This is a genomic window from Streptomyces sp. NPDC052773, assembly GCF_044547145.1.
In the GTDB taxonomy this organism is placed as follows: domain Bacteria; phylum Actinomycetota; class Actinomycetes; order Streptomycetales; family Streptomycetaceae; genus Streptomyces.
In genome coordinates, this window is record NZ_JBITZX010000012.1 from 1 (window position 1) to 57,671 (window position 57,671).

Sequence of the window (57,671 nt, forward strand, 5' to 3'; positions counted from 1 at the left end):
GGCCCCCCCCCCCCCCCCCCGCGGGGGGGCCGGCCCGCCCCGGGGGGTGGGGCCCCCCGGGGGGGGGGGGGGGGGCCCGGGGGGGGGGGGGCGCGGGGGGCCGGGGGCCCCGGCCCCGTGCGCTGCGCGGGTTCTCGGCTCGCCGGTCAGGTCGTCCGCGCCGGGTTTGCGCGGCAGGCCCGCGTCCTCCGGGTGCCTGCCGGGCGCGTGGGTGCCCGTCAGGCGTATTCGTCAGGCGTGTTCGTCCGTCGGGTCGGGCTGGAGGGTGAGGACCTGCCAGCGGGCGGGGGAGGTGGCCACCCGGCGGTAGTCGGCCCGGCGCTGCGTACGGCGGCGGGTGCGGTCGCACACATGGACCTCGCCCGGGGGTGTACGGCTCAGCATCGCCTCGCACTGGTCGACGAGGTCGCCGCCGGTCCAGGGCCGTCCGGCGCCCGGCTGCCCGGGCCACTGGCACACGAGCGCCGTTCCCGTGGCCACGGCGGCGTGCACGGACAGGCCCTGGATCAGCGGGGTCGCGCCCGCGGTGACGAGGGAGTCGCGGACCGCCAGGGCGGCCCGTACCGCGCGTTCCGCGCTGTCGCCGTCGTCCGGGTCCCCGTCCTCGGCGAACACGCCGAGCAGCATGGACCCGATCGAGGTGGCCACCAGACCGCCCGCGGTGGTGATCTGCTCGCGGGCCAGCTGGCACACGCTGTCGAGGATGCGGTCGGCGTCGCCCGGCGAGAGGTCGTCGAACGCCCCGAATCCGAACCGCAGCATCAGCACACTGCCGGGCCGGCGCTTCTCCGAGCGGCCGGGATGCGGCCGGCCGGGTCCCCCGGCGGTGACGTCCGTGTGCGCGGGGGTCTTCGGTGGGCCGAAGACGCCCAGGGCGGGGCCCGGGCGGCTCGCCGGGGCGCCTGCCTCCGCGCCTTCCTCCCCGGCTGCCGGATCGGTCACCGTGGACCTGGCGTCCGTGACGCCCGCCGGGTGGAGCCGGGTTCCGGCCGGTGGCGAAGGCGGGTGGGGGAGGGGCGTAGGTGATGCGAGGGTCCTGGGTCCGGCGGGTGGGTTGGCGTGGTCGTCGGGGTGGCCCGGCGCGGGGGAGACGGGGGCCGGGGCGGGGCGGAGGCGGGCGGGGGCGTCGAGCTGGGGGTCCTGGGCGAGGATCGCGCGCTGGAGCTGCTGTATGCCCCGGCCGGGTTCCAGGCCCAGCCCCTCGACGAGGGCGGCGTGGATGCGGGCGTAGACGCCGAGCGCGTCGGCCTGGCGCCCGCACCGGTACAGCGCCAGCATCAGCTGCTGTGCGGCGCGCTCCCGCAGCGGCTCGGCGCGGACGAACGCGTCCAGATCCCGCAGTGCGGACTGGTGTTCGCCGCATTGGAGTTCGACTTCGAAGCAGTCCTCCATCACATCGAGCCGCTTCTGCTCCAGAGCCATCAGCTCCGGCCACTCCAGCCCCACCTCCGCCAGATCCGCGAGCGCGGGACCGCGCCACAGGGCCAGCGCCTCCCGCAGCGCCCCGCGCGCCCGCTCCGCGTCACCGGCCGACAGGGCCGCCCGGCCCTCGGCCGCCAGCCGCTGGAACCGCAGCAGGTCCACCCGCTCGGGAGCCACCCGCACCATGTAGCCGGGCGCCCGTGTCAGCAACTGCGCGGCGTCCGGTTCCTCGTCCGGCACCGTCAGCGACCGCCGCAGCCGCCACACCGCGTTCTGGAGGATCTTGCGGGCGGTGCCCGGTATCTCGTCCGCCGGCCACAGCGCGGCCGTCAACTGGCGCGCCGACACCACCTGGTTGGCGTGCAGCAGCAGATAGGCCAGAGCCGCCCGCTGCCGGGTGCCGCCGAGCCGCACCGGCCCGGCCGCGCTCGACACCTCGAGTGGTCCCAGAAGCCGGAACTCCATGTGTCTCCCCCGTCGTCTGCGCCGACACGCTGTGCCCGTCGGCAGGTCGTATGGACTGGTGGGGAGGGGGGGGGGGGGGGGGGGGGCCGGGGGCGCCCCCCCCCCGGGGGGGGGGGCCGCGGGGCGCCCGGCGGGGGGGGGGGGGGGGGTGGTTGGGGGGGGGGGGGGGGGGGGGGCCCCCCCCCCCCCCCCCCCCCCCCCCCCCTCCCGTTTCGCCCGGAGCGCCGCTCGCGGTCAGCCGGTGTCCGGTGGTCAGCCGGTGGCCGCTCCCGTCAGCCGTGCGCCGTCACCCTCGCGCAGCAGCGCGCAGATGTCCCGCAGCCCGGCCTCGAGCTGGTCGATCTCCTCGTCGGCGAGCTGTACCGAGGGCTCGAACCGCAGGGTGTTGACGGCGCTGGCGGTCGGGAACGTCCGCACCCGGTGCGCGCGCAGCAGATGGCCGGCGAGAAAGTACCCGAACAGCCCGGTTTCGGCCAGGCCCCGTACCGTCTCCGACTCCGCCGCCGACTGGTCGTGGAACTCCAGGCCCAGCATCAGCCCCTTGCCGCGGACCTCCTTGACCTGCTCGGGGAAGTCCGCGCGGACCGACTCCAGCATGGCCCGCAGGGCGGCGCCGCGCTCCTCGGCCCGGCGGTAGGAGGCCCCGCCGTCGGCCTCCAGCAGCTCCAGGACCTTCAGGGCGACGGTGCAGGAGAAGCTGTCCTTGGCGAAGGTCGAGCTGTGCACGATCTCGAACTCACGCCGGTAGCGGGCCTCGCGCACCAGCATCACCGAGGTCTTGGCGATGCCGCCGCCCAGCGTCTTGGCCAGCGTGTAGTAGTCGCCGCGCAGACCGACCTGCGCCGAGGCCAGCAGGGTGCCGGTGCGGCCCATGCCGCTCTGGATCTCGTCGACGATCACCGGGCAGTCGATCTCCGCGCAGAACCGCTGGATCGCCTCGGCGAAGCCGGCCTCCAGCACATGGATGCCGCCCTCGCCCTGGATCGGCTCCACGAGGAAGGCGCAGAACACGGGGAACTCGCGCTCCACGACGTCCACTTGGCCGCCGTCGACCGTGAGTTCGAAGACCACGCCGCGCTCCTGCGCGTGGATCTCCTTCAGCGCCTCGGGCCGATCCCGCGGCACGAACCGCGCCTGCGCGGCCAGTGCCCGGAACGGGGTGCGGTAGTGCTCGTTGTGCGTCAGCTGCACACTCGTGCCCAGCTTGCCGTGGAAGCCGCCCTCCAGGGCCAGGAACAGCGGCGGACGCTCCAGCTGGGCGGCGTTGCGCTCGGCGAGGTGCCGTTCCAGTTCGGCCAGCGTCTCGGCCGGCGCCGCTGCCCCGGCCAGGCCGAAGCGCCGCAGGGCCCGGTCGGCGACCGCGGCGCCACCGGCGGCCACCGCGTCGCGCGCCGCCCCGGCGGACCGCTCCAGCTCCTCCCGGAGCGCCGCGATGCGCATGACCCGGTCCATCTCCGCGTGCTTGACGGCCGCCTCGACCGCCTCGGCTCCGGTATTGGCGAAAATGGCGAAGTACGGCTCGTCCGTGCCGAGTTCGCGGTGGATGATGCGGTTGAGTTCGGAGGCCAGCCGGTTGGCGTAGGGGTGGCGGGAGAACTGGGCGTGCACCGGGGTGCCCGCCGCCAGCAGCTCCTGGGCGCACCGGACGATGTCCGGGTGGTTGTGACCCAGCAGCACCGAGCCGTAGCCGCCGGCGAAGTCGGCGACGGGGATCTCGCCGCCGTCCGCGCCGCGCTGGTACAGCGTGTTGCCCTCGGCACGCACGTACTCGACGGCCAGTCCGGCCGTGCTCAGGACTTCGCGCAGATACGGTTCGGCGAGTTCCGGCCCCTCGGCCGCGGAGTTGTTGGTGTCCATGAGCACAGATTGCGCCATTGGGGTCAATGCCCGGTCATTGGCGGCTCATAAGCGCCGCACAGAACACCGGGAGCAGACGGTTACCGGGCGATGAGACGCCTTCGAAAACGTGACGGTACGTTGACGGACGCGGGCCCTGGTTCGCCAACGGCCGGGCCTGAGCGTGCCCCGCGAAAAGGATCGGAGAATACGGAATGAATTCCGCGCCCGCTCACCTCGACGCAGTTTCCGCGGTTCCCAGCCCGCCGGCCCACGAGGCGGTGACCCCCGCGGTGCTGCGAGCCGTGATGTCGCGGTTCGCCACCGGGGTCACCGTCATCACCGTGGGCGGCGAGCACCTGCACGCCATGACCGCCAACGCCTTCAGTTCGGTGTCCCTGGACCCGCCGTCCGTGCTGTGCAGTGTGGGGCACAGCGCGGTGATGCACGGGGCTCTGACCTCGGCGGGGCGCTTCGCCGTGAACATACTCGGCGTCGAGCAGGAGCCGCTCGCGCGGCACTTCGCCGACAAGAACCGCACGCTGGGCGCCGCCCAGTTCGACGGTGTGCCGTGGACGCCCGGCGAGCACACGGGCGCCCCGCTGCTGGGCGGCTCGCTCGCCTGGCTGGAATGCGAACTCACCGCCGCGCACGCCTTCGGTGACCACACCATCTTCATCGGCACCGTGGTCGGCGCCGGCCAGTTCAGCGAAGGCCGCGGGCTGTTGTTCGTCGACGGCCGGTTCGGCAAGCCCGAGCTGTCCGTGCAATGACTCGTCCATGACCGGTTCGAGACCGGTCGACGCCGTGGCCGGTGCGACCGAACCGGCCGAACTGTTCCGCTCCCCCGACCGCTGCCTTGACGGCTTCGCCGTGAAAGCGAAAAGGCGTGGGAATTCCAGTCGTACACCTTCGGCGAAGACCGCCCACCGGTAACCGCCACCGGACTCGGGCGCGGTCGCACCCGGCCGGGCGGCCATGACCGAGCCGCTCGCCCGCCGGAGAAGGAGGCGAGCGGCGGCCGGCCCCCTGAACGGCGAAGGGCCCGAACCGGATCCCCCACCGGTTCGGGCCCTTCGCATGCCCCGCGGCGTGTGGCTCCCGTGCGCGGCCTTCGCGCGGCCCGCAGGCGCGCGCGGGCAACACGACGGCGGCGGCCCGCACGACCCGAGCAGGTCGTGCGGGCCGCCGTCACCGGGGGCCGCCGCACCGGCCCCCGTCACACAGTGGTCGCCGGGGAGCGCGGGTGGGTCACAGGAAGTACGTGCCCGGCTCCAGCCCCATCAGCACTCGGCCCTGCACCTCGAGGTTGGCGCCGAGCTGCACCAGGGCGTGGAGCGAGAAGCCCTGGATGTCGCGGTGGAACCGCTGGAGCTCCACGTCGCTGCGGATCACCGAGCCGCCGCTGGCCGCGTAGAGCGTCTCCACCGCCTCCTTGGCCAGCTGGCCCGCGAAGGCCGTCTGGCCGCGGATGACGGCCTTCTCCTCGTCGGTCGGCTGCTCGCCGGCGTCGGCCGCCCGCTGGAGCACATCGAGCCACCGCCCGGACAGGGCGCGCGCCGCCTCGATCTTGTTGGCGGCGGTCGCCAGCTGCTGCTGGGTGGGCGGGTGCTCACGCTGGTCGGTCCAGTCCGTATAGGTGATGCCGCGACCCGGCACCCGCTCGAGGAACAGCTCGTAGGCGCCCTGCGCGATGCCGATGAGCGCCGCGGAGACGCTGGACAGGATGTAGCCGAGCAGGCCGTAGTTGCGGCCGGTCGCCCCCGTGTTGGCGCGGTCGCCGGTGCCGCTGACCATGGCCTCCTCCAGCAGCACCGTGCGGTGGGCCGGTACGAACAGGTCGGTGGCCTTCACCGTGCAGCTGCCGGTGCCCGCGCCCGCCGAGACGTGCCAGTCGTCGACCACGGTCAGCTCGGCCGTCGGCACCAGCGCGACCAGCTCCTGGTGGGAGCCGTCGGGCAGCTCCACCTCGGCGGCCAGCAGGTCCCAGTCGGCGCCGCGGACACCGGAGTTGAACCGCCAGGTCCCGTCGAGCCGGTACCCGCCCTCGACCGGCTTGAGGGTGCCGGTCGGCGCGAAGACGATCGACACGCGCGTGGAGCCGGAGGCGAAGACCTCCTCCTGCGCCCGGTCCGGGTAGAGGCTGACCGCCCAGGCGCTGGTGAGCCACACCATCGTCAGCCACCCGGTGGAGGGGCAGCCGCGGGCGACCTCGGAGATCACCCGCGCCTGCTGGGCGGCGTCCAGGTCGAGTCCGCCGTACGTCCTGGGCACCGCGGAGCGGAAGACCCCGGCCTTCTCCAGGAGCTGGATGTTCTCCTCGACGATCCAGCGCCGCTGCTCGCTCTCCTGCCCGTTGCGGCGCAACGCCGGCACGGCGGCGCGCACGCCGTCGAGTACGGAGGCGAGTTCTTCTTCGGTGGCCATGGGGACATCTCCTCGTCGCACGGAAACAACAACGGCGCGTGTCACGCGGTGCGTTCACGGTATGCCGCCGGATTCCCCGGCCGGAAAACCTTCGATCTCAGCCGGGTAATGGGATGGGAGCCGACCCGGGTGAAAGATTACCGAGGGGGTGGCCGAGGAATTACCGGGGAATTGCCGGATGGTGGGCGGGCTTTCCGTCCGGAACCCGACGCCCGCACGGGGGCACTCCTGCGCCGGGGCGATCCGGCCGCGTTCCGGCCGCGTTCCGGGTGACCGGTGCCGCGTTCCGGGGTGATCCGTGCCGTGTTCCGGCCCGCCGGGACCCGGGTGTTCGCCGACCGCCGGCGGAGCACACGTGTGTGCCCCCCGGGCCGGATCCCGGGGGGCACACGTCCTCACCCTCGCGTCCGCTCAAGGCGGCGTACGGGCTGGCTACTCGGCGGCCACCAGGCCCGTCGAGGCCACCGGACGGTCGATCGACATCAGCCAGCGGCCGTCCTCGCCGCGGCGCAGCACATCGGTGCAGACGCCCTCGAGGTGGACCGGCTCGCCGTCCTTGCCGGTGGTGTCGATGCTGTACTTGACGCCGACCAGGGCCACGTCGCCGGCCACGTACGAGTGGGTCACCTCCGCCTTCAGCGAGGGCTTGGCGGCCAGGAACTCCTTGAAGAAGGCCAGCCGGGCCTCGCCGGTGAGCGGCTCACCGGAGAAGTTGGAGATGGAGTCCTCGCGGTACAGGCTGTCGAAGATCTCCCCGTCGCCGGTGTTGAACGCCTGGAGGAAGATCTCGTTCTGGATGTCCGTGTCGTCCGTGAGGTCAGGGTTCTTCGGGTCGAAGTCGGTGCTGAAGTTGTAGGCCATCGTGAACCGGCCCGCCTCTCTGTGAAGTGACTGTGACGTGAAGGGACGTGCGGCTGGCCGCCGGGTGAGCCGCCCGGGCCGTCGGGGCCGGACTACTCCTGGCCGTACGGGTCGTCGACGGCGTACCGCCAGATGCCGTCCTCGCCGAGGCGCAGCACGTCGACACCGGTGCCCTGAAGGCGCTCCGGCTTGCCGTCGTCGTCGACCGTGTCGATGACCCAGTCCACGATCAGCAGCGCCGTGTCCCCGGTGGCGAAGATCTGCCGCGTCTTCGTGCTGATCTTCGGGCCCCGGGCCAGGAACGCCCGCTGGTACTCCCGGCGCGCGTCACCGGTCAGCGGCTTGCCCGGTTCCCAGACCGCGACGGCCTCGTCCGTGTAAAAGAAGTCCATCGCTTCGAAGTCACCGCGGTTGAACGCATCGACATATTGCGCGGTGTGCTTTTCCACGGTCTCGTGCAGCTGCTGTGACATGGGAACTGTCGACCTGCCTTCTCGTTGTCGGCGTTCGGGTCATTTCCGCTACGGAAGGTATTCCAAGCCGTTCTGCGGGCCGCCCACCGTGCGGTAATCCACTGCTCTCGGCCCCAGAATTACCCGTTCGAGATTGCGGACTGGGGGGTGGGAGAGAATGCCCGGCCTAGGATCGGCCCGCAGGTTTCGGCACCAGATCGGAAGTCTTGGTAATTCGGCCGGAAAGGCAGTCGGGCGAGATGACGAATCAGCGGAACGAGGAAACAGCCGTGACGGGTGGCAGTGCGAGTGAGCCGATCGCGGTCGTCGGCCTGTCCTGCCGCCTTCCGGGCGCGGACGGGCCCGAGGCGTTCTGGGACCTGCTGCGCACCGGCTCGAACGCCATCACGCCGGTACCCGAGGACCGCTGGCGCTCCGCGACGGGCGAGGAACCGCCCGAGGACACCGTGCCCGGCATGCGCCGCGGCGGCTTCCTCGACCGGATCGACACCTTCGACGCCGCGTTCTTCGGCGTCGCCCCGCGCGAGGCCGTCACCATGGACCCGCAGCAGCGGCTCGTGCTGGAGCTCGCCTGGGAGGCCCTGGAGCACGCCGGCATCGTGCCCGCCGCGCTGCGCGGCAGCCGCACCGCCGTGTTCGTCGGCACCCTGCGCGACGACTACGCCGCCCTGCTCTACCAGCACGGCGCCGCCGCGGTCACCCAGCACACGATGGCCGGCGTCAACCGCGGCGTCATCGCCAACCGGGTCTCCTACCACCTCGGGCTGACCGGGCCCAGCCTCACCGTGGACTCCGCCCAGTCGTCCTCGCTGGTCGCCGTGCACCTCGCCTGCGAGTCGCTGCGCGCCGGCGAGTCCGACGCGGCGATCGTCGCCGGCGTCAACCTCAACATCCTCGCCGAGGGCGCCGTCACCGAGGAGCGGTTCGGCGGTCTGTCGCCCGACGGCACCGCGTACACCTTCGACGCCCGCGCCAACGGGTTCGTCCGCGGCGAGGGCGGCGCCGCCGTCGTCCTCAAGCCGCTGACCCGCGCGCTCGCCGACGGCGACACCGTCCTCGGCGTCATCCGCGGCAGCGCCGTCAACAACGACGGTGCCACGCCCGGCCTCACCGTCCCCGGGCAGGCCGCGCAGGAACAGGTGCTGCGCGAGGCGTACGAGCGGGCCGGAGTCGACCCCGCCGCCGTCCAGTACGTCGAACTCCACGGCACCGGCACCCCGGTCGGCGACCCCATCGAGGCCGCCGCGCTCGGCGCCGTGCTGGGCGCCTCCCGGTCCGGCGAGCGGGCGCTGCGCGTCGGCTCCGTGAAGACCAACATCGGTCACCTGGAGGGCGCCGCGGGCATCACCGGCCTGGTGAAGACCGTGCTGGCGCTCGCGCACCGCAGCCTGCCGCCCAGCCTCAACTTCGAGACGGCGAACCCCGCGATCCCCCTCGCCGAGCTGGGGCTCGCGGTCCAGCGCGGACTGACCGACTGGCCCGCGCCGGACCGCCCTCTGATCGCGGGCGTCTCCTCCTTCGGCATGGGCGGCACCAACGCCCACGTGGTGCTGACGGAGGGGCCGCGCGGCGAACGGAAGGGGACGGAGGCCGTCGGCGGGGCGGAGGTCTCCGGCGGGGCGGACGGCTCGGGCACCGGCCCGTCCGCCGACGCCTCGGAGGACGCCTCCGGCGTCGCGGACTCGGCAGGCGGGGCGGGCGCCCCGGCTGCCGCCAGGTCCGCCGCCGCCGCGGACCCCGCCCCCGCCCTGCTGCCCTGGGTCGTCTCCGCCCGCGGCGACAGCGCTCTGCGGGCGCAGGCCGGGCGGTTGCGGGACGCCGTCGCCGGTGGCGACGCGCGGGCCGCGGACATCGGGTGGTCGCTGGCCGCCACCCGCACCGTCTTCTCCCACCGCGCCGTCCTGCTCGCCGACGACCGGGACGGCATGGTGTCCGCCCTGGACGCGCTGGCCGAGGCGGGCGGGGACACGGCCGTCCGGGACGTCGTGACCGGCGTCGCGCGGCCCGGCCGTACCGCACTGCTGTTCACCGGGCAGGGCGCGCAGCGCATCGCCATGGGCCGGGAACTGCGGGCCGCCTTCCCGGAGTTCGCCGCCGCCTTCGACGAGGTCTGCGCTCACTTCGCGCCGCTGCTGGACCGCCCGCTCGCCGAGGTGATCGACTCCGGCGAGGGCCTGGACGACACCGGCTACACCCAGCCCGCGCTGTTCGCCGTCGAGGTGGCCCTGCACCGGCTGGTGGAGAGCTGGGGCGTACGCGCCGACCTGGTCGCCGGCCACTCCATCGGCGAGATCGCCGCCGCGCACGTGGCCGGGGTGTTCTCCCTCGCGGACGCCGCGAAGCTGGTCGCCGCGCGCGGCCGGCTGATGCAGGCGCTGCCCGAGGGCGGCGCCATGGTCGCCGTCCAGGCCGCCGAGGACGAGGTCGAGCCGCTGCTCCCGGGCCTCGACGACGAGGTCGCGATCGCCGCCGTCAACGGCCCCCGCTCCGTGGTGATCTCGGGCGTCGCCGAGCAGGTCACCCGGATCGCGGACCAGCTCGCCGCCGAGGGCCGCCGCACCCGCCGGCTGACCGTCTCGCACGCCTTCCACTCGCCCCTGATGGCGCCGATGCTCGAGGAGTTCCGCCGCTTCGCGCGGGAGCTGACCTACCACGAGCCGCGCGTCCCCGCCGTCTCCACCGTCACCGGCCGCCCGGTCGAGCCCGGCGAGTGGAGCTCGCCCGACTACTGGGTGGAGCAGGTGCGCCGCCCCGTGCGGTTCCTGGACGCCGTCCGCACCCTTGAGTCCTCCGGCGCCACCACCCTGCTGGAGCTCGGCCCCGACGCGGTCTGCGCCACTATGGCCGCCGACTGCCTCCAGGACACCGACACCGCCGCGTCCGTCGCCGCGCTGCGCGCCGGCCGGCCCGAGCGCCGCACCCTGCTCGCCGCGCTCGCCACCGCGTTCGCGCGTGGCACCGACGTGGACTGGGCGGCCGTACACGCCGCGTCCGGCGGCCGGCGCGTCCCGCTGCCCACCTACCCCTTCCAGCGGGAGCGTTACTGGATCGGCGGCCAGGCACGCGCCGCCGCGCTGCCGGAGACCACCGGGCAGCCCGGCGCCGCCGACATCTCCGACGCCCCCGAAGCCTCCGCCGCGCCCGCCGCCCGGCGGGTACGGCGCCCGGCCCCCGGCGCCGACACCACCGCCGTCGTCCTCGACCGGATCGCGGCCGTCCTGGAGTACGGCCCGGACCAGCGGGTCGAACTCCACGCCACCTTCAAGGACCTCGGGCTCGACTCGCTGATGTCGGTCGAGCTGCGTGACGCGCTATCCGCCGCCACCGGCCTGCGGCTGCCCGGCGGTCTGCTGTTCGACCACCCGACCCCGGCCGCCCTGATCGCGTACCTGGACTCCCGGCTCGCGGACACCGGTGACGACACCGAGGACGACATCACCGCCCCGGCCGCCGGCGCGGACGAGCCGATCGCGATCGTCGGCATGGCCTGCCGCTACCCGGGCGGCGTCGGCTCCCCGGAGGACCTGTGGCGGCTGCTCGCCGACGGCGGGGACGCCATCTCCGGCTTCCCCACCGACCGCGGCTGGGACCCGGGCCTCTACGACGGCGACCCGTCCGCGGGCGGTCGCAGCAGCGTCCGCGAGGGCGGTTTCCTGCACGACGCCGCCCTCTTCGACAACGAGTTCTTCGGCATCTCGCCCCGCGAGGCGCTGGCCATGGACCCGCAGCAGCGGCTGCTGCTGGAGACGGCCTGGGAGGCCGTCGAGCGGGCCGGCCTGGACGCCGCCGCGCTGAAGGGCACCCGCACCGGCGTGTTCGTCGGCGCGACCACCCTCGAGTACGGGCCGCGGATGCACGAGGCGCCCGACAGCGTCGAGGGCCATGTGCTGACCGGCACCACCCCCAGCGTGCTGTCCGGCCGCATCGCCTACCAGCTCGGCCTGGTCGGCCCGGCGGTCACCGTCGACACCGCCTGCTCCTCGTCCCTGGTCGCCCTGCACCTGGCCATCCGGTCGCTGCGCTCGGGCGAGACCACCCTCGCCATCGCGGGCGGCGCGACCGTGATGTCCTCCCCGGGCATGTTCGTGGAGTTCTCCCGTCAGCGCGGTCTCGCCCCCGACGGCCGCTCCAAGTCCTTCGCCGCCGGCGCCGACGGCACCTCCTGGGCGGAGGGTGTCGGTCTGCTGGTGGTGGAGCGGCTGTCCGACGCGCGCCGCAACGGCCACCGGGTGCTGGCCGTGCTGCGCGGCAGCGCCGTCAACCAGGACGGCGCCAGCAACGGTCTGACGGCGCCGAACGGCCCCTCGCAGGAGCGGGTGATCCGGCAGGCCCTCACCGACGCCCGGCTCGCTCCCGCGGACGTGGACGTCGTCGAGGCGCACGGCACCGGCACGCGCCTCGGCGACCCGATCGAGGCGCAGGCGCTGCTCTCGACGTACGGCCAGGACCGCGAAGAACCCCTCTACCTCGGCTCCTTGAAGTCGAACATCGGGCACACGCAGGCCGCCGCCGGTGTCGGCGGGGTCATCAAGATGGTGCAGGCCATGCGGAACGGCCTGATGCCGCGGACCCTGCACGTGGACGAGCCGTCGCCGCACGTCGACTGGTCGGCCGGCGCCGTCGAGCTGCTGACCGAGGAGCGGGAGTGGACGCGCGGCGAGCGCCCGCGCCGGGCCGCCGTCTCCTCCTTCGGCATCAGCGGCACCAACGCCCACGTCATCATCGAAGAGGCCGAGGAGGCGGAGGAGACCCAGGAGGCGGCGACCGTCGAGCCCGCGACCGGGCACGACCGCCCCGCGACCGAGCCGGACCGCACCGCCACCGGCCCGTGGCTGCTGTCCGCCCACAGCGCGGAAGCGCTGCGCGCCCAGGCCGCCCGGCTGCGGGACTTCGTCACCGGCAGCGGCGCGCACCCCGCCGACATCGGCTGGTCCCTCGCCGCCACCCGCACCGCCCTGCCCGAGCGCGCCGTCCTGACCGGCGCGACCCCGGACGCCCTGACCGCCGCGCTCACCACCCTCGCCGACGCCGGCACCGCACCCGAGGTCGTCACCGGCAGCGCCGCCGGAGCGGGCCGTACCGCGTTCCTGTTCACCGGCCAGGGCGCCCAGCGCCTCGGCATGGGCCGCGAGCTGTACGCGTCGTCCCCGGTGTTCGCCGCCGCCCTCGACGAGGTGTGCACCGCGCTCGACCCGCACCTCGAACGCCCCCTGCGCGAGGTGATGTTCGCGCCCGAGGACAGCCCCGAGGCGGAGCTGCTGCACCGCACCGCGTACACCCAGCCCGCCCTGTTCGCCGTCGAGACCGCGCTGTTCCGGCTCGCCGAGCACCACGGCACGACGCCCGACCTGCTCGCCGGCCACTCGATCGGCGAGGTCACCGCCGCGCACGTGGCCGGGGTGCTCACCCTGGAGGACGCCGCGAAGCTGGTGGCGGCGCGCGGCCGGCTCATGCAGGCCGCGCGGGCGGGCGGCGCCATGGTCGCCATCGAGGCCGAGGAGGCCGAACTCGCCGACGAGCTGGCCGAGTTCTCCGGCCGGCTCGCCCTCGCCGCCGTCAACGGCCCCACCTCCGTGGTGATCTCCGGCGACGAGGACGCCGCCGAGGAACTCGCCGAGCGGTGGGCCGGGCGCGGGCGCCGCACCCGCCGTCTGACGGTGAGCCACGCCTTCCACTCACCGCACATGGACGACGTCCTCGACGAGTTCCTGGCCGTCGCCGACAGCCTCACCTTCCACCCGCCGCGGATCCCGGTCGTCTCCACGGTCACCGGCGACCTCGCCACCCCCGACGAGCTGACCTCGCCCGCGTACTGGGCCGAGCAGATCCGCCGCCCCGTCCGCTTCCTCGACGCCGTGCGCACCCTGGCCCGGCAGGGCGTCACCGTCTTCGTGGAGGCGGGCCCCGACCCCGTCCTGACGTCCCTCACCCGCGCCGCGCTCGGCGACACCGCGACGGCCGTACCGCTGATGCGGGCCGGCCGGCCCGAGCCCGAGGCGTTCACCGGCGGGCTCGCCCTCGCCTGGGCGCACGGCGCGCCCCTGGACGCCACCACCTTCCACCCCGGCGGCCACCGCGTCGACCTGCCCACGTACGCCTTCCAGCGCAGCCACTACTGGCTCGCCCCCGGCGGCCCCGCCGACGCCCGCGGCCTCGGCCTGGACCCGGCGGAACACCCGCTGCTGCACACCGCGGTGGACGTGGCGGGCCAGGAGGACCTGCTGCTCACCGGCCGGCTCTCCACCGACACCCACCCCTGGCTCGCCGACCACGCCATCGGCGGCACCGTCCTGGTGCCCGCCACCGCCTTCCTCGAACTGGCCCTCGCGGCGGGCGGCCGGCTCGGCGCCGACCGGGTCGACGAACTGACCCTGGAGGCCCCGCTGGTGCTGCCCGAGCACACCGCGGTGCGGGTCCAGGTCGCCGTCGGCGCGCCGGACCCCTCCGGCACCCGGGCCTTCGGCGTGTACGCCCGCCCCGACACCGGCTCCGGCGAACCCGAGGCCTGGACCCGGCACGCCTCCGGCGTCCTCGCCGCGGCCGGCACCGCCGCGGAATCCGGCGCCGCCGAGGACGCCGTACCGGTCGAGTGGCCGCCCGCGCACGCCACCGCCGAACCCCTCGACGACGTCTACGACCGGCTGGCCGGGCTCGGCTACGGCTACGGCCCGGTGTTCCAGGGCCTGACCGCCCTGTGGCGGGCCGGAGACGAGCTGTACGCCGAGGTCACCCTGCCCGCCGACCAGCACCCGGCCGCCGACCGCTTCGGTCTGCACCCCGCGCTGTTCGACGCCCTGCTGCACCCGCTGGTCCTGCACGCCGCCGGCACCAACCACGAGGCCGGGGCCGCGCCCGACGCGATCCGGCTGCCCTTCGCCTGGTCCGGCGTCACCCTGCACGCCGGCGGAGCCACCTCGCTGCGGGTCCGTATCGCCCCGGCCGGCGCCGACGGCTACACCCTCACCGCCGCCGACCCGGCCGGCGCGCCCGTGGTCTCCCTGGAGCGGCTGACCCTGCGGCCCATCGCCCGGGACCAGCTCGCCGCCGCCGTCTCCCGCCGCACCGACGCGCTGTTCGACATCGAGTGGCAGCCCGTCGCCGTACCCGACGCCCCCGAGCACAGCGTCGCGGAGGCCACGGACGGCGAACTCCCGGCCGCGGACGTCCTGATCGTCCGCCCGGAACGGCTCGCACCCGCCACGGAACCGACGGACGAGCAGTCCGACGAGCGGGCCGCCGACCGGACCGGCGACCGGGCCGCCGCCGCGCGCCGCACCGCGAGCGCCTTCCTCGGCCTCGTCCGGCGTTTCCTCGCCGACCCCCGGCACGAGAGCACCCGGCTCGTCGTCGTCACCCGGGGCGCGGTCGCCGCCGCGCCGGGCGAGGACGTCACCGACCTGGCCGCCGCCCCCGTGTGGGGCCTGGCCCGCACCGTCCAGTCCGAGCACCCGGACCGGATCGTGCTCCTCGACACCGACGCCGGCCTGCCCGGTCTGTCCACCGACGATCCGCTGCTGCGCGCCGCGCTCGCCGCCGGCGAACCCCAGCTCGCCCTGCGCGACGGACGGTTCCTCGCACCCCGGCTGACCCGCGCGGCCGTGGACGGCCCGCTGCCCGAGCGGCTCGCCGACGGCGCGGTGCTGATCACCGGCGGCACCGGCGGCCTCGGCGCCCTCTTCGCGCGCCACCTGGTGACCGAGCACGGGGTGCGGGAGCTGGTGCTGGTCAGCCGCCGCGGCCCGCAGGCCCCGGGCGCGACCGAACTCAGCGAGCAACTACGGGAGTTGGGAGCGTCCGAGGTGACCGTGGAGGCCGCCGACGTCGCCGACCGGGAGCAGGTCGCGGAGCTGATCCGCCGCGTCGGCCCGAAGCTGACCGGCGTCGTCCACACCGCCGGCGTCCTCGACGACGCCACCGTCGAAGGACTCACGGACGAGCAGCTGGAGCGGGTCCTGCGGCCCAAGGCGGACGCCGCCTGGCATCTGCACGACCTCACCCGCGACCTCGACCTCGCCGCGTTCGTGCTGTTCTCCTCCGTCTCCGGGCTGCTCGGCACCGCCGGACAGGCCAACTACGCCGCCGCCAACGCCTTCCTGGACGCCCTCGCCGCCCACCGCCGCGCCCAGGGCCTGCCCGCCCTGTCGCTCGCCTGGGGCCTGTGGGACGCCACGCACGGCATGGGCGGCACGCTCGGCGAGGCCGACCTGGCCCGCTGGAGCCGGGCCGGGATCCGCCCGCTCACTCCCGAGCAGGGCCTCGCCCTGTTCGACGCCGCCCTCGCGGGCGACCGCGCCCTGCGGGTGCCCGCCGCGTTCGACCTGCCCGCCCTGCGCTCGGCGCAGAACGACCCCGCGGCCCTGCTGCGCGGCCTGGTCCGCACCCGGACCCGGCGCGCCGCGGCGGCGGCAGCGGCGGGCGGCGGCTCCGACTGGGCGGCGCGCACCGCCGCGCTGCCCGAGGAGGAGCGCCGCGAGACCGTCCTCGACCTGGTGCGCTCCACGGTCGCCGGTGTCCTCGGGCACACCGACCCGCAGCGCCTGGACCCGCAGCGGGCCTTCAAGGAGATCGGCTTCGACTCGCTCGCCGGCGTGGAGCTGCGCAACCGGCTGAACTCCGTCACCGGACTGCGGCTGCCCGCCACCGTCGTCTTCGACCACCCCTCGCCGGGCGCGGTCGCCGAGTTCCTGCTGACCAAGCTCACCGGCGTCACCGCCACCACCGCCGCGGCCCCGGCCCGGCCGGCCCGGCGGGCCGCCGACGCCGACGAGCCGATCGCGATCGTCGGCATGGCCTGCCGCTACCCGGGCGGGGTGAGCTCGCCGGAGGACCTGTGGCGGCTGGTCGTCGAGGGCCGCGACGCCATCAGCACCTTCCCGGAGAACCGCGGCTGGGACCTGGAGGCCCTGTACGACCCGGACCCCGAGCGCACCGGCACCTCCTATGTGCGGCACGGCGGCTTCCTCCACGAGGCCGACCTGTTCGACCGGGAGTTCTTCGGGATCTCCCCGCGCGAGGCCACCGCCATGGACCCGCAGCACCGGCTGCTGCTGGAGACCGCCTGGGAGACCTTCGAAAGCGCCGGCATCGACCCCACCGGTCTGCGCGGCTCCAACACCGGTGTCTTCACCGGCGCCATGTACGACGACTACGTGTCGCGGCTGGCGGCGAGCCCCGAGGAGTACGAGGGCTTCCTGCTCGCCGGGAACCTCTCCAGCGTCGTGTCGGGCCGGCTGTCGTACACCTACGGCTTCGAGGGCCCGGCCGTCACCGTCGACACCGCCTGCTCCTCGTCCCTGGTCGCCCTGCACCTGGCGGCGAACGCCCTGCGCAACGGCGAGTGCGACCTCGCGCTGGCCGGCGGCGTCACCGTCATGGCCGGACCGCACGTCTTCATCGAGTTCTCCCGCCAGCGCGGCCTGGCCGCCGACGGCCGCTCCAAGTCCTTCGCCGCCGCGGCCGACGGCACCGGCTGGTCCGAGGGAGTCGGTCTGCTGCTCGTCGAGCGGCTGTCGGACGCCCGCCGCAACGGCCACCAGGTGCTCGCCGTGCTGCGCGGCAGCGCGGTCAACCAGGACGGCGCCAGCAACGGCCTGACCGCCCCGAACGGCCCCTCCCAGGAGCGCGTCATCCAGCAGGCCCTGCGCAGCGCGGGCCTCGCCCCGGCGGACGTCGACGTGGTCGAGGCGCACGGCACCGGTACGCGGCTGGGCGACCCGATCGAGGCCCAGGCGCTGCTCGCGACATACGGCCAGGACCGCGAAGAGCCCCTGTATCTCGGCTCGTTGAAGTCGAACATCGGGCACGCGCAGGCCGCCGCCGGTGTCGGTGGCGTGATCAAGATGATCGAGGCGATGCGGCACGGACTGATGCCGCGCACCCTGCACGTGGACGAACCCACCCCCATGGTCGACTGGGAGTCGGGCGCCGTGGAACTGCTGACCGAGGAGCGGGAGTGGACGCGCGGCGAGCGCCCGCGCCGGGCCGGTGTCTCCTCCTTCGGCATCAGCGGCACCAACGCCCACGTCATCATCGAGGAGCCGCGAGAACCCGCCCCGGCGGGCAGCCCGCAGGCCCCGGTGACCGGCCCGGCGGACAGCCCGCGGACTCCGGTGACCGCCCCGTACGTGCTCTCCGCGCGCCACCCGGACGCCCTGCGCGCCCAGGCCGCCCGGCTCCACGAGCACATCGCCGGCCACCCCGGCGTGCCCGTCGCCGACATCGGCCACTCCCTGGCCACCACCCGCGCCCTGCACGACCAGCGGGCCCTCGTCGTCGCCTCCGACCGCGCCGAACTGCTCGACGGACTCGCCACCCTCGCCCGCGGGGAGAGCGGCTCCGGCGCGCTGCGCGTCCCGGCCGGACGGCCCGGCAAGACCGCCGTACTCCTCACCGGACAGGGCTCCCAGCGCCTCGGCATGGGACGCGAACTGTACGAGACCTCCCCGGTGTTCGCCGCGGCCTTCGACGAGATCTGCGCCCACCTGGACCGCGAACTCGTCCGCCCGCTGAAGACCGTGCTGTTCGCCCCCGAGGACTCCGCGGACTCCGCGCTCCTCGACCAGACCGCGTTCACCCAGGCCGCCCTGTTCGCCGTCGAGACCGCGCTGTACCGGCTCGCCGAGCACCACGGCCTCACCCCGGACTACCTCCTCGGCCACTCCATCGGCGAGGTCACCGCGGCCCACCTCGCCGGGGTGCTGGACCTTCCGGACGCCGCCGTCCTGGTCGCCGAACGCGGCCGGCTGATGCAGGCCGCCCGCGAGGGCGGCGCCATGGCCGCCGTCGAGGCGACCGAGGAGGACGTACGCGAACTCCTCCCGCCGTACGCCGGACGCGTCACCGTCGCCGCCGTCAACGGGCCCCGCTCCACGGTGATCTCCGGCGACGCCGACGCCGTCGACGAACTGGCCGGGCTGTTCCGCGAACGCGGCAGCCGCACCAAGCGCCTCCCGGTCAGCCACGCCTTCCACTCCCCGCACATGGAGGAGGTGCTGGACGAGTTCCGGGCCGTCGCCGCCCAACTCACCTACCACGCGCCCCGCATCCCGGTCGTCTCCAACGTCACCGGCGAGTTCGCCACCCCGGAGCAGCTGGCCTCGCCCGACTACTGGGCACGGCACATCCGTGAGGCGGTCCGCTTCCTCGACGGCGTACGGCTGCTGGAGGAGCACGGCGTCACCGAGTGGCTGGAGCTGGGACCGGACGGCGTGCTGACCGCCCTGGTCCAGGAGTCGCTGACCGGCGAGCCCGGCACCAACACGGCCGTACTGCGCCGCGGCCGGCCCGAGCACCGCACGTTCACCACGGCGCTCGGCCTGCTCGCCGCGCGCGGGGCCAAGCTGCGCTGGGACACCGTGTTCCCCGGCGCCCGCCGTACCGCACTGCCCGGATACCCCTTCCAGCGGCAGCGGTACTGGCTCGACGCCCCCGCCACCGTCGGCGACGCCGCCGGGTTCGGACTGGCCTCCGCCGACCACCCGCTGCTCGGCGCCGGAGTGTCCCTCGCGGACCGCGACGAGCACGTCTTCACCGGACGCCTCTCGCACCACACCCACCCCTGGCTGACCGACCACGCGGTCGCCGGCCGGGTCCTGGTGCCCGGCACCGGACTGCTGGAGATCGCCCTCGCCGCCGGCGAGCGCACCGGCGCCCCCGCCGTCCGCGACCTCACCCTCGCCGCCCCGCTGGTCCTGCCCGACCGCGGCGGGCTGCGGCTCCAGGTCACCGTGGGAGCCGCCGGCGACGACGGCGCCCGGCCGCTGCGGATCCACTCCCGGCCCGAGGACGCCCCGGCGGAGGACGACTGGACCCTGCACGCCCACGGCACACTGCATCCCGAGGAGACCACCGCCCCGGCCGCCGCGCTCGCGTCCTGGCCGCCGCCCGGCGCCACCGAGACCGACCTGACCGGCGCCTACGAACGCCTCGACGCCCAGGGCTACGCCTACGGGCCCGCCTTCCGCAACCTGCGCCGCCTGTGGACCGCCGGCGACGAGCTGTACGCGGAGGTCGCGCTCGACACGGACCAGCGGCAGCACGCCGCCCGCTACGCCGTCCACCCGGCGCTCCTGGACGCCGCGCTGCACACCCTGCTGCCCGGCGTCGCCCGCGAGACCGGCCCGTCCCTGCTGCCCTTCTCCTGGTCCGACGTCACCGTCCACGCCACCGGTGCCTCGGCGCTGCGGGTACGGCTCGCCGTCAGCGGCACCGACTCCCCGGTCGTCGAGCTGACCGTCGCCGACGAGACGGGCGCACCGCTCGTCTCCGTCGGGGAGCTGACGCTGCGTCCGCTGTCCGCCGACGCCCTGTCCGGCGCGGGCACCCAGGCAGACGGCCTGCTCCGGGTCGACTGGACCCCGCTGACCGGGGCCGAGCCGGAGCCGCTGCCCGGCGGCTGGGCCGTCCTCGGCGCACCCGGCCCCGACGCCCTGGGCCTCACGGACGCCACCGGCTACCCGGACCTCGCCGCGCTGCGCGGCGCGCTCGACGAGGGCGCGACCGCACCCGCCGTCCTGGTCGTCCCCTTCACCGGCGAACCCGCGCCCGGCACCGCCGAGCTTCCCGAGGCGGCGCGCGCCGCGCTGCGGGCCGCGCTGACGGACCTCCAGACCTGGCTCTCCGACGACCGGCTCGCCGCCACCCGGATCCTCGCGGTCACCCGGCGGGCCGTCGCCACCGCGCCCGACGAGGACGTGACCGACCTGGTCCACGCACCCGTGTGGGGCCTGCTGCGCTCGGCGCAGTCCGAGCACCCCGGACGCCTCCAACTCCTCGACACCGACACCGGCCTCGGCACCGACACCGGCCTCGGCAGCGACAGCGACACCGACACCGGCACCGGCCTCGACAGCGACGCCGGCCGGGCGCGGCTCGCCCAGGCCCTGGCCCGCGTGGCCGCCACCGGCGAACCGCAGAGCGCGCTGCGCGGCACGGACCTCCTCGTGCCCCGCCTCGCCCGGATCCGCCCGTCCGGCGAGCCGGCGGCGCGCTGGGACCGCGGCGCCGTCCTGATCACCGGCGCCACGGGCACCCTGGGCGCCGTCCTGGCCCGCCACCTGGTGACCGAGCACGGAGCGAGGGAGCTGGTGCTGGTCAGCCGCCGCGGCCCGCAGGCGCCGGGCGCCGCCGAACTCCAGGCGGAGCTGCGGGAGTTGGGGGCCGAGGTGACCGTGGAGGCGGCCGACGTCGCCGACCGGGAGCAGGTCGCGGAGCTGATCCGTCGCGTCGGCCCGAAGCTGACCGGCGTCGTCCACACCGCCGGCGTCCTCGACGACGCCACCCTGGAGGGACTGACGGGGGAGCGGCTGGACACCGTGCTGCGGCCCAAGGCGGACGCCGCCTGGCATCTGCACGACCTCACCCGCGACCTCGACCTGGACGCCTTCGTGCTCTACTCCTCCATAGCGGGCCTCCTCGGCACCGCCGGACAGGCCAACTACGCAGCCGGGAACACGTTCCTGGACGCCCTCGCCGCCCACCGTCGCGCCCAGGGCCTGCCCGCCCTGTCGCTCGCCTGGGGCCTGTGGGACCAGTCGAGCACCATCACCGGGCACCTCGCCGACACGGACCTGCGCCGCCTCGCCCGCTCCGGGCTGCTGCCGCTGGCCACCGACGACGCGATGGCCCTGCTCGACGCCGCGCCCACGGCCGGCGAGAGCGTCCTCGCCGTCACCCGGCTCGACCTGCGCGCCCTGCGCGGGCGCGGCGGCGACGAGATCCCGACGGTGCTGCGCGGCCTCGTCCGCACCCCGGCCCGCAAGCCCACGGCCACCGCGGCGAGCGCCCCGGCCGACGGACCGACGCTGGCCGAACGGCTCGCACCACTGAGCGCCGACCAGCGCGACCGGCTCCTCACCGACCTGGTGCGGGCCCGCGTGGCCGCCGTGCTCGGCCACGGCGACCCGTCCGCGATCGGCGCCGACCGCCCCGTGCAGGAACTCGGCTTCGACTCGCTGACCGCCGTCGAACTGCGCAACCAGCTCGGCGCCGAGACCGGGCTGCGGCTGCCCACGACCCTGGTCTTCGACCATCCGACGCCCAGGGCGCTGGCCGGCTACCTGGCCGGGCAGCTCGCGGTCGAGGAGACCACGCCCGACGAGCCGGTGCTCGCCGAGCTGTCCCGGCTGCGGACCGTCATCGAGTCCGTCGCCGCGGACCGCGACGCCCACGACCGGATCACCGCGCGGCTGCGTGAACTGCTCACCGCGGCCGACACGGCGGCCCAGCTCACCGGCGGCACCGGCGACGGCACCGACGGCGGCGACGACGACCTCGACTCGGCCACGGACGAGGAGCTGTTCGCCCTCGTGGACGAGCTGGACTGAGCGGCCGGCACCCGGCGGCCCGTACCCGAGCCGCCCACCCGGCGGCCCGTACCCGAGCCGCCCACCCGGCGGCCCGTACCCGAGCCGCCCACCCGGCGGCCCGTACCCGAGCCGCCCACCCGGCGGCCGGACCGAGCCGGCCGCCGGGTGCGGCCACGACGGTGCCGGCCGCCGGGTGCGGCCACGACCGGCGCCACGCACCCGACACACCCACCACCCGAGGCAAACCACCCCACGACACCCGGGAGTTGACAGACCATGGCGGGCGAGGACAAGCTCCGCGACTATCTCAAGAAGGCCGTCGCCGACGCCCGCGAGGCGCGCCGGCAGCTGCGGGAGATCCAGGAACGGCGCCACGAGCCGATCGCGATCGTCGGCATGGCGTGCCGCTACCCGGGCGGGGTGAGCTCGCCGGAGGACCTGTGGCGGCTGGTCGTCGACGGCGCGGACGCGGTCACCACCTTCCCGGACAACCGCGGCTGGGACCTGGACGCCCTCTACGACCCGGACCCCGACCACACCGGCACCTCCTACGGCCGCGAGGGCGGCTTCCTGCACGAGGCCGACCGGTTCGACCCGGAGTTCTTCGGCATGTCGCCGCGCGAGGCCGTGGCGATCGACCCGCAGCAGCGCCTGCTGCTGGAGACCGCCTGGGAGAGCCTGGAGGACGCCGGTCTCGACCCCACCACCCTGCGCGGCTCCCGCACCGGCGTCTTCACCGGGCTGATGTACAGCGACTACGGCTCCCGGCCGCACCTGCCGCCGGAGGACTTCGAGGGCTACCTGTTCAGCGGCAGCGCGGGCAGCATCGCCGCCGGCCGGCTGTCGTACACGTACGGCTTCGAGGGCCCGGCCGTGTCCGTCGACACCGCCTGCTCCTCGTCCCTGGTCGCCCTGCACTTGGCGGCGAACGCCCTGCGCAACGGCGAGTGCGACCTCGCGCTGGCCGGCGGGGTCACCGTGATGTCCACGCCCGTCGCGTTCGTGGAGTTCTCCCGGCTGCGCGGGCTCGCCCCCGACGGCCGCTGCAAGTCCTTCGGCGCGGACGCGGACGGCGTCGGCTGGGCGGAGGGCGTGGGCCTGCTCGTGGTGGAGCGGCTGTCGGACGCGCGCCGCAACGGCCACCAGGTGCTGGCCGTGCTGCGCGGCAGCGCGGTCAACCAGGACGGCGCGAGCAACGGCCTGACGGCGCCGAACGGTCCTTCGCAGGAGCGGGTGATCCGGCAGGCGCTGGCGGACGCGGGTCTGGCTCCGGCGGACGTGGACGTGGTCGAGGCGCACGGCACGGGTACGCGGCTGGGTGACCCGATCGAGGCGCAGGCGCTGCTCGCCACGTACGGCCAGGACCGCGAAGAGCCGCTCTACCTCGGCTCGTTGAAGTCGAACATCGGGCACGCGCAGGCCGCCGCCGGTGTCGGTGGGGTCATCAAGATGGTGCAGGCGATGCGGCACGGGCTGATGCCCCGGACGCTGCACGCCGAGGAGCCGTCGCCGCACGTCGACTGGTCGGCGGGCGCGGTCGAGCTGCTGACCGAGGAGCGGGAGTGGCCGCGCGGCGAGCGCCCGCGCCGGGCCGGTGTCTCCTCCTTCGGCTTCGGCGGCACCAACGCCCACGTCATCATCGAGGAGGCCCCCGCCCAGGTCTCCGACGACACCGACGGCACCGAGGACGCTCCCGCGCCCGTCCAGGTCCCCGTCCTGCCCTGGCTGCTGTCCGGCCGTACCCCCCAGGCCGTCGCCGAGCAGGCGGAGCGGCTGCTCGCCCACGTCGAGCGCGACCCCGCCCTGCGACCGCTGGACGTGGCGTACACCCTCGCCACCGCCCGCGCCGCCCTGGACCACCGCGCGGTGGCCGTCGGCGACGACCGCGACGCGCTCCTCGCGGAACTCCGCACCCTCGACCCCGTCACCGCCTCCGACGCCGCTCTCGGCTTCGTGTTCTCGGGTCAGGGTGCGCAGCGGGTGGGGATGGGCCGTGGGCTGGCGGCGGTGTATCCGGTGTTCGCGGCTGCCCTGGATGAGGTGTGCGGGGTGCTGGATCCGTTGTTGGGTGGGTCGTTGCGGGAGGTGATGTTCGCGGAGGACGGTTCGGGTCGTCTTGACCGGACGGGGTGGACGCAGCCGGCGTTGTTCGCGTTCGAGGTGGCGTTGTTCCGTCTGGTGGAGTCGTGGGGTGTGGTCCCGTCGGTGGTGGCGGGGCATTCGGTGGGGGAGTTGGCGGCGGCGCATGTGACGGGTGTGCTGTCGCTGGAGGATGCCTGCCGGGTGGTGGCTGCTCGCGCGCGGTTGATGGAGGCGCTGCCGGAGGGTGGCGTGATGGTGGCGGTGGAGGCGTCGGAGGCCGAGGTGGCTCCGCTGCTGGAGGGCCGTGAGGCGGAGATGGGTATCGCGGCGGTCAACGGACCGAACGCGGTGGTCGTGTCCGGCGACGAGCCCGCCGTGGAGGAGGTCGTGGCGCACTTCTCCGCCTGGGGTCGCCGGGTGCGGCGGCTGTCGGTGTCGCACGCGTTCCACTCCCCGCGGATGGAGGGGATGCTGGAGGAGTTCCGGACCGTCCTGAAGGAGGTCGAGTTCGGCAGCCCCCGTATCCTGGTGGTGTCCACGCTGACCGGCCGGCTCGCGACCGGCGAGGACCTGCGCAGCGCCGACTACTGGGTGCGGCAGGTCCGTGAGGCGGTGCGTTACGCGGACGCGGTCACGGCCATGGAGGAGGAGGGCGTCCGTACGTACCTGGAGATCGGTCCCGGAGGGGCGCTGGCCGCTCTCGCCGCGCAGTCCGTGCGTGACGCGGACGCCGTCGTCGCCACCGCCTCGGTCCGGCCCGGCGTGCCCGAGGCGGAGTCCGTGGTCCGGGCCGTCGGCCTGCTGCACGCGCGGGGCGTGACCGTCGACTGGGAGGCGTTCTTCGCCGGGTCCGGCGCCCGCCGGGTGTCCCTGCCGACGTACGCCTTCCAGCGCCGCCGCTTCTGGCTGGACCAGCTCGTGCCCGCCGAGGGCGACACCGTCCGCGTGGCCGCGCCGGCCGCCGCGCAGGCGGAGACGGCGTCCGAGCCCGAGGTCGTGCCGCTGCCCGAGCGGCTGGCCGAACTGGCCGTCGCGCAGCGCGAGCAGTACGTGCTCCAGATCGTGACCAACCTCGTCGCGACCGTCCTCAAGCACGGCGACCCGTCGGGCATCGCACCCGACCGGCCCTTCCAGGACCTCGGCTTCGACTCCCTCACCGGTGTCGAACTTCGCAACCGGCTGGCCAAGGCGACCGGCCTGACCCTGCCCGCCACCGTGGTCTTCGACCACCCCAACCCGGCCGCCCTCGCCGCCTTCGTCCTGAACGCGGCCGGCCCCGCCCCCGACGAGCCCTCCCGCGCCGTACGGGACGGACTGGACCGCCTGGAGGCGTCGCTCGAGGCGCTGCCGGCCGACGCCGACACCCGCGCCGAGGTCGAGGCGCGCCTGCGCGGCCTGCTGGAACGACTGTCCGGCACGGTGCCGGCCGCCGCTTCGGCGCCGGCCGACCCCGCCGTGCAGGAGCTGATCGCCTCCGCGTCCGCCGACGAGATCTTCGACTTCATCGACACCCAGCTCGGCCGGGCGGCGGACTGACGCGGCACGGGGCCGCCCCCGCGGGCGGCCCCGCACCGGCCCGTACCTGTCCTGCCCCGGCGCTCAAGGAGAGGCTTCCTTTCGCATGTCCGCACAGCAGCCCACCCAGCCCGCGACCCCCGCCCCGACCTCCTCCCCGCAGACCAAGGAACAGAAGCTCGTCGACTACCTGAAGTGGGTGACCGCGGACCTGCAGAAGGCACGCGAGCGGATCGCCGAACTGGAGTCGGCCGCCGACGAACCCGTCGCGATCGTCGGCATGGCCTGCCGGTTCCCGGGCGGTGTCACCAGCCCCGACGACCTGTGGCGCCTGGTCGTGGACGGCCGTGACGCGATCGGCCCGTTCCCCGACGACCGCGGCTGGGACCTGGAGGCCCTCTACAGCCCCGACGCGGACGACCTCGGCACCTCGTACACCCGCGAGGCCGGATTCCTGGACGGCGCCGCCCTGTTCGACGCCGACTTCTTCGGCATCTCGCCCCGCGAGGCGCTGGCCATGGACCCGCAGCAGCGGGTGCTGCTGGAGACCGCCTGGGAGGCGCTGGAGGACGCCGGCATCGATCCCGCGTCGCTGCGCGGCTCGCGCACCGGCGTGTTCGCGGGCGTCGTCGAGCAGAGCTACCTCGGTCTGGCGGGCCCCGAGGAGCTGGAGGGCTACCTGATGACCGGGAAGCTCAGCAGCGTCGCCTCCGGCCGGATCGCCTACACCCTCGGCCTCGAAGGGCCCGCGCTGTCCGTGGACACCGCCTGCTCCTCGTCCCTGGTCGCCCTGCACCTGGCCGTCGAGTCCGTCCGCAGCGGGGAGTCCACGCTCGCCCTGGCGGGCGGCGCCACCGTCACGGCCACGCCGGGCGGCTTCGTCGACTTCAGCCGCCAGCGCGGCCTGGCGCCCGACGGCCGCATCAAGTCCTTCGCCGCCGCGGCCGACGGCACGTCCTGGTCGGAGGGCGTCGGTCTGCTCGTGGTGGAGCGGCTGTCGGACGCGCGCCGCAACGGCCACCGGGTCCTCGCGGTCATCCGGGGCAGCGCGGTCAACCAGGACGGCGCGAGCAACGGCCTGACGGCGCCGAACGGTCCTTCGCAGGAGCGGGTGATCCGGCAGGCGCTGGCGGACGCGGGTCTGGCTCCGGCGGACGTGGACGTGGTCGAGGCGCACGGCACGGGTACGCGGCTGGGTGACCCGATCGAGGCCCAGGCGCTGCTCGCGACGTACGGCCAGGACCGCGAACAGCCGCTCTACCTCGGCTCGTTGAAGTCGAACATCGGGCACACCGTCGCAGCCGCCGGTGTCGGCGGGGTCATCAAGATGGTGCAGGCGATGCGGAACGGCCTGATGCCCAAGACCCTGCACGTGGACGAGCCGACCCCGATGGTCGACTGGTCGGCCGGTGCGGTCGAGCTGCTGACCGAGGCGCGGGAGTGGCCGCGCGGCGAGCGCCCGCGCCGGGCGGCGGTCTCCGCGTTCGGCGTCAGCGGCACCAACGCCCACGTCATCCTGGAAGCGCCCGAGGAGGAGCCGGCCGCCGAGGAGCAGGGCGGTGACGAGGAGACGGCCGCGGCGGCCTCGCTGCCCGCCGTCCCCTGGTTCCTGTCCGCCCGCGGTGAGCAGGCCCTCGCCGCCCAGGCGCAGCGGCTGCTCGACCACCTCGCCGAGCATCCCGCCCTGACCCCCGCCGACATCGGCTACTCCCTGGCCACCACCCGTACCCTGCACGACCACCGGATCGCCCTCACCGGCGGCGACCGCGACCAGCTCGAAACCGCCCTGCGGGAACTCGCCACGGACCCGTCCCGCGCGGTCACCGGCCCCCTGACGACCGCCGGCGGCCTGGGCTTCGTGTTCTCGGGGCAGGGTGCGCAGCGGGTGGGGATGGGTCGTGGGCTGGCGGCGGTGTATCCGGTGTTCGCGGCTGCCTTGGACGAGGTGTGCGGGGTGCTGGATCCGTTGTTGGGTGGGTCGTTGCGGGAGGTGATGTTCGCGGAGGACGGTTCGGGTCGTCTTGACCGGACGGGGTGGACGCAGCCGGCGTTGTTCGCGTTCGAGGTGGCGTTGTTCCGTCTGGTGGAGTCGTGGGGTGTGGTTCCGTCGGTGGTGGCGGGGCATTCGGTGGGGGAGTTGGCGGCGGCGCATGTGACGGGTGTGCTGTCGCTGGAGGATGCCTGCCGGGTGGTGGCTGCTCGTGCGCGGTTGATGGAGGCGCTGCCGGAGGGTGGCGTGATGGTGGCGGTGGAGGCGTCGGAGGCCGAGGTGGCTCCGCTGCTGGAGGGCCGTGAGGCGGAGATGGGGATCGCGGCGGTCAACGGACCGAACGCGGTGGTCGTCTCCGGCGACGAGCCCGCCGTGGAAGAAGTGACCAAGCACTTCGCGGGGCTGGGTCGCCGGGTGCGGCGGCTGTCGGTGTCGCACGCGTTCCACTCCCCGCGGATGGAGGGGATGCTGGAGGAGTTCCGGACCGTCCTGAAGGAGGTCGAGTTCGGCAGCCCCCGTATCCTGGTGGTGTCCACGCTGACCGGCCGGCTCGCGACCGGCGAGGACCTGCGCAGCGCCGACTACTGGGTGCGGCAGGTCCGGGAAGCCGTGCGTTACGCGGACGCGGTCACGGCCATGGAGGAACAGGGCGTCCGCACCTACCTCGAGATCGGCCCCGACGGCGTCCTGACCGCCCTCAACCGCTCCGTCCTCGCCGACCGCACCGGCACCCGCGCCCTCGCCCTCCAGCGGCGCGGTCGCGACGAACCCCTGAGCCTGGTCGACGGGCTGGCCGAACTGCACCTCGCCGGGGGCCGCGTGGACTGGGAGGCGTTCTTCGCCGGGTCCGGCGCCCGCCGGGTGCCCCTGCCGACGTACGCCTTCCAGCACCGCCGCTACTGGGTGGACGCGTCCGCCGCCTCCGCCGACGCGGGCGGCCTCGGCCTCGACCGCGCCGACCACCCCCTGCTGGGCACCGCCCTCACGCTCGGCGACAGCGACGAGACGCTGTTCACCGGGAGCGTGTCGGCCCGCAGCCACCCGTGGCTCGCGCAGCACACGGTGGCCGGCGAGACCGTGGTGACCGGAGCCGTCCTCGCCGAACTGGCGATCCGCGCCGGCGACGAGACCGGCTCCACCACGCTGGAGGAACTGACCCTCGACGAACCCCTCGTCCTGCCCGGCGAGGGCGCGCTGCGCCTCCAGATCCGGGTCGGCGCCGCCGACGCCGACGGCCGGCGCGCCCTCACCGTGCACTCCCGGCCCGCCGACCCCGGGGCGACCTGGGTCCGGCACGCCCACGGCGTCCTCGGCAGCGGACCGCTCACCCCGCCCGCCGCGCCCGACGCGGACCGCACGGCACCGTGGCCGCCCGCCGGCGCCACCGCCGTCGACCCCGACGAGCTGTACGCGGGGCTCGCCGCGGCCGGGGTGTCGTACGGACCGCGGCTGCGCGCTCTGACCGGCCTCTGGCAGCACGACGGCGACCACCTCGCGCAGCTGCGGATCAGCGACGAACTCGCCGAGCAGACCGACGGGTTCGGCATCCACCCCGTCCTGCTCGACGCGGCCCTGCACCCCGTGCTCGGCCCGCTCACGGCGCCGGTCCGCTGGCAGGGCATACGGCTGTACGCGACCGGCGCGCGGGAGCTGCGCGTGCGGATCACCCCGCGCCCCGGCACCGGAACGTACGCGCTGCACCTGTCCGACCCGGCCGGCGCCCCCGTCGCCGACATCGACGCCGTCACCCTCGGCGCCCTCGACCCGGACGGCCTCGGCGCCGCCCGCACCCGCGACCACGACGCGCTGTTCCGGCTCGCCTGGACGCCCCGGCCGCTGACGCCCGCCACGCTCGCCTGGGCGGAACTCGCCACGGACGGCGACGACCCGGACCCCGGGAGCATCGCCGCGGCCGTCCGCGCCGGTGCCCGGGTCGACGCCGTGCGCGTCCACCTCGCCACACCGTCCGGCGTCCACGCCCCGCACGCCGTCCACGCAACCGCCGGACGCGCCCTGGAGCTGGCCCGGGCATGGCTGGCCGAGGACGCCCTGGCGGACGTCCCGCTCACCGTGGTGACCAGCGGCGCGGTGTCCACCGCCGACGGCGAGGACATCACCGACCTCGGTGCCGCCGCCGCGTGGGGCCTGCTGCGCTCGGCCCAGTCCGAGGCGCCCGGCCGGATCGTCCTCGTCGATGTCCCCGACCCCGGCGCGCCCGGACTGGAGGCCACCCTGTCGGCCCTGGTCGCCTCCGGTGAACCGCAGGCCGCCGTACGGGACTCCGGTGCGTCCGGCACCGCCGTACGGGACTCCGACGCCCCCGGCGTCCGCGTCCTCGTGCCCCGGCTGGAGCGGGCCGCCCGCGTGCCCGAGGGCTGCGACCCGGTGTGGGACCCGGACGGCACCGTACTGATCACCGGCGGCACCGGCGCCCTCGGCGGGCTCTTCGCCCGGCACCTGGTGACCCGGCACGGCGTACGCCACCTGCTGCTGGTCAGCCGGCGCGGCGCGGACGCCCCCGGCGCCGACGGCCTGCTCGCCGAACTGACCGGCCTCGGCGCCTCGGTGACCATCGCCGCCTGCGACGTGTCCGACCCGGACGCGCTCGCCGGACTGCTGGCCGCCGTCCCCGCCGAGCACCCGCTGCGCGGCGTCGTGCACACCGCGGGCGTCCTCGACGACGGAGTGATCGCCGCCCAGACCCCCGACCGGCTCGCCGCGGTGCTGCGGCCCAAGGCCGACGCGGCCTGGCACCTGCACGAACTGACCCGGGACCTCGGGCTGACGGCGTTCGTGCTGTTCTCGTCCGTCGCCTCGGTGGTCGGTGGCCCCGGCCAGTCGACGTACGCCGCCGCCAACCTCTTCCTCGACGCGCTGGCCCGCCACCGCGCGGCGCACGGACTGCCCGCCACCTCGATCTCCTGGGGCCTGTGGGCCCAGGCCTCCGAACTGACCGGCAACCTCACCGAGACCGACCTCAAGCGCATCGCCCGCAGCGGCTTCCTCCCGGTCGCCACCGAACAGGGCCCGCGCCTGTTCGACCTCGCCCCGCGCCTCGGACCCGACGCGGTGGCCACCCCGCTCGACCTGGCCGTACTGCGCGAACAGCCGCGGATCCCGGCCGTGCTGGGCACCCTCGTCCGCGTCCCGCGGCGGCCCACCGCCCACGGCCGCGCCGAGGACGCCTCCTCGCTCGCCGACCGGCTGGCCGCCCTCGACGACGAGGACGCCCGGTACGCCGCCGTCCTGGACGCGCTGACCGCGGAGATCGCCCGGATCCTGGGCCGCTCCGGCCCCGACGGCATCACCCCGGACCGCTCCTTCCCACAGCTCGGCCTCGACTCGCTGACCTCCGTGGAACTGCGCAACCGGGTCGCCGCGCTCACCGGACTGACCCTGCCCGCCACCGTCGTCTTCGACCATCCGACCCCGCAGGCCCTGGCCGGCCACGTGCTGGCCGAGCTGGCACCCGGGGACGGCGAGGGCGGCGACGAGACGGGCACCGACCGGGTCGACTACGCCGCCGACATCACGCTGCCCGACGACATCCGCCCGGCCGCCGAGGTCGTCCGCACCGTCGACGACCCGCGCGAGATCCTGCTCACCGGGGCCAGCGGCTTCCTGGGCGCGTTCCTGCTGCGCGACCTGATGCGCACCACCACCGCCCGCATCCACTGCCTGGTGCGCGGCGCCGACCAGCGGGCGGCGTACGAGCGGCTGCGCGGCAGCCTGGAGTGGTACCGGGTCTGGGACGAGATCGACGAGGACCGGCTCACCGTCGTCGTCGGCGACCTCGCCGAGCCACGGCTCGGACTGACCGAGGAGCGGTTCGACCACCTCGCCCGCACGGTCGACGTCGTGTACCACGCCGGCGCCTCGGTGCACTGGCTCCAGCCGTACCAGGCGCTGCGCACGGCCAACGTCGGCGGCACCCGGGAAGTGCTGCGGCTGGCCGCCCGGCACCGCACGGTCCCCGTCCACCACGTCTCGACGGTCGGCGTGTTCGACGGTCCCGTCACCCCGGGCGTACCGCTGAAGGTCACCGACCCGACCGGCCCGGCCGAGGTGCTGCCGAGCGGCTATCTGCGCAGCAAGTGGGTCGCCGAGCAGGTCGTCGAGCTGGCCCGGGAGCGGGGCCTGCCCGTCTCGGTCTACCGGGTCGACGTGATCTCCGGCGACCGGGACAACGGCGCCTGCCAGACCCGGGACTTCGTCTGGCTCAGCCTCAAGGGCCTGCTCCAGGCCGGGCTCGTGCCGGCCGGCACCGCCGGCCGCTTCCACCTGCTGCCGGTGGACTACGTGAGCGCCGCCATCCTCGGCATCTCCACCCGGCCGGACGGCGCCGGCGGCACCTACCACCTGTTCAACCGCAGCTCGCTCAGCCTCGCCGACTGCGTGACCTACCTGCGCCGCCTCGGCTACCGGCTCGACGAGGCGGACGCGGAGCGGTGGCGTCAGGCGGTCCGCGCGGACCGGGACAACGCGCTCCAGCCCCTGCTGCACGCGTTCGAGATGATGACGTCCGACACCGACGCCTTCTACCCGGCCCTCGACACCGGCGAGACGGAGGCCGCGCTGGACGGCACCGGGATCAGCTGCCCGCCGCTGACCGAGGAACTGTTCACCAAGTACGTCGAGTTCTTCGTCCAGGAGGGCCACTTCCCGCCCGCGCCCTGAGCGCGCGAGACGAACGGGCCGCCGGCCGCCGCCCCCGGTGCGGGGCGACGGCCGGCGGCCCGCCGCGGTCGCTTCGCGGACCTCGTCCGCGGACCTCAGAGGATGTCCGAACCCGGGTCGAGGCCCAGCAGCACCCGCCCCTGCACCTCCAGGTTGGGGTGCAGATGCGTCAGCGCGTGCATGGTGAAGCCGAGGATGTCGCGGTGGTAGCGCTGGAAGGGCACGCTGCGCTTGAGCACCGAACCGCCGCTCATCGAATACAGGAGCTGGACGGCCTCCTTCGCCAGCTCCCCCACGAACGCGGTCTGCCCGCGCACCTGCGCCCGCTCGGCGTCGGTGAGCGGCACCCCCGCGTCGGCGCGCTCCTGTTGCAGCGCGATCACCCGGTCGGTGAGCGCGGACCCCGCCGTGATCCGGTTCGCCGCGGCGGCCACCTGCTGCTGCACCAGCGGATGCCGCCGCTGGTCGTCCCAGCCGGTGTAGGTGATGCCGCGCCCGGGCAGCCGCTCCAGGAACAGCTCGTAGGCGCCGCGGGCGATGCCCAGCGTCATGGTCGCGTACAGGGACATCACGAACGCGACGGCGCCGTAGCCCCGCCCCGGCACGTCGCAGTTCCACCGCTCACCCGTCCGCCCGGTCAGCGACCCGGAGTAGGAGATGAGCCGGTGGGCGGGTACGAAGACCCGCTCGGCGACCGCGGTGGCGCTGCCGGTGCCGCTGCCCGCCGAGACGTCCCAGTCGTCGATGATGGACAGGTCCGCCATCGGTACGAGGGCGAAGAACTGCTCCTCGGTGCCGTCCGGGCCCTCCAGCACCGCACCCAGCAGGTCCCAGTCGGCGGCGTGGCAGCCGGAGTTGTACCCCCAGCGGCCGGTCAGCTCGAAGCCGTCCTCCGTGCGCGTCAGCCGCCCGGCCGGCGCGAAGCCCAGGGACACCCGCACCGAGCCGCCGTCGAAGACCTCCTTCTGCGCCTCGTCCGGATACAGCCCGGCCATCAGCGTGCCGGTCAGCCACGCCGTCATGTTCCAGCCCGTGGACGGGCAGGCCCGGGCCACCTCGGCCACCACCTCCGCCTGCTGCGCCAGCGGAAGGTCCAGACCGCCGAACCGCGCGGGCACCGCCATCCGGAACACGCCCGCCCGCTCCAGCAGCCTCAGCGTCTCCCGCGGCACCCGCCCCCGCGCCTCCGCCTCGTCGCCACGGGCCCGGATCACGGGTACGGCGGTGCGGACGGCCTCCAAAACGGCGGTTGAATCCTGATGAATGGTCACGCGTTCCTCCGAACTGGGTGCGCCCGCGGGAATGGGCATTCCGCCGGAAGGTAACGAGGGTTTCCCATTCGCGAGGCACCGCCCGGTAATGAACCACTCATCGTCCGGTAATCGGCTGGTAATCGGACGGGAATCGGGTGGGAATCGGATGGGAACCAGATCGGGTTAGGGCAGGGATCGGACAGGAATGCGACGGGAATGAGGGCCGGATCCCAAAGGATTCCGGCCCTCATTCGGATGGGTGACCGTCGGGGGAGCGGGCGGTGTGCGACCGCCGTTCCGGATCAGGACGCCACGGCCTGATCCGCCCGCCGGTCGTACTCGGCACGCGCGGCGGCGATCTCGTTCTGGTGCTCCTCGGTCCAGATCACCAGGCTGCGGATGGTGTCGTGCAGGGTCACCCCCAGGGGCGTCAACTCGTAGTCCACACGCGGCGGGACGACCGGATGCACGGTGCGTTTCACCAGGCCGTCCCGCTCCAGCTGGCGCAGGGTGACGGTCAGCATGCGCTGGCTCACCCCGTCGATCCGCCGGCGCAGTTCCGAGAAGCGGAGACTGCGGCGCTCCAGCAGCGCTATCACCAGCAGGGACCACTTGTCCGCCACGCGGTCGAGGATATGCCGGACCTCGCAACCCTGCCGGACGTCCCACTGCAAAGCGTCGTACTCGTCTTCGGTACCCGCGCAGTGAGTCGGTGACTTCAAAGTGCCTTCTTCCATAGTCCCCGAGCCTGCCTCAAGATGCCTGTGGTTACAAGTGGGAACCGCCTACGACTCCGGCACACGCGGTGTTTTGAGTCAGGACCATCGGCGGTCGCCCCGATCTGTTTCCGTCCTGTTCTCGCGTTATCTCCAACAAGGAGTCATTTCCGTGTCCGCACTGCAATCCAATCAGGGCAGCGGCACCGATCGCATGAGTGGGCGCGCTTGGGGCGTGCTGTTCGTGCTCTGTGGTGCGATCTTCCTCGAGGGCGTCGACGTGGCCATGCTCAACGTGGCCCTGCCGTCCATCCGGGCCGACCTGGGGCTGTCCACCGGCATGCTCCAGTGGGTCATGAGCGCCTACGTCCTCGGGTACGGCGGATTCATGCTGCTCGGCGGCCGTGCCGCCGACCTGTTCGGACGTCGCCAGATGTTCCTGTTCTGGCTGACCGTCTTCCTGCTCTTCTCCGGCCTGGGCGGTCTGGCCACCGAGGGCTGGATGCTGATCGTCGCCCGGTTCGTCACCGGTGTGGCGGCGGCCTTCATGACTCCGGCCGGTCTGTCGATCATCACCACGAGCTTCGAGGAGGGCCCGCAGCGCAACAAGGCCCTGCTCGTCTACTCGGGCACCGCGGCCGGCGGCTTCTCCATCGGCCTGGTCGTCGGTGGTCTGCTCGCCTCGGCCGACTGGCGCTGGGTGTTCTTCGCCCCGGTGATCCTTTCGTTCGTCATCCTGGTCGCCGGTGCGATCCTCATCCCCAAGTCGGCCAAGCCCGACCGCAACGGCCAGAGCATGGACGTGGCGGGCGCGATCAGCGTCACGGCGGCCATCCTGCTCCTGGTGTTCTCCGTCGAGCGCGCCAGCCACGAGTCGGCCGGCACCACCGCGCTCACCGTGGCGGCCAGCCTGGTGCTGTTCCTGGCGTTCGTGCTGATCGAGCGCAAGACCGCCTCGCCGCTGGTCCGGCTCGGCATCTTCCGCAGCGGCAGCCTGGTCCGCTCCAACATCGCCGGTCTGCTGTTCGCCGCCGGGTTCTTCGGCTTCCAGTTCATCGTCGTCCTGTACCTGCAGGAGCTGCGCGGCTGGTCCACGCTGGAGACCAGCTTCGCGATGATCGTCATCGGCATCGACGCGATCCTGTCGCCCACGCTCACCCCGAAGCTGGTGAACAAGTTCGGCAACGCCCGGGTCATCTTCGGCGGTCTGCTGCTGGCGACGCTGTCCTACGCGCTGATGCTGCCGCTGGGTCTGGACTGGACCTACCTGATGATGTTCCCGAGCCTCATCATCCTGGGCCTCGCCTTCTCGCTGGCCTACGGTCCGCTGACCATCGTCGCCACCGAGGGCATCGAGGAGGAGGAGCAGGGCGTCGCCGGCGGTCTGCTGTACACCTCCTTCCAGTTCGGTGCGGCCCTCGGTCTCTCCACCGCCACCACCGTGATCACCGCGGCGACCAACGGCACCAGCGACGCGGCCGTCCTCGACGGTCACCGTGCGGCCCTGTTCGTCCCGCTGGTGGCCGCCGCGCTCGCCGCCGTGATCAGCATGTTCGGCCTGCGCGGCAAGTCCGGCGCGGCGTCCGCGGAAGCCGCCCCGGTCGCCGACCCGGTCCTCGAGTCGGTCGAGACGAGCCGCTGACCCCCCACACGGCCCGCCACCGGGCCCTCTTCGCCCCAGGCCACCCCCCATCCCCTGAGGCGAACCCCTCCGCAGGCCCCGGGCACCCAGCCCGGGGCCTGCCCGCGTCCACCCGTCCGACACCCCGATCCGGAAGGGGGGCTCCGGGCTCGACCGGGGTGCCGGTCCGAGCCAGGGCGCCGTTCCTCAGCCGGGGTGCCGATCCTCCGCGGGCCGGCGTGTCGAGGGGTGGGTGTGGGCGGCTTGCAGGAGCTCGGCGGCGCCCCGGACCGCTGCTGTGTGCGGGGCCGGGACCACGCGCAGCGGCACGTGGAGCCGCCCGGTGAGGTGACAGGTGAGCTCGGGGCGCAGGGCGCCTCCGCCGGCCAGGAGGACACCGCGGTGCAGGGCGTCGACGGTGAGCGAGGTGCGGTCCTGGCGGAGCATCGCGGTCAGCATCGAGGCCACCGCCTCGGCGATCTGCTCGGGCGTGGCCGTCTCGTCCAGATCGCCGGTGCCCAGGGCCGTGCGGCGCGCGTCGGTGATGGCGCCGTCGCACAGCAGGACCACCTCGGTGAGGTGGGCGCCGATGTCCACCACCATCAGCGGACGGGACAGGTCCGCGCCGACCGCCAGGGCGATGGCCCGGGCGCTGGGCACCGTCAGGACGCTGCGGGGCCGCAGCACGTCGACCGCGGCGCGGGCCCGGGTGCGGTACGCGAGGCCGTCCAGGACGGGAGCGGCGACGATGACGACGGGACGGGTGAAGCGGGGCAGACGATGGCGGAGCAGGCGCCGCAACATCCGGGCGCACCCCGGGATGTCGATGATGGTGCCGCGCTGGATGGGGGACACCGTGCCGGTGCCGGAACAGGTCACGGTGGGCACGTCCACCACCACGCCCTCACCGGCGATCCAGGCGCGGGTACGGGCGCTGCCCATGTCCAGGGCGATCCCGCAGCAGAATCGGCACATAGGCCAGGGCCGGTGTGAGGCGGCGGCCTGTGAGGGGGATGTGCCGGTCATGGGACGGCCTCCTTGACCTGCTGGCAGCGGGCGCAGTAGCGGGCCTGCGGCACGATCATCAGCCGTTGCCGGTCGATGGGGCGCCGGCACAGGTGGCAGGTGCCGTACGAGCCGTCATCCATGCGCTTCAAAGCCGCCTCGACGTCCGCGAGCACCATGCGGGCGGAGGCGGTGAGCTTGATGTGAACCTCGATCTGGGAGGCGGCCTGCTGCCGGAGCCGGTCCTCGGCGCGGGAGGTGACCGGTCCGGCGAGCCGGCACAGCTGCTCCTGGCGGAAGAGGCGCTGCTCGTGCAGGTTCTCGCGCAGGGCGGCGAGGTCGTCGGCCGACAGCGGTGCCGTGCTCTGGCCGATGGTCTGGTGGTTCACCACTTCACCCCCTTCGAGGGCAGGGCGCGGGAGATCGGAACGAACCGGTCAGGTGGCGCGGCGTTGGCAGGCGACGCAGAAACGGGTGTAGGGGAGGATCTCCAGCCGTTCCGCCGGGATGGGCTTGGCGCAGCCCAGGCAGGTGCCGTAGGTGCCGTTGTCGATGCGCGCGAAGGCTTCCTCGATCTCTTTCAGGGCTCGCTCCATCGCGGTCTTCTGCTCGGACAGCAGGTAGTCGTCCGAGGTCTGTCCGGTCTCCTTGAGGGCCTGCAACTGCGCCAGCCGGGAGCTGCGGGCGTGTTCCAGGCGCTGTCGCGCCTCATACGGGTGGGGTTCGGCCCCGGTGACATCGAGTGACATGGGAAATCCCTTTCTCGAGGATGTACGGCACGCATGGCGTCGCGCGGTCGTGTGCCGCACGGCGATCTGCCCGGCGGCGATGCCGGAGCCGACCGCCGGCCGGTCCGCGCCTTCCACCCTGGCCGGGTGGGCGGCGGATACCCATCGGGCGCGGGCCCCATTTACGGCGGGCCACGGGATGCACACAGCGGCGCCGTCGGTGGTGCGCAGGCCCGGAAATGGGGTCCGCCCCCCATCGACGGGGCACGCGGGACGGGGCAGGCTGGCCCCAGACTCACTTCGATCACCCGGCACCGTGAACCCGGCGGGCCGCACAGGGGAGGTGAAGACAAGAAAGGGAGGCGTGAGGCCGGTGTCCTTGTTCTGGCGGATCTTCGCCCTCAACGCGGTCGTGCTGGGTACAGCCACGGCCCTGCTGCTGTGGGCTCCGGTGACCGTCTCCGTACCGGTTCTGCTCACCGAGGCGATCATCCTGGTCGCCGGTCTGGCCGTGATGCTGGTCGCCAACGCCGCACTCCTGCGGCTCGGCCTGGCCCCGCTGGACCGGCTCACCAAGCTGATGACCACGGTGGACCTGCTGCGCCCCGGCCAGCGCCTGCCCGCCTCCGGCGGTGGCGAGGTCGCCGAAGTGATCCGCACGTTCAACGCCATGCTCGAGCGGCTGGAACACGAAAGGGCCACCAGCAGTGCCCGGGCCCTGCTGGCTCAGGAGGCCGAACGCCGCCGTATCGCACAGGAACTCCACGACGAGGTCGGCCAGACCATGACCGCGATCCTGCTGGGACTCAAACGCGCCGCGGACGACGCACCGGCGCCGCTGCGCAAGGAGCTCCACGAGGTGCAGGAGATCACCCGGGAGAGCCTGGACGAGGTCCGCCGCCTGGTGCGCCGGCTGCGGCCCGGCGTGCTGGACGACCTGGGTCTGGTCAGCGCCCTGACCTCGCTCACCGAGGACTTCGCCACCCACACCGGGCTGCAGGTCACCCGCCGCTTCGACGCCGACCTGCCGGCCCTTGCGCCGGAGACCGAACTCGTCCTGTACCGCGTCGCCCAGGAGTCGCTCACCAACGTCGCCCGCCACGCCGACGCCGAGCGGGTCACCGTCGCCCTGCGTCACACCGACGACAGCCTGGTGCTGACGGTCACCGACGACGGCTCCGGCATCAAAGCTCCCCGCGAAGGCGCCGGCATCCGCGGCATGCGCGAGCGGGCCCTGCTCGTCGGAGGCAGCCTGGAGATCACCCCGGCACCCCGGACCGGCACCCGGGTCCAGCTCACCGCTCCCGTTTCCGGGAAGCAGCCCTGACGATGCCTGAGAAGACCACGCCCTCCGGGACGGGAACGAGCACGATCCGCATCCTGCTCGCCGACGACCACGCGCTGGTCCGCCGCGGTGTGCGGCTCATCCTCGACCAGGAACCGGACCTCGAAGTGGTCGCCGAGGCCGGCGACGGCGCCGAGGCCATCGAGCTCGCCCGCCCCCACGACGTCGACCTGGCCGTACTCGACATCGCCATGCCCCGCCTGACCGGACTGCAGGCCGCCCGCGAACTGGCCACCCTCAGACCGAGCCTGCGGATCCTGATGCTCACCATGCACGACAACGAGCAGTACTTCTTCCGGGCCCTGAAGGCAGGGGCCAGCGGGTATGTCCTGAAGTCCGTCGCCGACCGGGACCTGGTCGCCGCCTGCCGAGCCGCGATGCGCGACGAGCCCTTCCTGTATCCCGGCGCGGTCACCGCTCTGATCCGCAACTACCTCGACCGGGCCCGCCACGGCGAGGAAACCCCCGACCGGATCCTCACCCCTCGCGAGGAAGAGGTCCTGAAACTGGTGGCCGAGGGCCACTCGTCCAAGGAGATCGCCGACCTGCTGTTCATCAGCGTCAAGACGGTCCAGCGGCACCGCGCCAACCTGCTGCAGAAACTCGGCCTGCGTGACCGCCTGGAACTCACCCGCTACGCCATCCGCGCCGGCCTGATCGAACCCTGACCTCCCGGCACGACGACGGGGCCCGAGGGGTTCGGGCCCGCACCGCATACCACGACGAAAGGGGGGCGGTGCATGCACCACACCGCGCGCACCGCCCCCGGCACCAGCGGCGTCCGGCCCTTCGCCGCCGCGGTACTGGCGGCCGTCGTCCTGACGCTGCTGGCCGCACTCGGCCTCGCCGGGCCCGCGGCGACGGGCGGCCCGACGGCCGACGTGGCGCCGACAGCCGGCCACGACCGGCCCACGGTGCCGCGCGCCGACGACGGATGTGACACCGCCTGCACCGTCCGAGCGGCAACGCGCCAGGAGCCGCACCGCGAGCACCCTGCTCCGCGCTGCCACCTCGTCCCTTGCGCCCAGGGCACGGCCGTCGGCCCTCCCGCCCTGGCGCGGCTTTCGACGCGGACCAGGCACGCCCCCTCGGCCTCGGATCCCCACGCATCCCATGACCGCGGGCGGGCACCGCCTGACACCTCCGGCCCCTGACACCATCCCCTTCCCTCTCCTCGAAGCACCAGACCGCTCCCACGGTGGTCGTGGTGCGCCCGCCGGAGGCTTCCTGTGACCCGTTCCGCCCGGGTGAGAGCGCTGTTCGCCCTCGCCGTGATCGCCGTATCCCTGTTCATCGCCGTCACCGTGCCGGTCCGCCTCGGACTCGACCTGCGCGGTGGTACGCAGATCGTGCTGCAGACCCGCTCCACCCCCACCGCCACCGCCGACAGCGTGGCCACCGACCGCACCCTGGAGGTGCTGCGCGGCCGTATCGACGCGCTCGGCGTCGCCGAACCCACCCTCGTCCGCTCCGGCGACAACCGGATCATCGTCGAACTGCCCGGTGTGCAGGACCCGAAGAAGGCCGCCGACGTCCTGGGCCGTACCGCGCAGCTCGGCTTCCACCCGGTGCTCGGCACCGCCGACAGCGCCGACGACATCTCCCGCCCGCTGCCGAAGCGGCCCCGCGAACAGGTCCTGCCCGACGAGTCCGGCACACTGCTGCGCCTCGGGGCCGGGGCCCTGACCGGCGAGCATGTCAAGGAGGCCGCCGCCCGGTTCGACCAGCAGGGCGGCGGGGGGTGGCACGTCACCGTCGACTTCGAGGGCGCCGGCCGCGAGAGCTGGGCCCGGCTGACCGGTGAGGCCGCCTGTCACCCGGCGGGCGACCCGGCGCGGCGGGTGGCCATCGTCCTCGACGAGAAGGTCATCTCCTCGCCGCAGGTCGACCCCTCCGTCGCCTGCGGCACAGGCATCCGCGACGGCGCCACACAGATCACGGGTTCCTTCGGCCCGGAGGAAGCCCGCGAACTCTCCCTGCTCATCAACGGCGGTGCCCTGCCCGTGCCCGTCGAGACGCTGGAACAGCGCACCGTCGGCCCGACCCTCGGGGCGCAGGCCATCACCGCGAGCGCCTGGGCCGCGGCCATCGGCACCGCACTGACCGCGCTGTTCATCATCGTGATCTATCGGCTGATGGGCGTGCTGGCCGCCGTCGCCCTGGCCTGCTACGGCCTCGTCTCCTACGCCGCCCTGGCCGCACTCGGCGCCACCCTGACCCTGCCGGGCCTGGCCGGTTTCGTGCTGGCGGTCGGCATGGCGGTGGACGCCAACGTGCTGGTCTTCGAACGGACCCGCGAGGAGTACGCGGCCCGCCGCCGCCCCAGCCCCCGCTCGGCGCTGGCGGCGGGATTCCGCAACGCCTTCAGCGCGATCGCCGACTCCAACATCACCACCCTGATCGCGGCCGCTCTGCTGTTCTTCCTCGCCTCCGGGCCCGTGCGGGGCTTCGGCGTCACCCTCGGCATCGGCGTGCTCGCCTCCATGTTCAGCGCCCTGGTGATCACCCGCGTGCTCGCCGAGTACGCAACGAGCCGCCCCCGGGTACGCCGGCGCCCCCGCCTCACCGGCATCGCCGCCACGGGCGCCGTCCGCGACCGCATCACCCGCCGCAACCCCGACCTGATGCGCCACCCCCGCCGCTGGCTGGCCACCTCCGCCGCCGTGCTCGTCCTGGCCGCCGCGGGCATCGCGGTGCGCGGCGTCGACCTCGGCGTGGAGTTCACCGGTGGCCGCCTCATCGAGTACGCCACGACCACCCCCGTCGACGCCGACCGGGCCCGGACCGCGCTCGCCGACGCCGGATTCCCCCGCGCCGTCGTGCAGTCCTCCGGCGACACCGGCCTGACCGTGCGCACCGGTCCACTGACCAACGCGGAGGAGGCCGAGGTCACCGACGCCGTGCGCGACCTCACCGGAGGGGCGGACAAGGTCCGCGACGAGCTGATCGGCCCCAGCCTCGGCCAGGAGCTGCGCCGGGGCGCTCTGATCGCGCTCGCCGTGGCCCTCGGCGCGCAGCTCGTCTACCTCGCCGCGCGCTTCCGCTGGCTGTTCGGCACCGCCGCGGTCGCCGCCCTCGCCCACGACGTGGTCGTCCTCGTCGGCGTCTTCGCCTGGATCGGCAAGTCCCTCGACGGCGTATTCCTCGCGGCCCTGCTCACCGTCATCGGCTACTCGGTCAACGACTCCGTGGTTCTCTTCGACCGTGTCAGGGAACTGGCCCGCAAGGCCCCCAGGGCGCCGCTCCGCGGCATCGCCAACCAGGCGATCCTGCAGACCCTGCCCCGCACCGTGAACACCGGCATGGGTGCCGCCTTCATCCTCACCGCCCTCGCCGTGCTCGGCGGGTCCTCGCTCACCGACTTCGCCCTGGCGCTCCTCATCGGCCTGGCCGTCGGTACGTACTCGTCCGTCTTCACCGCCGCTCCAGTGGCCGTGGAACTCCACCGACGCGGCGACCGCACCAGCCCACGCCGCCGGCCCTGACCCGACCGGTTCCGGCCAGTCCGGGGACCCTGGCGCCCATGGCTGCCGCGCGCCCGGCCCCCGGCCGGCCGGCGTCCTCCTCACCCTCCGGACGTCCGCCCGGCGCCCTAAGTCGCCTGTGCCAGGGATCTCCTGGGCCCCCTCGACCCCGCGCGGCCAAGCCCCGGGGGCCGTTTCATTACCGGGCGCTGACCGGTCGTACACCGGGCGGACAACGGGGGCCGCGGCGCGGAGAGTTCGCGGTTACCGGTGCAAGAGCGGTGCTCGCCAGACTGAATTCCGCAGATCGCATATCGCACAGTGCGCGAAGCGTTCCGGAACCACGGCCGGACGTAGATTCCCCGGACGTGAATCGCTGAGGAGGAAGAATGACGACGACCGACAGCGCGATCGCTGCGGTGCTCGACGAGGTGAAGTCCCTGGCCGACCGGTTCCGGGAATCCGGTGCGCAGGCCGAGGAGCGACGCTGGATTCCGGACGAGAACATCGAGCTGCTGGAAAAGGCCGGCGTGTTCCGGCTGAATGTCCCGGCCCGTTTCGGCGGTCTCGAGGCCCCCGTCGCCGACCAGGTCAAGGTGCTCAGCGAGATCGCCCGCGCCGACACCGCCACCGGCTGGGTCGCCATGATCTGGCTGTCCAGCTCCTGGGTGCCGAGCCTCTTCCCGGACGCCGCCCAGAAGGAGGTGTACGCCGAGGGCTCGCTGCGGGTCTCCACCGGCTTCACCCCGAGCGGCACCCTCACCGCCGAGGACGGCGGCTACTCCCTCAGCGGCAGCTGGAAGTGGATGTCCGGCTCCCGCGGCGCCCACTACGCCCTGCTCGCCGCCCTGCTGACCGGCCCCGACGGCACCCCGGTCCCGCACGCCGCCCTGGTCCCGTTCTCCGAGCTGGAGATCGCCGACGACTGGCACGCCTCCGCCGCCGCCGGCACCGGCAGCTCCACCGTCTCCGCCACGGACGTCAAGGTCCCGGCGCACCGCGTGGTCAGCCTCCTCGACGTGCTCGCCGGCACCACCGGCGACCGCTCCAACACCGGCGCCACCGGCCGCAACTACGCCTTCGTGCCGTTCTTCATGGCCCAGGGCGCCTCCGCCTACCTCGGCATCGCCCGCGGCGCCTACGAGCTGTTCCTCGAGCGGCTCCCCGGACGCGGCATCACGTACACCTCCTGGACCGACCAGAGCCAGTCCCCGGTCACCCAGATCCAGGTGGCCACCGCCGCCAACAAGATCGCCGCCGCCGAGGCGCTGCAGGAGACCTGGCTGCGGCTGCTCCAGGAGCACGCCGACGCCGGCACCTCGCCGTCCGTCGAGGAGCGCGCCGCGGTCCGCGGCAAGGCGGGCTTCGCGATCCAGCTCGCCAAGGAGGCCGTCGACGAGCTGTTCGAGGCCAGCGGCGCGTCCGTGATCATGAAGGACGTCCCCTTCCAGCGGTACCACCGCGACCTGCGCGGTCTCGCGCTGCACGCGCTGTTCGCCTTCAACACCAACCAGGAGGTGCACGGCCGGGCCATCCTCGGCCTCGCGCCGGACACCCCGTTCCTCTGATCACGCGATCCGACCCACGCGGCGGATCGACGGGATCCGATCCACAGGGCGCAGGGGTCACCGGGCGTCACGACCGTCCGGTGGCCCCTGCGCCCTTCCCAGCCACCAGCACTTCCTCCGCCCAGCAAGGGAGGCGAAGCCATGTCAGCGTCAGACATCCTCGTCATCGGCAGCACCGGAAAGACCGGACGCCGCGTCGTCCAGGCCCTGCGCGAGCGCGGCGCGTCGGTACGGCCCGCCGGCCGCTCCGCCGACGTCCGGTTCGACTGGGACGACGACCACACCTGGGAACCGGCCCTCACCGGCGCCCGCGCGGCGTACATCGTCGACCGCCAGGACCAGCCCGGCGAATGGGACGCCGAAGCCCAGATCCGCGCCCTGGCCAAGCGCGCGGTCGACTGCGGCGTGGAGCGCCTGGTCCTGCTCCAGGCCCGCACCACGGGTCTCGTGGGCGGCAAGAACCTCAGCGCCGGCGAGCGCGGCGTACGCGAGTCCGGCGCGCAGTGGACCGTCCTGCGGCCCAACTGGTTCTTCCAGAACTTCGACGAGGGCGTCCTGCTGGACGCCGTCCGCGCCGGTGAGCTGCGGCTGCCCGCCGGGGACGGCCGCGAGCCGTTCGTGGACGCCGGCGACGTCGCCGAGGTCGCCGCCGCGGCCCTGCTCGAGGACGGGCACGACGGGCAGGTCTACGAGCTGAGCGGCGCCCGCGCCCTCACCCTGGCGGAGGCCGCCGAGGAGATCTCCCGGGCCGCCGGACGCACCGTCGTCTACACGCCCGTTGCCCACGAGGACTACGTCGCGGAGCTGGTCTCCTACGACGTGTCCGCCGACTACGCCCGCTTCGTCGCCGACCTCGTGGGGCAGATCCGCGACGGCCTCAACTCCGAGCCGACGGACACCGTCGAGCGCGTCCTGGGCCGCCCGGCCCGCGACTTCACCGAGTTCGCCCGGCAGGCCGCGGCCGCCGGCGCCTGGGCCGTCTAGGCCGCCTTTTCGTACCGCCGTCACGCCGGATTCGCCGTGGCGACACACCGGGTTCCCCGGCGGTGAGTCGGTGACTTCAAAGTGCCTTCTTCACCCGGGGCGACCCATAGGGCACGCTGAGATCAACGGGTGAGAATTCACCCGGTTTCTGCGATTAATTTTCCGAGGTGCCGTGATGGCTGCTGTGAAGGTGAGTTCGTTCTCTGAAATCGAGAGCGCCTTCATGACCTACATTCAGGACATCGTGTACTGCACGATGATCACCGTCGACAAGAAGGCGCGTCCCCGGGCGCGTGTTCTGCTGCCCATCTGGGAAACGGTGGACGGTAAACCGGTCGGCTGGCTCGCCGCCTACAAGACCCCGGTCAAGGTGGCACACCTGGCGAACAACCCCCACACCACGTACTCGTACTGGAACCCCCGGCAGAACGCCGTCTTCATCGACAGCGTCTCCACCTGGGTCGACGACCCGGAGACCAAGAAGTACGCGTGGGACCTGTACGTCAAGGGCAGCCCGGCCGGCGTCGGTTACAACCCGCGCAACTTCTGGCACCTGGGCCCGGCCGACCCGAAGTACCACGTACTGCGGATCGACCCCTGGCGCGTCCAGGTGCTGCGGGGATCGGACCTGAGCAGCCGCATCTGGACGGACGAGTCACACCGCTGAGCCGTACGGCGGCACGGGCCCGGCCCGGGACAGGGAACCGGTCGGTCGGCGAACCGGTTCCCGACCCCGGGCCGGGCCCGCACCCGCTCCTCCCGGCACGCACCGCACACCGGGGCGTTCGTCCGTTGCCGGACCCCATGTGCCTTACGCCCGGGTGTCCGTGCCGGACCCCATGTGTTGTACGGCCGGGTGTCCGTGCCGGACCCCACACGCTCTACGCCGGGATGTCCCGCCCGGGCCGATAGCCCTCGCCGTCCAGGTTCCTCGTGGTCGGCCCCTGGCTCCGCCACCGCTGCGGACGCGGACCCCGCCGCAACGACCGGGCCCCACCGGACCTGTCCCACGCCTCCTCGGCCGGCGAGCCGTCGGAGGCCTGCTCCGAGACCTCGCCCGCCCCCTCGGCCGGCGCCCCCTCGGAGCCCTCGCCGGTCTCGTCCGCCGTCTCCTCGGCTCGCGTTCCCCCGGAGACTCCGGCGGCCCCCTCCGGCACCCCACCGGCAAGCGCCCCCTCGGAGAGCCCGCCGGTCCCGACCGGCGCCCCCGCGTGCCCGGAGTCCTCGCTCAGCTCGCGCTCCGCCGCCTCCAGGTGGTCCATTGCGCGCCCCGCCGCGCGCTCGGCCGCGAAGGTGTGCGCGCCGAGAGCCTCGCGGGCGCGGGCCGACACGCGCCGTACGTCGGTCTGTTCGGCCGGGGGCAGCGGCGCGCCGGAGCGCTCCCGGGTCGCCTCCGCCGTACCGAGCAGCCGGGCCGCGCGGGCCGGGCGGCCCGCCAGCGCGTGGGCGCCGGCCAGGCCCTCCAGGGCGAGGGCCACGGCCCGCGGGTCCTCGGACGCCACCGCGGCGGTCAGCCCGTCGCGGTGCCGCGCCAGGGCCTCCTCCGCGTCGCCCCGCAGCTCCGCGCAGAACCCCAGCTCGGCCAGGATCAGGGCGAGCCCGTTGTTCGCGCCGCGGCTGCGGTTCCACGCCAGCCACGGCCACAGGTGGCCCTCCGCCGCGTCCAGGTCGCCGCGGCGCCGTGCGCCCAGCGCGAGCCCCAGCTCGGCCATCTGCTCGGCGGGCCGGTTGCCCTGCTCGCCGGCCAGCCGCATCGCCCGCCGGTGGAACTCGTCCGCCTCCTCGTACCGCCCGGACAGCAGCGCGATCCGGCCGAGCCCCGACAACTGCCGTGACGCCTCCGGCCACAGCTCCAGGGACTCCGCCATCCGCAGCCCCTCCCGGTGCAGCTGCGCCGCCCGCTCGTACGCGGCGACGATCTCGGCGTGCACGGCCAGCGCCTGCGCCGCCTTCAACTCTCCCCAGGCGTCACCGAGCTGGACGAACTGGGCGCGCGCCTCCAGCGCGTCGTCGTGCAGACTGTCCAGGTCGCCCCGGGTCATCGCCAACGCGGCCCGGCTGCTGAGCGCCGCCGCCACGCCCCACGCGTCGCGCAGCGCCCGGAAGTCGGCCAGCGCCTCGTTGACCTGCCGCTCGGCCGGCGCGAGCGCGCCCACGTCCCACAGCGCGTGCCCGACGAACCACTTGGCGCGGGCGAGCCCCACCGAGCGGACCACGGGGGCTTCCTGGCCGGGCACCCGGCAGTGCTGCTCCGGGTTGATCTGGCCGAGCAGCAGCCGGATGCCCTGGCACCAGGTCGCGGCCTCGGCCGCCACCGGGCCGAGCGACGACTCCCGCGGTGCCTCGGCGTCCGACGGCTCCCCGGTCGCCGGCCCGGGGCCGGGCGGGAGCGCCGCCAGCTCCAGGGCCGACGACAGGGACCGGTGCGCGTCGTTGAGCCGGCCCATCAGGATCCAGAACCAGGCCAGCGCGTTCACCAGCCGCAGGGCGGGCTCCGCCGACCGGGACGCGCGCAGTTCCTGGAGGCTCCGCCGGAAGTTGCCGCTCTCCGCCGACAGCCGCTGCAGCCAGCGGTGCTGCTCGGGGCCGTCCAGGCGGGTACGGGCGCGCTCGGCCAGCGCGACGTAGTGGAGGGCGTGCCGCCGGGCGACGTCGGCCGCCTCTCCCGACTCGGTCAGCCGGGCCTGCGCGTACGCCCACACCGACTCCAGCAACTGGTAACGGGCGCCGGCCGCGGCGTCGTTGCGCACCACCAGTGACCGGTCCACCAGCCGGGCCAGGATGTCGACGACGTCGTCGGCGGACACCTCGCCGCCGGCGCACACCTGCTCCGCGGCGTCCAGCGTGCACCCGTCGACGTGCACGGACAGCCGGCGCAGCACGGTCTGCTCCTCCGGCGTGAGCAGGCTCCAGCTCCACTCGATGGTGGCCTGGAGGGTCTGCTGGCGGTGCGGGGCGCCCCGGTAGCCGGAGTTCAGCACCCGGAACCGGTCGTCGAGCCGTTCCAGCAACTGGTGGATGCCGAGCGCCCTGACCCGGGTGGCGGCCAGCTCCAGCGCCAGCGGGATCCCGTCGAGGCGGCGGCAGACCGCGGCGATGGCGGGCGCCGTGCGGGCGTCCACGACGAACGAGGGGTCGGCGGAGCGGGCCCGCTCGACGAACAGCCGTACGGCGCTCGACTCCCGCAGCGCGTCCGGGTCGGTGGAGTCCGGCAGTTCCAGCGGCGGTACGGGCCACACCGTCTCGCCCTGGACCCGCAGCGGCTCCTGACTCGTCGCCAGGATCCTTACCCCGGGCGCCTGTTCCATGAGCCGACGTGCCAGCATCGCGACGTCGTCGACGACGTGCTCGCAGTTGTCCAGGACGAGCAGCATCCTGCGGGACGCGGCGTACTCCTCCAGCCGCCGGTCCGAGCGGCAGCCGTCGCTGATGCCGGCCTCGGTGACGTCGGAGCTGTCGCGGACGTCGAGCGCCTCCAGCACCTGCTGGGACAGGCACGACAGCCCGTCGGACCGGTCGTCGGGCCCGAGCCCGGTGAGTTCCACCAGCCAGACCCCGTCCGCGAACTCCCCGACGAGCCCGGCCGCCGCCGCGACGGCGAGCCGGGTCTTGCCGACGCCGCCCGGGCCGGTCAGTGTGACCAGCCGGTGCCGGTCGAGCAGCCGCTGGGCCTCGGCCACGGCCTCCTCCCGCCCGACCAGCTCGTGCGTGACGTCGGGCAGGTTGGTGCGGGCCCGTGCCGAGGAACCGCGCTCCGGCGGGGCGGCGGCGCCGTCGAGCGCCGGATCCTGGCGCAGAATCGCCTGTTGCAGTCCGTTGATGGCCTGCCCGGGCGCCAGTCCCAGCTCCTCGGCGAGATGGCGGCGCAGATCGGTGTAGCTGTCGAGCGCCTCCGACGACCGTCCCACCTGGTAGAGCGCGCGCATATGCGCCATGCGCAGCCGTTCGCGCAGCGGGTGGGCGGCCACCAGGGCCGTCAACTCGCCGACCAGCACGCCGTGTTCACCGAGGTCGAGGCGCGCCTCCATGTGCTCCTCGATCGCGGTCAGCCGTTCCTCCTCCAGTCCGGCGACGGTCGTCCGGACGAAGGGTTCGTCGGCGAAGTCCGCGAACACCGGCCCCCGCCACAGCGCCAGCGCGTCCGCGAGGGCCGCCGCCCTGGCCCGCGGCTCCTGGAGGGTGCGGGAGTGCGCCACCAGGGCCCGGAACCGCCCCACGTCGACGGTGTCCGGTGCGACGCGCAGCAGATAGCCGGGAGCGCGGTATTCGACCAGGTCGCGGGCCCCCTCCTCGGCGTCCTCCAGGACGCGCCGCAGCTGGGAGACCTTCGCCTGTAACGACGCCGTCGGGTTGGCCGGTGGCGTGCCCGCCCACAGTGCCTCGATCAGACGGGAGGTGGGAACCACCCGCCCGTGGTCGGCGATCAGACAGGCCAACAGAGTCCGGACCTTGACCTCTGGGACACGAACCGGCCTCCCCGTCACCGTGCGTACTTCCAGTGGGCCCAGCACCCCGAATCGCATGACGTCACATTAACGCGCAGGTCAGACCCCCAGCCCGAATGTCGGCTATCTCACGCGGAAGTAGGGGGGTGACCGACGTATTACGGCCACCATCCGGTCGGTCGGCCGGGCCCCAGGGCCCTGTTCACCGCCGGGTAACTCCGAACCCATCGCACGCACGGCGGACGCGGAGATCCGGGCGTGATCGGAGCATGGTCGAAAGGGGAAGCGGCGCGGTTACGGTCGGGGCTCGGGTGGCCGAATGACACGTTGACACCGACCCGCGTGTTCCGACGCAACACGCGATGGCCCGCGTACGCGACCAAGGGAGAACAGACGTGAGCAGGTCCGCGCCCGTGGGCGCCTTCGAGGACTCCACGGAACTCATCCGCCGCGCCTTCGTGGTCGCACTGCACGAAGGCCTGACCACGGTGGCGCCCCCGTGGGCGACGCGGGAGGGCGGGACCGCGGGGCCCCGGCCCGCACCGCCCGAGCCCCATGTGGCCCTCCTGGGCGCCCACCGCGAGGTGATCCTGGCCGATCTGGCCGGCGAGCTGCCGCACGCGCTGGCGGCGACCGGTCACCCGGACGCGGACCGGGCCCGCCGGTCCCTCCTTGACTGGGCCCGCACCCTGTTCCCGATCACCCAGTCCGCCCCGCCCCACCGCAGTCACCCGTCCGGCCCCGCGGTCCCGGCGTCCCGTATGCGGCTCACCGTCGCGACCCTCCTCCTGGAGTGCGCCGCCCGCCGCCTCCCCGACGTCCCGGCCCGCGCCCTGGCCCTGCAGACCCTGGGCCGCGCGGCCCGCGGCGCCGGCCCGGCGGGCAGATGAGCCGGAAGTCACCTTCCGCACCCGCCCTTCGGGCCGCCGCCGACGGGCCGTCAGGGACCACGGCACTTCCTCAGCCCAGCAGCTCCACCTCCGCCAGCACCCCCTCCTCACCCAGCACCAGCCGGTAGTGCGCGTACCGGCCCGGTGACGTCACGGAGAACACCCGGGTCTGGCGGTCCCAGCGGAAGGACTCCGCCTCCCGTTCGTCCAGGGTCCGCCAGGTCGTGCCGTCGGCCGAGCCCTGGAGGGTCCAGGAGGCCGGGGCGAGGTCGCGGTCGGCGGGGGAGGTCAGGGTGTACTGCACGGCCTTGGCGCGGCCCTCGACGGGGAGTTCGACCGTCGTGACGGCCGCCTCGGTCGCCGAGGTGTCGTCGAAGAGCGGGCCGTCGCCCCGCACCACGTCCGCGCGCGGCACCGGCACCTCGTCGTCCTGCGTGATCGACACGGGCGCCGCGTGCCTGCCCGTGCCCCAGTCCGACGGCCTCGGCCCCATGTCGAACTCGATCACGCCGCCCCGGGCGAGCAGCCGGTGGGGCAGCGCCGTGGAGTGCCAGGGACGGCCGTTGACCCTCACACCCTGGACGTAGACGTTCCGCGCGCTGTTGCGCGGCGCCTCGACCACCAGGTCCGCGCCGTTCTCCAGATGCACCGTCGCCTTGGTGAACAGCGGTGAGCCGATGGCGTACTCGCCGCTGCCCATGACCAGCGGATAGAAGCCGAGGGCCGAGAAGAGGTACCAGGCGGACTGCTCGCCGTTGTCCTCGTCGCCGTGGTAGCCCTGGCCGATCTCGCTGCCGACGTAGAGCCGGGACAGCACCTCCCGCACCTTCTCCTGGGTCTTCCAGGGCTGCCCCGCAGCGTCGTACATGTAGATCGCGTGATGGGCCACCTGGTTGGAGTGGCCGTACATGCCCATCCGGACGTCCCGCGCCTCCGTCATCTCGTGGATGACCCCGCCGTACGACCCCGCGAACTCGGGTGACGCGGTCTCCGGGGTGGCGAAGTACTCGTCCAGCTTCTCGGCGAGGCCCGCCCGGCCGCCGTACAGATTGGCCAGGCCCCGGCTGTCCTGCGGGGCGGTGAAGGCGTAGCCCCAGCCGTTGGTCTCGGTGTAGTCGTGGCCCCACACGCGCGGGTCGTACGACTCGGAGGGCACCCGCCAGTCGCCCTTCGCGTCCCGGCCCTGGAAGAAACCGGCCTTCGCGTCGAAGAGGCTGACGTAGTCGCGGGCGCGGTCGAGGAAGTACGCGGACTCCTCCCGGTAGCGGCGCTCGCCGGTCTCCCGGTACAGCGCCCGGCCCATCCTGGCGATGCCGTAGTCGTTGAGATAGCCCTCCAGCGCCCAGGACAGGCCCTCGTGGGTGTCGGTGGAGGTGTAGCCGAGGAACGGCGAGGTGGCCATGCCCTTGCGGCCGACGCCCGAGGACGGCGGCACCACCGTCGCGTTCTTCAGGGCGGCCTCGTACGCGGTCTCCGCGTCGAAGTCCACGCCCTTGACGTACGCGTCGGCGAAGGCCACGTCCGAGGAGGTGCCGGTCATCAGGTCGGCGTAGCCGGGGGAGGACCAGCGGGAGGTCCAGCCGCCGTCCTTGTAGTGCTGCACGAACCCGTCGACCAGCTCACCCGCCTTGGACGGGGTCAGCAGCGCGTACGCCGGCCAGGTCGTCCGGTAGGTGTCCCAGAAGCCGTTGTTGACGTACACCTTCCCCTCGACGATCTTCGCGCCGGTGTGGGTGGGCGTGTCGGGACCCGGCATGGGGGAGAAGGGCGAGGCGTACTTGTACGTCGAACCGACCTTCTCGTGGCCGGAGTTGGGGTACAGGTACAGGCGGTACAGGCTGGAGTAGAGCGTGGTCAGCTGGTCCGGGGTGGCGCCCTCCACCTCGACCTTCCCGAGCAGCCGGTCCCACTGGCGCTGGGCGCGTGCCTTCACCTCCTCGAAGGTCGTGCCGTCCGGGATCTCCTGGCGCAGGTTGTCCTTCGCCTGGTCGACGCTGATGAGGGAGGTGGCCAGCCGCAGGGTCACCGTGCGGTCGGCGCCCGCGTCGAAGCGCAGATAGCCCTTGCCGCCACGGGAGGCGGCGTCCGTGACCGGCTTGTCGAAGACGCCGTACACGAAGAGGCGGGTCGCGCCGGTGGACAGGCCCGACTTCACGTCGGAGTAGCCCGTGACCGTGCCGGCGGCCGGGTCGAGGGTCAGGCCCGCCTGGTCCGTCACGTTGTCGAAGACCACGCTCGCGTCGTCGCCGGGGTAGGTGAAGCGCAGTACCGCCGCGTGGTCCGTCGGGGTCATCTCGGCCTCGAGGCCGTTCTCGAACCGTACGCCGTAGTAGTGCGGGCGGGCGGTCTCGTTCTCGTGCCGGAAGGGCAGCGCGCGGGCCGTGCGGCCGGTGTCGGGGGTGCCGGCGGCCGCGGACGGCATCACCTGGAAGGTCTGCCGGTCGCCCATCCACGGGCTCGGCTCGTGGCTCGCGCTGAACGCCTGCAGCATGGGCAGGTTGTCCGCGTTGTTCGCCCGCGCGTAGTCGTACAGCCAGCTCAGCGAGGACGCGTTGGTGACCGGCGTCCAGAAGTTGAAGCCGTGCGGCACGGCGGTCGCCGGGAAGGTGTTGCCGCGCGAGAAGCCGCCGCTGGAGTGGGTGCCGCGCGTGGTGACCGCGTAGTCCGACAGATGCGCCCGGGGCTTCTCGGGCGGCGCGACGTCCAGGGTCACGTCGTCCACCCAGCCGCGGAACCGCGCCGGGCCCTTCGGCGCGTCGTACGCCACCAGGATCCGGTCCACGGTCTTCCCGGCCGCCACCGAACCGATCCGCGCCACCACGTTGTTCCACTGGTTGACGTAGAGCACCTCGGCCGCCCCCTGCCCCCGCGGGGAGAGCCGGAAGCCGTGCTGGTCGGTGGCGCCCAGGTCGCTGAGGTAGGTGCCGTCCGTGAAGGCCAGGTCGACGGAGACGTGCGTGGCCGCGTAGTCGAGGTCGCCGTCGGCCATCTGCGGGAACACCCGGTAGGCCAGCCGGGTGTCGCGGTCGACGGCCACGTCGACGTCGACGACCTTGTTGTACGCGTAGCCCCGCCCGTCCGCGGTGTGCCGGCCGGCGTAACGCAGGGCGTGCCTGCCGGTGAACCCGGCGCCCGCCTTGGCGGTGGGGGAGCCGCTGGGGCCGCGGTCGACCAGGGTCAGCATGTCCTCGGGGACCGGTCCGGCGGAGCCGCCGGTGGAGAACCGCACGTCGGCGAGCTGGAGCAGACCCGCGCCGTGGTTGTCGGTGATGTCCAGCCGGAAGTGCCGGAACTCGGCGGGTTCGGCCAGGTCGTACGTCTTCGTCTGGAAACGCCCGGTGAAGGACTCGCCGGTGCGGGTGTCCAGGGTCTTCCAGTCCTTGCCGTCCGTGGAGCCCTTCAGGGTCCAGTCGGCCGGGTCGCGTTCGGCGGCGTCGTTGGCGGAGGTGAGCGCGTACGTCGCGAGTCGCACCGGCTCGTCCAGGTCGAACTCGACCCAGCCGGTGGGCTCGAAAACCAGCCACTTGGTGGTCGGTTCCCCGTCGGTGAGGTTCTCCTTCACCTCGCCCGCGCCGCTGTTCTCCCCGCTGGCCCGCACCTCGGTGACGCGTTCGGTGACCTCGCCCGGGAGGCCGGTGGGGTAGCCGCCGTCGACGCCCGAGACCCGCCGGGTGCCGTCCGGGGCGGTCTCGGCGGTGTTCAGCCAGTCGGGTGCCGGGTCCCCCGCCTCGAAGGAGGAGGCGAACGAGCGGGCGGCCGTCTCGGGCGCGGCGGGCAGGGCTACCGCCACGCCCGGTGAACCCACGGCCAAAGCGAAGGCGGTCGCCGAGACGACCGCCGTACTCCATCCGTGCCGACCTGTGCGCCGGCCTCTGTGCCGATATCCGTGTCGCATACCTGAGCACCCTCCCTGCACCTTGGGACAACGTTGTCACCTTCGCGGCGCAAGGATCAGTAGTGACTCAAGTGGTCAAGGCTGTCAAGGGTGTTGGCTGCGCCATTCGGGCACGCCGACCCGGATTTTTCCGGCGGGCGCGCCGCCGCCGGCGGATATTTCCGCGAGGTCTCAACTCGGAAAAGACAAACCGCGAACCTTGCATTCGATCTTGCTCCCCTGGCGGGAAGTGGACTATACCTGTCGGCGATTCACACGATCCGCACTTCCTTGTACGACTCCGTGCACGACTCCTTGTACGACCTGAACGACCCTGCTTGACCCCACCGCGGTGCCGGGGAGGATCCGGTTCACCGCCTGAGTCCTGGAAGAAGGCGAGGACTTGAGCATGGGATCCACTTCCGCCGAGAACGGCGCCGGGAACGGTGCCGAGAACACCTCCGCGCACCCCGGAACCGCCGGCGTCGGCCGCCGCGCGCTGATCAAGCGGTCCGCCGCGCTCGGACTGGTCTCCGTACCCGCCATGGGTTTCCTGTCCGCCTGCGCCAGCGGCGGCGGGGGCGGGGAATCGAACGACGACACCCAGGGCGAGACGTCCAAGGACAACCCCTTCGGCGTCAAGAAGGGCAGCAAGCTCGACGTCGTCATCTTCAAGGGCGGCTACGGCGACGACTACGCCAAGGCCTGGGAGGCGTCCTTCCAGAAGAAGTGGGGCGTGACCTCCACCCACACCGGCACCCAGGAGATCACCGGAAAGCTCCAGCCGCGCTTCAACGCCGGCAACCCGCCGGACATCGTGGACAACTCCGGCGCCCAGAAGATCAAGATCGACGTCCTCTACAAGAACGGCCAGCTCCTCGACCTCGCCGAGGTCCTGGACGCGCCCAGCGTCGACGACCCGTCGAAGAAGGTCCGCGACACCGTCATCCCCGGCACCCTCGACCCGGGCCTCCAGGAGGGCAAGGTCGTCGCCCTCAACTACATCTACACGGTGTGGGGCCTGTGGTACTCCGGCAAGCTCTTCAAGGAGAAGGGCTGGGAGGTGCCCAAGACCTGGGACGACTTCCTCGCCATCTGCAAGGACGCCAAGTCCCAGGGCATCGGCGGCCTCGCCCACCAGGGCAAGTACCCGTACTACATCAACGTCGCCATCATGGACCTGATCGCCAAGAAGGGCGGCCTGGACGCCATGAAGGCGATCGACAACCTCGACCCCAAGGCGTTCGTCGGCTCCGACGCCGCGCAGGCCGCCGTCGAGGCCGTCTACGAGGTCGTCGAGAAGGGCTATCTGATGCCCGGCACGAACGGCCTGGACCACACCGAGTCCCAGACCCGCTGGAACCAGTACAAGGCCGCCTTCATCACCTCCGGCTCCTGGCTGGAGAACGAGCAGCTGAAGCAGACGCCGCCGGACTTCGACATGAAGTTCCTGCCGATGCCGCCGCTGGAGGGCAGCGTGATGCCGTTCGAGGCGATCCGGGCCGGCTCCGGCGAGCCCTTCATCATCCCGGCCAAGGCCAAGAACCTGCCCGCGGCCAAGGAGTTCATGCGGATGATGCTCTCCCGCGAGTGGTCCACCCTGTTCGCCAAGGAGGCGAACTCGCTGACCATCCTCAAGGACGGCGTCGACCCGAGCGTGCGGCTGCGGCCGGGCACGCAGTCCACTGTCGAGGCGTCCAAGGCGGCCGGTGACAACACCTTCCGGTTCCTCTACACCGAGTGGTACAGCGAGATGGACACCGCCATCCAGAACGCCTCCAACGAGCTGATGGCGCGGCGGATTCAGCCGAAGGAGTGGCTGAAGCGGGCCCAGGCGGCGGTGGACAAGGCCGCGAAGGATCCGGCGTCCAAGAAGAATCGGCGGGAATAGGTCTTTTCCGGGTGCCCCGTAGGGGTGCGGTGATCTGCGGCCTGCCGGTTCGTCGTGGCTGGTCGCGCGGTTCCCCGCGCCCCTTTGGGTCGGGACAGTGGGGCAGGTTTCATGCGTAAGGGGCAGTACCGGTTCGTCGCGGGATTTCTCCTCGTCCCCGTGGCGCTTTATCTGATCTTCGTCATCTGGCCGTACATCCAGACGTTCGGCTATTCGCTGACCGACTGGAAGGGCCAGTCGCAGACCTTCAGCTTTGTCGGACTGGACAACTACAAGGCGCTGCTCCAGGACGACATCTTCATGGGAGCCATCTGGCACAACATCCTGTTCCTGGTGTTCATCCCGGTGATCACCATTCTGCTCGCGCTGTTCTTCGCCTTCATGCTCAACGCGGGCGGCCGCGGCCGGGCCGGCGGGGTGGCCGGAGTCGCCGGGTCCCGGTTCTACAAGGTCGTCTACTTCTTCCCGCAGGTGCTGTCGCTGGCGATCCTCGCCGTGCTGTTCCGCGCGGTCTACCGCAGCGACGGCGGCGGCATGCTGAACGGCGCGCTGGTCAAGCTCGGCCTGGTCGACGCCGACCGGCCGGTGGAGTGGCTGAACGAACCGGACTTCGTCCTCTGGGCGCTGATCCTGGTCGTCGTCTGGCACGGCGTGGGCTTCTACCTGGTGCTGTTCTCCGCCGCCATGCAATCCATCCCTAGGGACATCTACGAGGCCGCGCTCATCGACGGCGCCGGCCGCGCCCAGTCCTTCTTCCGCATCACCCTGCCGCTGCTGTGGGACTCCGTGCAGACGGCCTGGGTCTATCTCGGCATCGCGGCGATGGACATGTTCATCCTCGTCTCCACCATGACCTCCGGCGAGTTCGGCGGCGGCCCCGACCACCACAGCGAGGTCATGGCGACCGTGATGATGCGCAACTTCCTCTACTACGGCAAGAGCGGCTACGCCTGCGCCATGGGCGTGATCATGCTGCTGTTGACCCTGATCGTGTCGGTGGTCATGCTGCGCGCCACCCGCCGCGAGCGCATCGAGTTCTGAGCGGGAGAGATGACATGAGCGCACCCCTGAAGGAAACCGTGCCGGTCCCCGCCGAGCCGGCCGTGGAGAAGGTCCCGCAGCGGGCGGGCGAGCGACGCGGCGAGGGCGTCACCCTGAACGCCTTCTCGCACGGCTTCCTCGCCCTGTGGGCCCTGATGATCGTCCTGCCGCTGCTGTGGCTGGTCCTCAGCTCCTTCAAGACCGACGCCCAGATCGCCGGCTCGGCCTTCGGCTGGCCGGAGAACTGGACCTTCGACGTCTTCACCCGGGCCTGGGAGAAGGGCATCGGCGACTACTTCCTCAACACCGTCGTCGTGCTCGCCTTCTCGGTGCCGCTGACGATGCTGTTCGGCTCCATGGCCGCGTACGTGCTGGCCCGCTACCAGTTCTGGGGCAACCGCTTCCTCTACTACTTCTTCGTCGCGGGCGCGATGTTCCCGGTCTTCCTGGCCCTGGTCCCGCTGTTCTTCATGGTCAAACGGCTGGACATGCTCAACACCTACCAGGGCCTGGTCCTGGTGTACGTCGCCTACTCCATGCCGTTCACCGTCTTCTTCATGCACGCCTTCTTCCGGACCCTGCCGACGGCGGTGTTCGAGGCGTCGATCCTGGACGGGGCCTCGCACACCCGGACGTTCTTCCAGGTCATGCTGCCGATGGCCAAGCCCGGCCTGATCAGCGTGGGCATCTTCAACACGCTCGGCCAGTGGAACCAGTTCATCCTGCCGACGGTGCTGATGCAGCCGCAGAGCGGCGACGACCCCGAGCGCTATGTGCTCACCCAGGGTCTGA

Annotated in this window: 27 protein-coding genes and 1 pseudogene (1 of these 28 running past the window's edge); 16 read left to right on the forward strand and 12 right to left on the reverse strand. The window is 73.5% G+C overall.

What is annotated here, in order from left to right; all coding sequences use genetic code 11:
* Window positions 1-231: 231 nt before the first annotated feature.
* Both ACIG0D_RS24790 and ACIG0D_RS24795 read right to left on the reverse strand, forming a co-directional pair.
* Entirely contained in the window at window positions 232-1,887 is a 1,656-nt protein-coding gene (locus ACIG0D_RS24790; RefSeq protein ID WP_399804755.1) for a BTAD domain-containing putative transcriptional regulator, read from the reverse strand.
* A gap of 252 nt (window positions 1,888-2,139) precedes the next feature.
* Window positions 2,140-3,744: an aspartate aminotransferase family protein gene (locus ACIG0D_RS24795; RefSeq protein ID WP_399804758.1), complete on the reverse strand. Its 1,605-nt coding sequence runs from the start codon at window positions 3,742-3,744 to the stop codon at window positions 2,140-2,142.
* 194 nt (window positions 3,745-3,938) lie between these two features.
* Here ACIG0D_RS24795 and ACIG0D_RS24800 point away from each other — a divergent pair, with 194 nt between their 5' ends.
* Window positions 3,939-4,496 (forward strand): flavin reductase family protein, encoded by a 558-nt coding sequence (locus ACIG0D_RS24800; protein WP_365768140.1) that lies wholly within the window; start codon window positions 3,939-3,941, stop codon window positions 4,494-4,496.
* Window positions 4,497-4,974: 478 nt separating this feature from the next.
* Here the strand turns inward: ACIG0D_RS24800 and ACIG0D_RS24805 are convergent, their stop codons facing one another.
* The 3 genes from ACIG0D_RS24805 to ACIG0D_RS24815 form a co-directional block, all read right to left on the reverse strand.
* Window positions 4,975-6,150, reverse strand: coding sequence for an acyl-CoA dehydrogenase family protein (locus tag ACIG0D_RS24805; protein WP_399804760.1), 1,176 nt, complete (start codon window positions 6,148-6,150; stop codon window positions 4,975-4,977).
* A gap of 432 nt (window positions 6,151-6,582) precedes the next feature.
* Window positions 6,583-7,011 (reverse strand): YybH family protein, encoded by a 429-nt coding sequence (locus ACIG0D_RS24810; protein ID WP_399804762.1) that lies wholly within the window; start codon window positions 7,009-7,011, stop codon window positions 6,583-6,585.
* Window positions 7,012-7,103: 92 nt separating this feature from the next.
* Window positions 7,104-7,484 (reverse strand): YybH family protein, encoded by a 381-nt coding sequence (locus ACIG0D_RS24815; protein WP_399804764.1) that lies wholly within the window; start codon window positions 7,482-7,484, stop codon window positions 7,104-7,106.
* A 239-nt stretch (window positions 7,485-7,723) separates the two neighbouring features.
* Here ACIG0D_RS24815 and ACIG0D_RS24820 point away from each other — a divergent pair, with 239 nt between their 5' ends.
* The 3 genes and pseudogenes from ACIG0D_RS24820 (at window position 7,724) to ACIG0D_RS24830 (ending at window position 32,054) form a co-directional block, all read left to right on the forward strand.
* The gene (locus ACIG0D_RS24820; RefSeq protein ID WP_399804767.1) at window positions 7,724-21,808 is read left to right on the forward strand and encodes a type I polyketide synthase; all 14,085 of its coding nucleotides are present in this window, start codon (window positions 7,724-7,726) and stop codon (window positions 21,806-21,808) included.
* A 258-nt stretch (window positions 21,809-22,066) separates the two neighbouring features.
* A pseudogene (locus tag ACIG0D_RS24825) lies at window positions 22,067-25,408 on the forward strand (type I polyketide synthase); the annotation flags it as partial.
* 85 nt (window positions 25,409-25,493) lie between these two features.
* Window positions 25,494-32,054 carry a type I polyketide synthase gene (locus ACIG0D_RS24830; RefSeq protein WP_399804770.1) on the forward strand — a complete coding sequence of 2,187 codons (6,561 nt, stop codon included), beginning with the start codon at window positions 25,494-25,496 and terminating at the stop codon, window positions 32,052-32,054.
* Window positions 32,055-32,149: 95 nt separating this feature from the next.
* Here ACIG0D_RS24830 and ACIG0D_RS24835 read toward each other — a convergent pair whose 3' ends face one another.
* Window positions 32,150-33,325: an acyl-CoA dehydrogenase family protein gene (locus ACIG0D_RS24835; RefSeq protein ID WP_399804773.1), complete on the reverse strand. Its 1,176-nt coding sequence runs from the start codon at window positions 33,323-33,325 to the stop codon at window positions 32,150-32,152.
* 284 nt (window positions 33,326-33,609) lie between these two features.
* Entirely contained in the window at window positions 33,610-34,044 is a 435-nt protein-coding gene (locus tag ACIG0D_RS24840) for a winged helix-turn-helix transcriptional regulator (RefSeq protein ID WP_399804775.1), read from the reverse strand.
* A gap of 193 nt (window positions 34,045-34,237) precedes the next feature.
* On the opposite strand from ACIG0D_RS24840, the gene ACIG0D_RS24845 reads away from it, so the two are divergent.
* On the forward strand, window positions 34,238-35,665 hold the full coding sequence (locus tag ACIG0D_RS24845; protein WP_399805269.1) for an MFS transporter: 1,428 nt from the start codon (window positions 34,238-34,240) through the stop codon (window positions 35,663-35,665).
* Window positions 35,666-35,851: 186 nt separating this feature from the next.
* On the opposite strand, the gene ACIG0D_RS24850 is transcribed toward ACIG0D_RS24845, so the two are convergent.
* From ACIG0D_RS24850 to ACIG0D_RS24860, 3 genes are read right to left on the reverse strand one after another with little or no spacing between them, the layout of a single operon-like run.
* A complete protein-coding gene (locus ACIG0D_RS24850) occupies window positions 35,852-36,670 on the reverse strand; it encodes a rod shape-determining protein (RefSeq protein WP_399804777.1) in 819 nt (272 codons plus the stop codon).
* Entirely contained in the window at window positions 36,667-37,041 is a 375-nt protein-coding gene (locus ACIG0D_RS24855) for a TraR/DksA family transcriptional regulator (protein ID WP_399804779.1), read from the reverse strand. The genes ACIG0D_RS24850 and ACIG0D_RS24855 overlap by 4 nt, the downstream gene beginning before the upstream one ends.
* A gap of 45 nt (window positions 37,042-37,086) precedes the next feature.
* On the reverse strand, window positions 37,087-37,398 hold the full coding sequence (locus ACIG0D_RS24860; RefSeq protein ID WP_399804782.1) for a TraR/DksA C4-type zinc finger protein: 312 nt from the start codon (window positions 37,396-37,398) through the stop codon (window positions 37,087-37,089).
* 352 nt (window positions 37,399-37,750) lie between these two features.
* On the opposite strand from ACIG0D_RS24860, the gene ACIG0D_RS24865 reads away from it, so the two are divergent.
* From ACIG0D_RS24865 to ACIG0D_RS24895, 7 genes are all read left to right on the forward strand, one after another.
* Window positions 37,751-38,704 (forward strand): sensor histidine kinase, encoded by a 954-nt coding sequence (locus ACIG0D_RS24865; RefSeq protein WP_399804784.1) that lies wholly within the window; start codon window positions 37,751-37,753, stop codon window positions 38,702-38,704.
* A gap of 2 nt (window positions 38,705-38,706) precedes the next feature.
* On the forward strand, window positions 38,707-39,390 hold the full coding sequence (locus ACIG0D_RS24870) for a response regulator (RefSeq protein WP_399804787.1): 684 nt from the start codon (window positions 38,707-38,709) through the stop codon (window positions 39,388-39,390).
* A gap of 72 nt (window positions 39,391-39,462) precedes the next feature.
* Window positions 39,463-39,876, forward strand: coding sequence for a hypothetical protein (locus ACIG0D_RS24875; protein WP_399804789.1), 414 nt, complete (start codon window positions 39,463-39,465; stop codon window positions 39,874-39,876).
* Between the two features lie 75 nt (window positions 39,877-39,951).
* A complete protein-coding gene (gene secD / locus ACIG0D_RS24880; RefSeq protein ID WP_399804792.1) occupies window positions 39,952-42,207 on the forward strand; it encodes a protein translocase subunit SecD in 2,256 nt (751 codons plus the stop codon).
* A gap of 368 nt (window positions 42,208-42,575) precedes the next feature.
* A complete protein-coding gene (locus tag ACIG0D_RS24885; RefSeq protein WP_399804795.1) occupies window positions 42,576-43,754 on the forward strand; it encodes an acyl-CoA dehydrogenase family protein in 1,179 nt (392 codons plus the stop codon).
* Window positions 43,755-43,895: 141 nt separating this feature from the next.
* Window positions 43,896-44,738, forward strand: coding sequence for an NAD(P)H-binding protein (locus ACIG0D_RS24890; protein WP_399804797.1), 843 nt, complete (start codon window positions 43,896-43,898; stop codon window positions 44,736-44,738).
* A gap of 223 nt (window positions 44,739-44,961) precedes the next feature.
* Window positions 44,962-45,405, forward strand: a complete 444-nt coding sequence (locus ACIG0D_RS24895; protein ID WP_399804800.1) for a pyridoxamine 5'-phosphate oxidase family protein — start codon at window positions 44,962-44,964, stop codon at window positions 45,403-45,405.
* Window positions 45,406-45,619: 214 nt separating this feature from the next.
* Here the strand turns inward: ACIG0D_RS24895 and ACIG0D_RS24900 are convergent, their stop codons facing one another.
* Window positions 45,620-49,261, reverse strand: a complete 3,642-nt coding sequence (locus ACIG0D_RS24900) for a BTAD domain-containing putative transcriptional regulator (protein ID WP_399804803.1) — start codon at window positions 49,259-49,261, stop codon at window positions 45,620-45,622.
* Window positions 49,262-49,578: 317 nt separating this feature from the next.
* Between ACIG0D_RS24900 and ACIG0D_RS24905 the strand changes: the two genes are divergently transcribed.
* Window positions 49,579-50,073 (forward strand): hypothetical protein, encoded by a 495-nt coding sequence (locus ACIG0D_RS24905; protein ID WP_399804805.1) that lies wholly within the window; start codon window positions 49,579-49,581, stop codon window positions 50,071-50,073.
* A gap of 70 nt (window positions 50,074-50,143) precedes the next feature.
* Here ACIG0D_RS24905 and ACIG0D_RS24910 read toward each other — a convergent pair whose 3' ends face one another.
* Window positions 50,144-53,968, reverse strand: a complete 3,825-nt coding sequence (locus ACIG0D_RS24910) for a GH92 family glycosyl hydrolase (protein WP_399804808.1) — start codon at window positions 53,966-53,968, stop codon at window positions 50,144-50,146.
* A 388-nt stretch (window positions 53,969-54,356) separates the two neighbouring features.
* Here ACIG0D_RS24910 and ngcE point away from each other — a divergent pair, with 388 nt between their 5' ends.
* The 3 genes from ngcE to ACIG0D_RS24925 all read left to right on the forward strand — a co-directional run.
* Entirely contained in the window at window positions 54,357-55,838 is a 1,482-nt protein-coding gene (gene ngcE / locus ACIG0D_RS24915; RefSeq protein ID WP_399804811.1) for an N-acetylglucosamine/diacetylchitobiose ABC transporter substrate-binding protein, read from the forward strand.
* 111 nt (window positions 55,839-55,949) lie between these two features.
* Window positions 55,950-56,879 (forward strand): sugar ABC transporter permease, encoded by a 930-nt coding sequence (locus ACIG0D_RS24920; RefSeq protein WP_365765595.1) that lies wholly within the window; start codon window positions 55,950-55,952, stop codon window positions 56,877-56,879.
* A 14-nt stretch (window positions 56,880-56,893) separates the two neighbouring features.
* Window positions 56,894-57,671 carry the 5' portion of a carbohydrate ABC transporter permease gene (locus ACIG0D_RS24925; protein WP_399804814.1) on the forward strand. It continues 146 nt past the right edge of the window, so only the first 778 of its 924 coding nucleotides appear in the window; the start codon lies at window positions 56,894-56,896; its stop codon lies beyond the right edge, outside the window.

Coding starts and splice junctions, on each gene's coding strand:
- ACIG0D_RS24790 (WP_399804755.1), bottom strand. CDS start 1,887: ATGGAGTTCCGGCTTCTGGGACCACTCGAGGTGTCGAGCGCGGCCGGG.
- ACIG0D_RS24795 (WP_399804758.1), bottom strand. CDS start 3,744: ATGGACACCAACAACTCCGCGGCCGAGGGGCCGGAACTCGCCGAACCG.
- ACIG0D_RS24800 (WP_365768140.1), top strand. CDS start 3,939: ATGAATTCCGCGCCCGCTCACCTCGACGCAGTTTCCGCGGTTCCCAGC.
- ACIG0D_RS24805 (WP_399804760.1), bottom strand. CDS start 6,150: ATGGCCACCGAAGAAGAACTCGCCTCCGTACTCGACGGCGTGCGCGCC.
- ACIG0D_RS24810 (WP_399804762.1), bottom strand. CDS start 7,011: ATGGCCTACAACTTCAGCACCGACTTCGACCCGAAGAACCCTGACCTC.
- ACIG0D_RS24815 (WP_399804764.1), bottom strand. CDS start 7,484: ATGTCACAGCAGCTGCACGAGACCGTGGAAAAGCACACCGCGCAATAT.
- ACIG0D_RS24820 (WP_399804767.1), top strand. CDS start 7,724: ATGACGAATCAGCGGAACGAGGAAACAGCCGTGACGGGTGGCAGTGCG.
- ACIG0D_RS24830 (WP_399804770.1), top strand. CDS start 25,494: ATGTCCGCACAGCAGCCCACCCAGCCCGCGACCCCCGCCCCGACCTCC.
- ACIG0D_RS24840 (WP_399804775.1), bottom strand. CDS start 34,044: ATGGAAGAAGGCACTTTGAAGTCACCGACTCACTGCGCGGGTACCGAA.
- ACIG0D_RS24845 (WP_399805269.1), top strand. CDS start 34,238: ATGAGTGGGCGCGCTTGGGGCGTGCTGTTCGTGCTCTGTGGTGCGATC.
- ACIG0D_RS24850 (WP_399804777.1), bottom strand. CDS start 36,670: ATGACCGGCACATCCCCCTCACAGGCCGCCGCCTCACACCGGCCCTGG.
- ACIG0D_RS24860 (WP_399804782.1), bottom strand. CDS start 37,398: ATGTCACTCGATGTCACCGGGGCCGAACCCCACCCGTATGAGGCGCGA.
- ACIG0D_RS24870 (WP_399804787.1), top strand. CDS start 38,707: ATGCCTGAGAAGACCACGCCCTCCGGGACGGGAACGAGCACGATCCGC.
- ACIG0D_RS24875 (WP_399804789.1), top strand. CDS start 39,463: ATGCACCACACCGCGCGCACCGCCCCCGGCACCAGCGGCGTCCGGCCC.
- ACIG0D_RS24885 (WP_399804795.1), top strand. CDS start 42,576: ATGACGACGACCGACAGCGCGATCGCTGCGGTGCTCGACGAGGTGAAG.
- ACIG0D_RS24890 (WP_399804797.1), top strand. CDS start 43,896: ATGTCAGCGTCAGACATCCTCGTCATCGGCAGCACCGGAAAGACCGGA.
- ACIG0D_RS24895 (WP_399804800.1), top strand. CDS start 44,962: ATGACCTACATTCAGGACATCGTGTACTGCACGATGATCACCGTCGAC.
- ACIG0D_RS24900 (WP_399804803.1), bottom strand. CDS start 49,261: ATGCGATTCGGGGTGCTGGGCCCACTGGAAGTACGCACGGTGACGGGG.
- ACIG0D_RS24910 (WP_399804808.1), bottom strand. CDS start 53,968: ATGCGACACGGATATCGGCACAGAGGCCGGCGCACAGGTCGGCACGGA.
- ngcE (WP_399804811.1), top strand. CDS start 54,357: ATGGGATCCACTTCCGCCGAGAACGGCGCCGGGAACGGTGCCGAGAAC.
- ACIG0D_RS24920 (WP_365765595.1), top strand. CDS start 55,950: ATGCGTAAGGGGCAGTACCGGTTCGTCGCGGGATTTCTCCTCGTCCCC.